The organism is Hydrogenovibrio sp. SC-1 (assembly GCF_002848135.1).
Taxonomy (GTDB): domain Bacteria; phylum Pseudomonadota; class Gammaproteobacteria; order Thiomicrospirales; family Thiomicrospiraceae; genus Hydrogenovibrio.
On the sequence record NZ_PKGB01000017.1, the window covers coordinates 1 to 46,170 of the forward strand.

Sequence of the window (46,170 nt, forward strand, 5' to 3'; positions counted from 1 at the left end):
AGTTTTACGATAACTTCTCAAGTGGGATCCTAAATATTGAGAAACTACTAGAAACACCAATTGATTCGGCTTATGCCAATTGTTTTTATCGCCTTTTGTTTGTAAATGTAATAACTGCGCTTGAAACATATTTGTCAGATGCATTCATTCAGTCAGTGGTTCCAAACGACAACCTGATGAGGAAGTTTGTTGAATCAACGCCAGAGTTTAAGTCGGAAAAAATTCCACTTTCCTTAATTTATAAAGCAGTAGAAGAAATAGAGCAGAAGGCCAAGTCATACTTGGCCGACGTGGTTTGGCACAACTTGGGAAGAGTGAAGCCGATGTATAAAGATGTCTTGGGTATAGAGTTTGAAACAGATTTAGGTGATCTCACCAGGGCAATACTTAAACGACATGACATTATTCATCGCAACGGGAAAACTAAGTTGGGCGAAGAAATATTAATTACCAAGAAAGATGTAACCAGTTTGGTTTCAAAGGCAGAGCTGTTTGCTCAAGAAGTAGATCAAAAAATCAGTGAAGCTAGAGCTAACAATACAATTCAGACGACCGCTGACTCGTCGTCTGATTTTTGACGTTAGCTGCTAAGGAAAGATATGAGCATAGATTGGAATGCAATTTTAAACGGAAGTATCACCTTTGTGCTTCTTATAGTATTGAAAACTTTGCTTGATTTTCGGTTGGCTCAATTTTTTGTCAAATGGCTTTCGTGGATACCTTTGAGGGGTTTCTTCCGTGATAAACCAACGCAAATATCCGGTAAATGGGATCAAGTTTGGGGTTCAGCAAATAGCGCATCGTTTCAATCAGAGGTTGATCGTCATGGACATCCTGACATAAAACAGCTGGGCTCGTATTGCTATGGTGAATTTATTTCCAAGAATGTTACATATGTCGTATTCGGCAGAGTCATAGGTGATTACTTTGTTGGTGACTGGTACGACAAAAATGATCCAAAAGGGTATTTTGGTGCATTCCAGCTTCAAATTCATGATTCAAAGGACATGAAAGGACGGTGGGTTGGTCATTCCAAAACAGTTCATGAGGTGAAAGGTGATGAATGGGTTTGGAAAAAAATCAGCTAACAAGTCAATCAACTACGCGCCTTCGGCGCCGGACGCAGCAAAGCTGCGCCGGTTATTGAGGCGTTAATTTTCAAAGGTGGCCATGACTGACTGGAAGAAGTATGAGCGTTTCATCGCGGAACTTTGCTCTGAGGACTATCAATCTCAAGATGTCACGGTCATCGCAAATGCCAAAATCAAAGGTTGCTTAAGTCAAACGACTAGGCAAGTAGATATCTTAATAGACTCTCGCTTTGGTGACGATAGAAATCGCAGGGTTATTGTAGATGCCAAGAAATATAGCCGCCCCCTAAATGTTAAAGACGTTGAAAGTTTCCATGGAATGATGATGGACTGCTCTTCAAAAGCGGGTATTTTAGTATGTCCAAACGGCTATAGTGAGGCGGCAAAAAAAAGAGCACAAGATTATATTAATTTGAAAATTGTTGCTCTCTCTGAATTGGAAAACGTCGATCTCTCGCTGTGGGATGATTGTATAAGTGATAGTTGTAATGGGAGAAAAGAGCGAGGTTTAGTACTTTGGGGATCGCCTATGGGTATAGGAGCACCATCTTCTCCAGTATCAATTACTACTATTGGTAAATGCGATGTCTGTGGGGATTTTCATATTTGGTGTTGGGACTGTGGTGGTAAATTTTGCTTGGGCGATGAAAGTGAGTTGAAGTGCAATTGCAACCACCCTTGGTTTTGGCTTACCGCCATCGAAGAGGATGAAAGTAGTGAAGGTGACAACGAAGTATTGAAGTTTGTATACCTGCTTTTGGTGACATTAACGGATGCATTAATCGCGGATAGAAAGCCGCTAAATTGAAATTAACAAGGCATTTAAGCGGACAGCCCTTATGAAAATAAATTTTCAACGGACATATGCCGTTTATCCGCAGTCCGCTAAGTGCAATAACTGATTATGAATAAACCTTTTCAAAGAGTTGGGTCATCATCAAACGCTCAAGCTGGACGAGATTTTGAAATATCAGCAAAAAACTTTTTTCAATCCCAAGGTATGAATCTTGATTTAAATGTAAAAGTTCCCGTTGGGATCAGTGCTTTAAAAAAAGACCATGCCTTTGATTTAGGGTGCCTAGAGAAGAAAATAGTAGTTGAATGCAAATCTCATAAATGGACATCAGGTGATAACGTTCCGAGTGCAAAACTTACTGTTTGGAATGAAGCCATGTATTATTTTTTGCTCTTCCCTCTGGCTATCGAAAAATTATGTTTGTGCTTCGTGATTTCAGTGCAAAACGAAATGAAACACTGGTTCAATATTATCTCAGAACATATCAACATTTAATTCCTGATGATGTAGAGTTCTGGGAATATGATGAAATTACAAAATGTGCTAACCAAGTTCAGTAGTCCATTATTGACCAGGCCTGGTCAAATTTGCTGTCAGACGATAGAGATTTCAAAAGCGTAACCCGGAATCAGGTAAAATGTGCCCATTGTATGAATTGGCTTAAGTTTATGGGATGTACGTTTTATGTACGCAACGGATTTTTGCCAAGGTGACTATTAGGAGAAACTATGTCCCGACAACCCACTATTGGCATTGTGAGTTTAGGCTGTCCAAAGGCGACAGTGGATTCCGAGCGCATTTTGACGCAACTGAAAGCAGAAGGCTATCAGTTAACCAATTCCTATGAAGATTCCGATGCGGTGATTGTGAATACGTGCGGCTTTATTGATAGCGCAGTGCAAGAGTCTTTAGATACGATTGGCGAAGCATTAGAAGAAAACGGCAAAGTCATTGTCACAGGTTGTTTGGGTGCGAAGGAAGGGGTGATTGAAACCGCGCATCCGCAAGTGTTAGCGGTTTCGGGGCCGGCAGCTTATGAATTGGTGATGGAACAGGTTCATCAAGCTGTACCACCGCCAGTTCATAACCCTTATGTTGACTTGGTTCCGCCACAAGGCATTAAACTAACACCGAAGCACTTTGCTTATTTAAAAATTTCTGAAGGCTGTAATCATCGTTGTACCTTCTGCATTATTCCGTCAATGCGCGGCGACTTGGTCAGTCGTCCGGTCGCGGAAGTCTTAGCAGAAGCTAAGCGTCTAAAAGAAGCCGGAGTAAAAGAGTTATTAGTGGTGTCGCAAGATACTGCGGCTTATGGCGTGGATGTCAAATATAAAACGGACTTTGCAGAGGGTCGCCCGACTAAAACCTCCATGTATGGTTTGGCTGAAGCGCTGGGTGAGTTAGGCGGCGTGGATGAATTTTGGGTTCGATTGCATTATGTCTATCCTTATCCCAATGTGGAAGAAGTGATTCCGTTAATGGCCGAGGGCAAAATTCTGCCTTATTTAGATATGCCTCTTCAGCATTCACATCCAGATGTTTTGAAAGCGATGAAGCGTCCAGGCAATGTTGAAAAGACTTTAGAGCGTATTCAGAAATGGCGTGAACAGGTGCCGAATTTAACCTTACGCTCCACGTTTATTGTGGGCTTCCCGGGTGAAACGGAAGAACACTTCCAGCATCTATTGGACTTCCTACAAGAAGCTCAACTAGACCGAGTGGGTTGTTTTCAATATTCGCCGGTAGAAGGCGCGGTTGCCAATGAGTTGGCTGAACCCGTTCCAGATGACGTTAAACAAGACCGCTTTGATCGTTTTATGCAATTACAGCAGCAAATCAGTGCGGAAAAAATGCAAGCCAAAATTGGTCAAACCCTTCAAGTGTTGGTGGATGAAGTGGATGAAGAGGGCGCGATTGCCCGTTCACAAGCGGACGCTCCTGAAATTGATGGCATGGTGTTTATTCCAGAAGGGCATCATCTGAATCCAGGTGATTTTGTCAGGGTTGAAATTTTTGCGGCCGATGAATATGACTTGTGGGGAACGCCCGTTGGCGATTTTGTGCCACAACAATCGTCTTATATTGAACTCGGTTAGTTGCTGCTAAAATGCAATGCGCTGGCTTTGACCCCATTGTTGCAGCGAACCCCAAGGTTTTAATCTTGGGTACTATGCCCAGCGTGGTATCGTTGCAAGCCGAATTTTATTATGCGCATCCGCGTAATGGGTTTTGGCCGATTATGGCGGATTATTTTCAGTTGCCGATAGATACGCTTCAACAGAAACGCGCATTAGTTGAGCAATCAGACTTGGCTTTATGGGATGTCTTGCAAGCCTGTGAACGTTCAGGCAGTTTGGATGCGGCCATTCGTCAGCCAGTGGCCAATGCCTTTAGCGACTTATTTGAGCAGTATCCCAGTTTGAACACCGTGCTGTTAAATGGCAAAGCTGCTGAAAAACACTTTAAACAAGCCGTTTTAGCCAAGCAACGATTACCCGATTCGTTGCGGGTGCAAGCGTTGCCTTCCACTAGCCCTGCGAATGCCCGAATGCCCTTTGAAACCAAGAAACAGATATGGCATCAAGCGCTTAATGAGGTTTTTAAAACGAAACCATAAGCCGGTAAGTGTCCGAAAATAGAAATGTTTTTTGGATTTATCGACATCCGTATCATGCAAAAAAATCAGAAATACAGTAAAATACCAACCAAATTACTCGGATATTTAATAAAGAGACCTTTGCCTTGAAAGCAGCACATTTTTCACCAGAACTCCTCTCGCCTGCGGGCACGTTTAAAAATATGGAATATGCCTTCGCCTATGGCGCGGATGCCGTTTATGCGGGGCAACCACGCTACAGCTTGCGGGTGCGTAATAACGAATTTGATGAAGAAAACCTTCGCAAAGGCATCGACTTAGCCCATTCACTGGGCAAAAAGTTTTATGTGGTCAGCAATATCGCGGCTCATAACGCCAAAATCAAAACCTATATGCGTGATATCGCCCCCATTATTGCGATGAAGCCGGATGCCTTGATTATGTCTGATCCTGGGTTGATTGCGATGGTACGAGCGGAATATCCCGAGCAAGAAATTCATTTATCGGTGCAATCCAATGCGGTGAACTGGGCAACCGTCAAGTTCTGGTATGACCAGGGCGTGAGTCGTGTCGTTTTATCTCGTGAGCTGTCTTTGCAAGAAATCCGAGAAATTGGTGAAGCCGTTCCGGACATGGAATTGGAAGTCTTCGTGCATGGCGCTTTGTGTATCGCTTATTCGGGTCGTTGTTTATTATCCGGCTATATCAATAAACGCGATGCTAACCAAGGCACCTGCACCAATGCCTGTCGTTGGAATTACAACACCTATGAAGGCAAGGAAGACGACAGTGGTGATATTGTTGGTATCCCCGCCGATCAAGTTTCGAATATTACCGATTTAACCGAGGTGGAATCTGAAGCGAGCCAACCGGATATCACCATTGGCGCGGGCAAGCCCACGGATAAAACCATGCTATTGGAAGAAGAAGGGCGTCCCGGTGAATACATGCCCGCTTATGAAGATGAGCATGGTACCTATATTATGAACTCCAAAGATTTGCGGGCGGTGGAACTGATTCCTGAATTGGTCGCAATGGGCGTGGATTCTTTAAAAATTGAAGGGCGTACCAAATCGCATTACTATGTGGCGCGTACCGCTCAAGTTTACCGCAAAGCGATTGATGATGCGGTGGCAGGTAAGCCATTTGATAGAAGTTTACTGGGGGAACTTGAAAGTCTTGCCAGTCGCGGTTATACCGAAGGATTCCTACGGCGTCATGTGCATTCTGAATACCAAAACTATGACTATGGCGTTTCTAAATCCGATCAACAGCGATTTGTCGGTGAAGTGATTGATGTGGTCGAACGCGATGGACAAAGTCTATTGGAAATTGATGTTAAGAATAAATTCTGTATTGGTGATTCCATTGAAATTATGACCCCCTCCGGTAATGTCACATTGGAATTGGCGGCTATGCAAGATCATCACGATAAGCCAGTGGACTGTGCGCTTGGCTCAGGTTGGATTGTGCGTATTCCCAATCCGTTTAAAGACTTGAGCTTAGAAGTGTTGAAATTTGGTTTGGTGATGCGTAATGAAGCCTGGGGTGGTGACTTAAAACGCGATGCTGCTGCCAAAAAGCAAGCAGATGGTAAAAAGGACGCTCCAAAAGGGGCTTAAAGGTAAAGCAATATGGCGCTTAAAATCATTGAAGGCTGCACTAATTGTGATATGTGCGAGCCGGAGTGTCCAAACCAAGCCATCTATTACGGTGAAAAAATCTATGAGATCAATCCAGATTTGTGCACTGAATGCGTCGGCTATTACGACACGCCAACCTGTTTAAGCGTCTGTCCAGTGGATTGTATTATTACCGATCCGGACCGCGTTGAAGACAAAGAAACGCTGCTGGAAAAGTTTGAGCAATTGGTACTGACAGATCAAATCTAGCTGATGGCCTCGAGGAGGCTGCCAGCTTATTGCTCAGACCTGTGATTACACTTTCACGGTGAGTGGCATGCCTTCAAATTGAACCCCATCCCAACCCTTTGCCATTAATTGGCGAATGTTTTGATGATCATCCCCATTCACATTTCCTAATACATCGTCACGATAATACCGGCCAAAACAGGCAAGGGTTTGCGCAACCGTTAAATGGTTTTGCTGACCAAAGGCCAAAATTTTGCAAGACCCATTGTTTTGATTGGCCTCATTGTGAACCGAACCATTTTGAAAGGCCGTTGGGGTGAAATCATAGTTTTCATCAATGACCGCCATGCTGTCTTCAAATTTAACCGTATCAGGGTTTTCGGTTAAACGGTTTAAAAAATTCTGTAATGTCATTCTGTATTCTCCTAATGAATTATTATGGATTTAAAGTTCACTCAAAATTTGACCAGGCCTGGTCATTATTCTGCAAATGAGCTTAGTCGACTAATTGATACTTAAGTTTCAAGTCAATAGCGGTCGGTTTTGTTAGGTCTGCTTCAGGGCATAGACTCAGCATATCCTCAACAAAATATCTTAAAGCTCGGCGTTCAATTTGACGGATGGCGTCTTGCTGATCCTCTGGTAAATGATCATATTTTGAGGCAGCGCCAAAGTCACCAAACAAAATATGACCCTCGTCACTGATCAACACATTGTGTGCATACAAATCCCCATGACAAACCTGCTTAGACTCTAAGTGGGCAACCAGATCTTCCATCTGATGCACAATATTGACCACCTCATCAATTGAAAAACTTTGCGACTCATCAAAGGTATCTCGAGAGCAAGTTTCTAGCGAAGGGGGGAGACCAAGATTTTGATAATGGTCGGGAATTAATTCCATGACTAAAGCCGACTTTTCAGCTTCCTTGATGCGCGCCAAAGGTCGAACCAAGTTTGGATGGGCTTCCACCGACAAACACGCATCCAACTCATCCTGAGGGAAACCATCACTGGTCACTTCGCCTTTAAAAACTTTAACGGCCACTTGTTCAGGCAGTTCCAAATGATTGTCGTGCCAATGCGCTTCAAAGATTTCACCCGAAGCCCCTTGACCTAATAAATCACGGAATCTCAGTTGCTCAGAAGTCACTTGTGGAAAGCTTGGGTGATCTAATGTCTCAGAACAAAACGGATTTCCAGAAAAGGCCAGCCAAGCTAAATTAGGTAAGTTCATCAACTGCTTGGGAAACTCTGTTAAAGCATTGGCTGAAATTCTGATTAAGGCCAACTGCTGGCAATTAGATAAGCTTTTCGGTAAAGACGTTAACGCATTGCCTGCCAGCGCCAGTTTTTCAAGCCGATGTAATTGACCGATGCTTTCTGGTAATTGTGTCAGGCGATTGTCGGTTAAGATCAACCAACGGGTATCTTTTGGTAAACAGGTTTCAGAAACCGTTTCCAGCTGATTGTGCTTAAACCCAATCATGTCCAGTTTCGGGCATTTAGACAAACATTCTGGGACATGTCGAAACTGATTATTCGCGCAAAAAAGCACTTTTAAATGAGGGAGTTTATAAAGGTCTTCCGGTAAATCTGACAATTGATTGTTTGAAAGATCCAGAATTTCCAGAGAGTCAGCAAGTGAAAATATTTCTTGAGGAAAGTGGGTTAAGTTTTCAGAAATCTGTAAGCGGCGTACCCCTTTTAGGTCGCCATTCTTTAATTGTTCAAGCGTATGCATGGTTTTATCATTTTAAATTATCAAACGCGCATTATAACGATGTCTGATCGGTTTAGCGGCCTAAACTTGGCTAGGCTGGTCTTAAAATGTCCAGGCCTGGGTATTTTTAGTGAGTTTTACGGAAAGACCTTAGTGGTTCATAGTTTCTTTTCTTTCTCGTTCATATTCATCGTAAGGCTTGTTGGCTTTCGCCATATATGACCCCATTGGTTTCCTAAGAGGCGTGAAATGCTTGGCTATAATTAGCGACGAAGGAGCGCAAGCCAAGCGTTCTACGTCCTCTTGAGTAACTTGTTATAACTACTTTCGCACAAAAGTAGACAACAGATAAGCCACCTTATCTTCTGGGTAGTCTAAGTTTGCAGCTTTAAATGTATCGGCCGTCATGAGTCTAAATGATGGTTCAACGGCTCTTAGCTTTTTAATTGAATCTTTCTCAAAAGCTAGTAGTTCCCTAACACTTGTTGCCGCTTCAATATATGAAGCCATATTTGTCAGGTTTGATTGCTGATGTTCCCTCAGAACAAAGTCTTCTGAATATACGGTTGCTAGACCTTCTTCGATATTAGGCGCGCCTCTTTTACAGTCGGGTGCCAATAAATGAACGACTTCATGAGCAAGTTGGTAATGAGCTAAAACTTCGTTATCTAGTGCGTTGGTATTTAACTGAATAGCAATGTTGCCACAGTTACCAGGAAACCAATTCTGTGGACCGTTCCTTTCAAATTCAACACCTACAAATGTCCAAGACTTGTCCCGTTCCCCATACAAGCTTTCAACTTCCTGCAACATAGCACCTAGACGGCTAGCAAGTGTCCATGTGTACCCATCATCCGTAGGAAGTGGGTGGGTTAGATAATGGTTACGATTTAACACATACTTCCCTGGTAGTTATAACTCCGCGCTCTGGGGTAAACCGAAGCGCAGAGTAGGTTTGTCCCTAGCAGCGCTTTGTTATGCGCTGGCACTAATTGATTTAACAAATCCGGAATTCCCAAATGCAGAACGGTAATAGTTTCTTGTATTTAGGAGTAGGTCATTCTGTTTTTTATCAATTTCAAAAGGCATATGCTCTAGAAATTCATAGCGTTCAAGGAGCTGCTTATAGCGCCAGTATGTGCTACTTTCCCCGTCGCAATAACAGTTAATCGCAAGCACTTGCGAGACATCATAACTCAGAAAAGACCGGACCATATTGCTATACATTTTCTCGTTCTCTGCCATGCCCGAATTGACTATATTGTCTTTATCGAAACTGGCGCCAATTTCACTATCCGGGATGTTTGTGGCTATGAACTTAAGAAGTTGATATAGAATTCTAAAGTAATGGCCACAAAGCCCGTTTTTTTCTTCCAGTTTTTCCTTCGCCTCTTCGAGTGAGGCCGCTTCAAAAATAGATTCTCTTACGATATCGAGATCTGATCGCTCATCTGTCCAACGCCCAGAAGCTGTTGAAATTTTTTCAAGAGCGGCATTGTGCTGCTCCAAGAATGAGAAAAATGTTTGTTCAAATTGTTGTCTACTTAGTATGTCGGATTGTTTCTTCAGGCTGATCTCAGATTTCTCTTGAGCCGTTGCTGAACGCTTCAGTTCTTCTCTGGTTTCCTCTAACTCCTTGCTTTGAAGAATAATTGTAAGTAGTAGTGCAATGAGGGCGAAAAAACTAAGTATTGGATTCAGTGTCCCACCCATGAAATCACCAAACGTTCCCCAGCGCTCGTGCTCATTGCTTAACGAACCAGAAAAGCTCATAAAATAGAATAGGAATACAACTACAACTATCCCAGTTGCGATCGAAAATATCCAGACCAACCAAGAAAATAGCTGGTCGGAAGTAAGTGCTTTTAGCTTTTCTTTAAGATTCTTTTTGATCAAAATCCGACTCTCTGTGTACGCATAACGCCGCCAGCAGGGGCAGAAAAACCAGAGCAAAGCGGCGTTTTTTGGTCCCTCTGGCTGGCTCTGTTAAACGATTTTGGCATGGTGCTAGACAAGTGCTTTGATTTGATAGCCACTAACCTTAAGTTCTTTGGCTATCTCTGTTTTCCAAGCGCCGGCGATATCATGCCCGATATAGACGACACCACTAATATCATTGGGAGTTTCAATTTCCCCTTTGACTAGCGCGCATACATTCTCACGACCAAGCTTAGCCATTAAATAGCCATGCTCAAAAACTACATTTTGCCTTGCTCTTTGCCTTGCAGGAACTTTTGTTTCATGAGCACCGCGACCGCGATCACACCCGGTATAAAGGACTACAGCAAAGCCAGCTTCTTCGCTGTAATGCTCAATTTTTTCGATAATAGTTTTACCCCCACTTGCTTGCTCATGGAGGATTATTGGGGTTAACCCGATAACCTCAATAAAACGAGCCACTTCCTGCTTTGCCTCATTATCACGGCCGTGAACTATAAAAACCTTGTTCTTTTTTACTGGCTTGTTAAGGATAGGGGCTGGAGCCACAAAAGCTGGTGTTGGAAATGGCTGTGGCTTTTGGGGTACTGGTTTGGGCGCCGAATTCTGGTCAAACTCCAAGTAGTTACAAACCTCGGAAAACTGTTCTGATATATACGTTCGTCTCTCAGCGTATGTACCATATTGATTTTTTATGAAGCCCCAGAACGAACCTAAGTTCCGATGCAGCTTTAACCATTCAGGCATCATCGGGGACAAAGTCGGGTTCTTAAGAAGTTCATGGCGAAGTTGCATATATTCACCATCATCTGCTGAACCGCCAGTAGCATAATCCGTTAATAAATTACTTAGATAATTTACCTTGTCTAGATCACTGTCTAAAAATTCGATACTCATACCTTGAAATCATTCTTCCTTTTTATTGGGTATATTGGCGTTGTTTTCATGTCTATTTGACAGTATATTGATAAAAGCTGTTGATTTGACAGGTTATACGGTGTTATCTAGATTTACTGTCATTATGAAAAAGCATTTTTATGAATAATACACTAAAGAAATCATCGTTACTAGATGAAATGCGTAATCAGCTGCGCCGAGAGGGTTACGTATATTCTACCGAAAATGGGTTTTGCGATTGGGTGAGGCGATGTTAATTGATTTCTGATTAAAGGGTTAAAGAAAGGTTAGCAAAGTAGTGAGTCCATTTGATGTTTTGTAGTCATTGAAAAATACCCAGGCCTGGGTATTTTTAGTGAGTTTTAAACGAAAGACCTTACGGGTTCACAGTTTCCTTTCTTTCTCGTTCATATTCATCGTATGTTTTGCTGGCTTTGGCCATACATTCATCAAATTGATAGGGTGGGACTTTCGAGCAGTCATTTCGTTTACTCATTTGAAGCCCCTCATAAGCGCCTCTCGTTGAGCAGCCAGTTAAAATGAAAAAGACGATGATGAACGATAGATATTTCATGGAGTTATCCTAATTGTATGGGGGCGAAGCTCACTAAACTAATCGGGGAGCATTTAAGCTCAATTTTGTTTATATGATATTTGAATTGATGTCATTGTGGCAGTTCATTGGATGACTTTTGAAAAAAACTCAAAAATCGTCCAGTGACGTTCATTATATTGTTGAATCGGTATTCATCAAAACTCAGTGTGCATTTGATGCTTTCGCCATAAACTCAAACAGCTCATCATTGATGCCATGGTCTTTTCTAGCTTGAGGCTCGTTATGCAGCAACTCATTAAAGGCCTTCAGTTTCGCATCATCATTATTGGTGAGGTGCTTTGTCATTTCAACCCAATGATTCATTAATGTCTGAACTGTTTTCGATTTTGGGCTTTCACCCGAAGATAGTGCGGATTGCATTTTGGCAATCCAGTGATTCCAAGCATCTTCGAAATTTTCACCGTTTTCAGGGCTGTGCGGCTGCTGGTGCATTGCATCGATTTCGGTTTTCTTAAAATATTTTTCATACATAGCCATACTCTCCAAGGTTTGAAATAAAATTTCGTCCAAGTCAAAGGGAGATTGCGTTTGAGTCTCAAGGGTTTCAACGAGCATGCCTATCTTATTTTCAAGCTGTTGAATCGCTTCTCGCTGTTGTTGAAGCCTTGATAATTGCTGTTTAAGTAGCGGGGTTAACTGGTCTGTATCATTCAGCACTTTCGGCATATCCGATATTGAAACACCGAGTTGGCGCAAGGTTTTGATCTGTTGTAATCTTAAGAGATCTGACTGATTGTAAACCCTGTGCCCAGATGCATTTCTAAAGATAGGGCCTATAATGCCTTGCTCTTCATAGAAATGAAGCGCCCTTGCCGTTAGACTGGTTCGCTTAACAATTTCACCAATTTTCCAACCCATTGATTTCCCTCTTTGATAATGGACAATGGAAAGTTTAAAACCTTACGTAACGTAAGATGCAAGGGTTATTTAAATGATTTTTAAGATGCCTTGTCGAGCAAATTACAACGCATTGTCAGTCGGTAGCGAATACTCGATTACTCATACGCTACTTGATAGGTCATTTGAATAAAGTCATTTTCAAAAGCGATTGCCTTGGCATTGACCAACTTTATTGAGTTGTCTAGTTTACCAAACAATGGAATGCCATCCCCCAGCAATATCGGCACTTGAGTTATCGTCATTTCGGTAATGAGTTTGAGCTTAAGAAAAGAAGTAATGGTTGAACCGCCATCAATATAAGCATGTTTTAACCCTTGATCTTCTAGTGATGCTATCAAGTCATAGATTTCACCAGAAAATAGTGTTACCTTCGTTTGCAAGTTTTCAGGAGGGGCTTTTATCGTCTTGCTCAACACAATGATGGGAATATCGCCATAAAGCCATTGCTCAGGTGTTAGATTCATCTCGGCAATCATTTCCATACACTTTCGCCCCATAATCATACAGTCAACCGAATTCATAAAAGCATTAAAGCCCATGTCTGAGTGATCCTGCAAATTGGCTTCTGGGTTGCCAGCGGTATGGAGCCAGTCAACATCTCCCTTGGTTGTGGCGATGTAACCATCTGCACTTGTTGCGATAAAAACGGAGCATTTCATTTCATCATTCCTATAGATTTAAATCTGCATGGATTCGCCAATAAAAAAGGCGCAGTCATATTTATAAAAACCTCAACGAAGTTGGGTAGGCTGTCAAAGTTTAGCTGTAAAAAGTAGGTTGTGGGATAGATGCGAGGAATTGAGGTCTGTCATTCAGCCAGCACGACGGTTATCGCACTGGCTTTAAAATGATTAATCCTTTGGGTTTCTAAAAGAGATTCGGCAAAATAGCCCATCCTTTAGAACAAACTGGTGATATAAAGCCGCGATCACATGAAGTAAAACAAGTGCCGCCAACAGTTTGACAAAAAGGCCATGCGCAAGGCGAGGTAGGAACTCACTGAAATCTTCAGGTAAGGTGCCCTGACCATTAAATACTATATCGGGTAATCCTGCTTGAATAGCAATACCAACACCACTCAATGCAACCAGAAGGGTCAGTATATTCAACGCATAATGAGCAGCTACGCCAAGCTTATCCATAAGCGGGTTGTCTGTTGTAACATGAGCAGGCTGTTCACTCGCACGACGCCAGATAATTCTAACGATGGTTAGCAGCAGAATAATGCCACCAATGGTCATGTGGCCTCTCAACGCATCAATTTTCGCTGGATCGCTGTTGGGGGTTTCCTCAAGCACCGTCATACCCATAAAGAGCATAAGCAGCACAAGGATGGCAACAAGCCAATGTAATGCGACTTGAATATTATTGTATTTTTTCAGGTTACTCATAGCAGGGGTACCTCTCATTGTTTTTGGTTTATTCTGATTCAAAAATGATTTTACTCACAGTAAGTCATCATTTCATGCTTTTTTCCTTGTGATTGAAATTTTATTTGTAAGCTTAGTATTTAAGCTGTGCAACGGGATGTAAGAATAATCCGAATGAGCGCCTTGCTATACATGATTAGAAATAACGGGCATTTTTCCTTTCCATTCACGCCATAGCTCAGGATTTACTGCTAAATCAGACATGAAATCTGCAACATTGATGCGGCTGGTTTGACCTGCATCAAAAATTACATTTTTGATTGGGGAAATATAGACATCATATTTACTGACCTGATCATCATTTATAAGGCCATCAGGACGAACGGCTACCCATTCAATATTGGCGTTGTTTTGTCCAATTTGCATACGAAGAAAATCGGCAGCTTCTTCATTATCTACATGTGGAGGAAGTATTAAGCGTAAGAGTGAAACGACAAGCCTTTGGGAAAGCGGGGGCTTTTCTGGAATATCACGATTGCTATTACCAGCTGTGTTCATGAGGATAATTTTATATTTCTTGTCAGTATTCATAGATTCGATGGTTTTCGCTACTTTTTTAATTGCGTCAGTTACCAATCGTCTAGGGTGGCCATATATGCCTTTAAACGTTAAATTATGACCTAAACAGGAAAGGACTCCATCACAGTCTGTAAGATATTTGGCTAGATCACTCTCAGATATCTTGAGTATTTCTGCTTCAATTATTTGTAGGTTGGAGTGAGAGCTATCTATATTTTCCAATGATTTTTTATTACGAACCATGGCGACAACAGAAGCGCCTTTTTGAAGCAGTTTCTGTACAGCTAATCGACCGGTACTACCACTTGCGCCTAAAACCAAAACCTTACTCATGTCACCTCCTGGTAAATCAACAACGCTACGTTCAGTGGAAAATGTCCGCGTAGGAGGGCGCTTTGCCCAATTGCGGCGCCTTGTTAAGAAGCTCTTATTGAGCCTCTGACGCTCTTTTCAAAGCGTTCAGCCAAACATCAAGAGACTCATGGAGCTTCTTCGCCATCATCCCCTTTAGAAGTTTCACTAGCCAGCCGTCCATGGATTCAAATGTCCGCACCATAGTGTTTCCGTTCTCCAGTGCTATAAACTCCCAAGTATGGATTGCCGACGCGCCAAAGCCTTTGCCGCTCCAACCAATGAAGCTGTTTTCGGAAACCTTTCTAATTGTGGAGTTGAGCTTAAATCCTGCTGATTTCCAAACGAAAGTTGAATCCGGTTCAAGAGGTCCCATTAGCTTCGCCTTAGAGATTTCAGGCTGCCAACTTGGCCAAGAATTGATATCAGTCTGTATTTTCCAGACTGTCTCTAGAGGAGCACTAATTTCGATTTCTTTGCTAGTTTTCAACACAGCACTTTCGTTTATGTTCAAGATATTTCTCACTTTCTAATATTTAGTAAAAAGGGGGGACTTGCAATATTAAATGATTAGGATCAGATGAAAATTAAAATTCATCATAATTTTCTAGCCAATCAATAGGGTGGCTCCGCTTGCTTTTAGCCATGTCCGCTAAGCCCCGAATTAAATTAATCCTGTTAAGTCGAACGCCATTTTTTGTATTCACTCCGCAAGGGGAGAGGAAGAGCCTAAAGTTTCTTGTTAATTACATATTTTGTCGCTTGGCCGATCGAACATACATGTATATGCCTTGAGGAAGAAGTACAAATGTCATGCCGGATAACGGAACCATATAAGCTCCAACAAGCGATACAGCTATAAAAGTCTTTGCAATTGTCAGAGAAACGTAACCTTCTGATTTTTCAATTCGATCTATTGCCTGACCATACAGGAACATTATTGGCCCTGCATAGAAAAACCAGAACGCCGCAAATTCTACATAATTTAATGTTCCGTCGAAAAATGAAAAATCTGCAGCACCACTACTAATATTAAAAAACCAACTACGTGAAAAGTCTAAAAATTGGTCGCCAAAAACGCCAGGTAAAATAGCGAGAATCACATGTGCAATTCCTGTAGCCATCAGCAGCCTACCATGTATTCGGGGATTAGTCGTTTGCATGTGCGTTCTCAGTTTTTGGTTAATGTTTAATATAAAGTTATATTGACATGGTAAAAAATACTTTTATAAATCATACAGTAAACAAATTATCGTGGCTAGAATAATCCATAATGTATTGAGGTTTGAAGGTTATGTGTTTTTTGTGGTCAATCGTTACTGTGATTAGGTAGGCTGTTTAAAATACACAGGCCTGGGTGTATTAGGTGGGGTAAATGGGTACAGTATGTAACCATCTATCAGTCTATCAGCAGAACAGGTGCGATAGCGACTGTGCCAGCTGGAAGGCTTTGTTTGATTGTGAATTCTGTTTGGATTTTATTTTGAACCATCCTCAACCAATTTTTTCAATGCCATATTCATTTGTTGGTACCCTTCAGCAATTACGTCGGGAGGCAAGTCGGCAAATCCAATTGCAAAACCGGAGAAATCCTCATTGTGTTTTAACAGCGTTTTTCCATGGGCTTGCGACTCTAATATAAAGCTGTGCACACCGTAGAATATTCCTTTAATACCGCCACCCCATGTAATCTCTTGGTTTTCAACGATACGCATCATATGAGGAGGAACTTCAACTTCTTTCCCATCAGGCCGTAAAACAAATATTTTTAGTTCAGCGCCTTCCTCGAACTTTCCTACAACTTTACGGTGATACGGATTCCAATTTGGATATGAATCAAGGTCGGCGAGGATTTTGTAGACTTCTTCTTTTGGTGCATCTATTTCCACTGATGTTCTAATCGCAATACTAGAGCAACCTACTGTCATAAAAACGATCCCTGTCACTACAAATATCAATAAATATTTAAAGTATTCCATTGTACTCCCTTGAGGATTCTTCAAGCTAACGCATTTCTTTGGCGACCACTGGAGTGGCTCTTGATTTTGTGCCATGCGGCACAAAAAAGTGCCGCAGAGGTGCGTCGGCTTGAACTGATTGTTTGGCTTGCATCATCTGCTTTGATGTACCGCCTCTATAAAATTACACCAAAAACTAGAAATTTCCGATTCATGCTGTGGCTCCCGTAGAAGTTCTTCGATTTCTTCAGGAGACTTTCCGATTAGGGGAATGCGTAAAAATAAGTCTTCAAGAAAGTTGTCGCTAACTGTTGAAAGCACCAATCTTAAAGAGTTCAACATGTCGTCACCTCGGTGTGATGCATGCACCAACGCAACGGGTTTTCCAATAATTTCGAAGCGAGAAACCATCCAGTCGATTGCATTTTTAAGGCCACCTGGAATGGATCGTACATATTCAGGACTCGATATGATAATGCCATCCGTAGCAGAAAGCTTTTCCAAAAATTCGCTTACTACTCTTGGCGTTGCCTCTCCTTCAGAGTCTGGAGAGAAGACGGGAAGTACATCTAGCCTATGAAAAACCGACAACTCGACACCCTCCGGAGTGAGATCCTTCATAAACCTAAGCAAAGCCGTGTTTGTAGATGCCTCGCGTGCGCTACCTGAGATGGCTAGTATTTCCATAGCATTTCAAACCTATTGTTTTTATTGGCTATAAGGGTTTCTAAGTTACTGTCGTTATTAAAACACTTTTTAAAGATACGACTCAAAAAATCTCATTCTGGTTAACTGAAAATGAGTAACACTTTGTCGCTAGAAGGCTAGCTATATTTTGCGATTTTCAAATTTTGCTTTTTTATAACAAGAAAGCCAGTATGGTCACTTCTGGAAGATTGAGAAAATAAATTTTTGTGAGCAAATTTGTTTTGTAGTTATTCCAGTTGAAATTCCAATTTGATATTCCCATTGCATAACGTTTAACTTCACCCGACTGAAGTAGGTCGAGTGCAAGTTTTTGTTATGTGATATGTCTTCATTTTACTAATTGATGTAGTCTATATTTCACCATTTTGATGATGAGTTCCTTCGGGATGGGTTTGTTTATAGGAAATTGCACTGAACCTTTTACATATTTGTATTCAGAGAGCTGCTCAGAAAATGCTTTAATGGTTGAAGGGTGTGGATAAAACCCGACATGCTTTGGATATCCGGCAATCATAATTTGCTCTTCGCGTTTTCCACCTTCAACCAAAGCGAAGGCTGGAATATTGTAATTCATAAGCTCTGAAACATTAGGCGCAGCCTGCCATATATATGACCGTAACTTATTCAGCGCATTTTGCGCTTCAAGTGGCTGGTTAGCTATATACGCATCCACCTTCTCTGACTTGCATTTTATATCAGTCATAGGATTCCATTTGAGTCATGTTTTGATCACATAACGCTTAAGCTAACCCGCCGCGCGTTAGCGCGGTCAGGCTGAGTGAATTGTTAAGTATGTTATTTATTTGATTTGGCACTTTCATAACCTACACCCGCTATTACTCCACCGATAATAGCGGCAGAATGAGATAAGATTGATATGCCTAAATCAGCTTGATCTCGATAAAAAATCAAACCTGACGCGATTGCAACAATACTAAGAAGCCCACCTGTCATAAGCCAAAATTTATATTTGAAAACTGATTGATTATGGTCTAATTGCTTTTCCTTGAATTTTACTTCGCGTTCATGAAGTTTATTTTCACTTTTACTTTTTTCGCTTAAAACACCAATAAAGCTAGTCGCAATATCAGTCAAGTGATCCATGTCAGTTTTGGGGATGGTTACAACTTGTTGGTTTTCTTTTTTTTTCGATATCAGACAAAGTTTTACCTCTTCAATTATTGGAAAATACTTAAAGTTTAAGCTAACAAGCCGCGCGTTAGCACGGTCGGGTTGAGTGCATTGTTAAGCACTCTTTTGAATATAGTGCGGGGAGAGGGAATCGAACCCTCTCTCGTTTCTCTTGGTTCAGGTAGGTAATCAATAAAAGTGAATCTCTCGTTCGGATTGAAAGTGTCCCAACCAGGCCCGCAGAAACGCCACCCCGCACCAAACGCATGTGAAAATTACGATCAGATTTTCCATAACTACCTCCAATAGAGTTTTTAATTCCACTTTAATAATCACTTTCAATCCGAACAAGATACTCACTTTTACTTCAATATCTACCGTTACCTCCAAGCCTTAAAATTTTGATGTGCTTAACGTAGCAAATAACTGGGTATTAAAAGTGTTGCGCTTTTTTTCGCGACGCTTTTAACGATCCATGTTGATGTGTTTTGTTAGGCATTTATTTTGTACCGCTTTTCTGCTTTTTTAAAATGCTTAGTCTTTGATAATTTATAACCAGATGCCACCTTGAAATTTTCAATAACTTCACTGCTCGAATACCTGTAAAAAACATAGTCAACATCAAGCTCACCTGCCATACGATGTGCACTATTTTTACCTAAGACAATTATTAGTTCTTGATATTTATCTGGTTTACCAAGATCAATGTTTTTTGCGTCGCGCGAGTTGCTATACTTAATTTGAACCTTTTTGTTATTAAAGTATGCGTCATAACCTTCATTTGTTTTTTCAGTCATAAGCTGAAGGCCTGGAAAGGCAAAAGTGCACAGGAATTCACCAATGTCGCCAAGGACGACGTCTGACCTGACGATCCCCATTCTTTTCAGCACCTTTAAGCTCTTGAAGAAATTCTGTATTGCTTCCTTTTGTTCTTCAGTCATTTTTTATTCTTATACCTAACGCCGCAAATCAACGGAGACAAAAAGCAGAGCGCAGCGGCGCTTGTTGGCGTCCGAGTGAATTTGCCTTGTTATAGTGTATTGCACGTTATTTCGGGTTGTTTTGCTTTTATATTCTATAACCTGTCAAATTGACAGGTTATGCAGTATTACCTAGGTTTGCTGTCATAATGAAAAAATACTTTTATGAATAATACACTAAAGAAATCATCGTTACTAGATGAAATGCGTAAGCAGTTACGCCGTGAGGGGTACGCATATTCTACTGAAAATAGTTATTGCGATTGGGGGCTGCGGTTTGTGAAGTTTCATTGTCTTGCGACTATTTGTCTTCTATAAGTTGCCATTGTTATTAGCAGAATACACGTTGTAGCAATAACAGCTGGAAACAAAACGGTTGTTATTGAGTACGCCTCAAGCGCTCCAATAACAATTAGATTGCGTGTAGCGAACAAAGCGAAGAACAACAAAGATTCAGAGTGAGGGAAGGCATAGACCTTTCTGATTGTTGGACCGAATCCAAGAACATCAACCGTTGTCAGGATAATAACCGCCCACACAGGATCAGACGTGAGATACCAAAGCGGCAGAGAAGACAACGCAGAGATAAAAAATAGCCAATCGGTTTTAGTGATTGTGATATCAGAACGCTTTACGTAGGCTAATATCGCAATAAATATGGCAATACCGCCCGAAATGCCTATAGGCCAAGCGCCCACGCCGCCTTTCCCTTCAAGTTGTGCCAGAAAGACCACAAAGGTTGTTGTACCCCAAATGAACCATGAAAATACGTGTGGCTTGGTCGTGCCGCGAAGAATTGAACGGATATATGGAATGAAAGCTGCAAATGTCAGAACAATCGCAAAAGCGCTTAAGATTTCTTTGTATGGATAGGGTTCCATAATTTTATCTGTCTCAGATTAGTTCAAGGCATTATGGGGTATAAGGTTTTTTCAAGTTGCTGTCGTTATTTGAAAACCATCACTTTTTAAAGATACTACTCCAAAAACCTCATTCTTGTTAACTGAAAATGAGTAAGTCTTTATAGATTCGAAGCGATGCTTATTTTTCGGTATATGACTATTTGGTTGGATTAGGTGTTTAAAATTGACCAGGCCTGGGTGTTTTTGGTGGGGTAAATGGGCAATGTAGGTAACCATCCATTTAATTCTGTGTGCAGAATCGGTATGATGTTGTTATTTGTTTTTGAAATCAGGAGTTTTAGATGTCGGATAAGATGGAGTTGGTGAGTTTTAAACTGTGTCCTTTTGTGCAGCGAGCTGTGATTGTTTTAAAGCGCAAAAAAGTGGATTTCAAAATTACTTACATTGACCTCAGTAATCCGCCGGAATGGTTTGAAAGCATTTCGCCTTTGGGAAAAGTGCCGGTATTGAAGGTCGGTAAAGAGGTGTTATTTGAGTCGGCCGTGATTCAGGAGTATGTGGATGAAGTCACACCACCATCGTTACACCCGGAAGACCCATTGATTAAGGCCAAAAATCGCGCTTGGATGGTCTTCGGGGATGATTTAAATATGTTGGGTTTCAAAATGGTTCATGCGAAATCAGAGCAGGCGTTTAATGAATTTCACGAGACCTTGACCGGCAAGTTGAAACAGCTTGAAGGGGTTCACAGTGGCAAGGCATTGTTTAATGGTAAAACCTTTCATTTGATTGATGCAGCCTTTGCACCTTTCTTTATGCGGTTGGAGTTGATGGCGAAAGCCTCTGGCTTGGATTTCTTGTCGGATTTTCCCAAAATGCAGAAGTGGTCTGATGCACTATTAAGCGAATCTTGCGTGAAGAAGTCGGTGGTGAAAGAGTTGCCACAGATGTATCTCGGCATGATTAAAAATGTCAATGGTGGTTATCTAGCATCGATTTGTCGTTAGCGGTTTTGCACTGACATGACGGTTAGGCAGGGGCTGATTCAACGACTCTTGGTGGTTGGCTTGAGTGTGTTGGCTTGGCTTCCAGTTCAGGCATCGGTTTCGTTGTCGGATCAGATGCGTTCACTGTCGGATGCCGATTATCAGTGGGTGGCGCAAAAGCTGTTTCAAAACGAAGCCAATCAAAACCCAGCTTATCTAACCTTTTGGAGCGCGAAGGAGCCATTTCCTTCCTTGGGGATTGGTCATTTTATTTGGATGCCAAAGGGCGTTGATGCGCCTTTTGTGGAAACCTTTCCTGAGATGGTTGCATTTGTGTCAGCACATCAGTCGCCGCCAACTTGGTTGCAGGCTTTGCAGAATTCCTCTCAATTTAAGCCGCCTTGGCCGAATCGGTCTCATTTTCAGCAGGCACAAGATTCTATCGAAATGCAACAATTGCGTGATTGGTTATTCAATACCGCCGACTGGCAAGCACGGTTTATTGTGCAACGACTCAGCCAACAGTTCGCCGAGAAGTCGCAGCATTTAATTCAGCAACAACGGTCAATCTTTGAAAACCATTTACGGGTATTATTACAATCCAAGAAAGGGGTGTTTGCTTTGATTGATTACAGCAATTTCAAAGGAATAGGGTTGAATTCTAAAGAAACTTATCAAGGTGAAGGCTGGGGCTTAATAAATGTATTATTGGCAATGCCGGATGCGGTAACGGCTGAAACAGCCGTGCCAGAATTTGTCTCGACCGCGAAACAGTTATTACAAAATCGTGTAGAAAATGCCAAGCCTGATAAAAATGAAGCCCATTGGTTACCCGGTTGGCACAGACGATTGGAAGGCTATTTATCAAATGAGTAGGGCAGAATGTTAAGCCAATTAACCACAATCTGGCGCGCGATGCGACCGCCATTTTTACTGTTACCGCTGGTGCTGATGTTATTGGTGATGATGACGGCGTCGTATGATGGATTTGTGTGGTCGCCTTATTTAATGGCGTTAATTGCCATCAGTGCGGTTATAGCGCATGCCAGTGTGAATTTATTGAATGAAGCGGAGGATGCGTCTTCCGGATTGGATGACCGGACAGAAAGGACGCCGTTTAGTGGGGGTAGTGGCGCTTTGCAGACACACCCAAAACATTGGTCACGGGTGGCCGGGTTTGGTTATTTCTGCTTGGGAACGCTATTGAGTTTGGGCTTGTTTTTTATTCACCTGCGCGGCTTGGCGGTTTTTTATTTTGGCATCTTGGGCATTTTTTTGATTGTGGCCTATAGTCGCTTTATTACCCGCAGCCCTGGCTTTTCTTTGATTGCACCAGGATTAGCATTTGGCCCGATTATGATGGTGGGCAGTTATTATGTGTTAACGGGTGTGGTGTCTATCACCATTATTGGTCTGTCTCTATTGGTGTTTATTTGGGTCAATAACCTGTTGTTGTTAAATCAATTTCCAGATGTTGAGGCTGATCGTTCTGTGGGGCGTTATAACCGGGTGATTGCAAAGGGCACCGCATCTTGTTCAGAATTATTCCGAGCGGCGCTATTGCTTTCTTATCTTGGGTTGGCGGTATTGATTTGGTTAGGGAGGTTGCCTGTTGAAAGTTTATTGGGCTTTTTAACACTGACACTGGCATGGCCGTTACAAGTTGGCGTGAAAAACCATTATAATGAGCTTCAACAAACGCCGAGTTTACTGGCATTGAATGTGGCTGTGGTGTTATTAACCCCTGCTTTGATTGCGCTAGGGTTGTTTTGGGCAATGCAATAAAGATAGCCTTGGAGAGAAAATGAAAAACAGCTATTTAACGTTAATGGATACTGTCGGAAATACCCCTTTGGTTCGTATACAGCGGTTAGTGAACGCTGATACCAATAGTGTAGTGTTGGCTAAACTAGAAGGCAATAACCCGGCTGGGTCTGTTAAGGATCGGCCTGCGGTGAATATGATTCTACAGGCACAAAATCGCGGTGAAATTCAACCCGGTGATACCTTAATTGAAGCGACCAGTGGCAATACGGGAATTGCTTTAGCCATGGCGGCAGCGATGATGGGTTATCGTATGAAATTGATTATGCCCGATAATATGTCGATGGAACGCAAAGCAGCGATGGCGGCTTATGGTGCTGAATTGCTATTGGTTTCTAAAGAGACCGGTATGGAAGGGGCGAGAGATCTAGCGCAATCTATGGCGAACAAAGGCGAAGGTAAGGTATTGGATCAGTTTGCCAATCCGGATAACCCACTAGCGCATTATAAAACCACTGGGCCGGAAATTTGGCAGGCGACTTCAGCTGGCATTACCCACTTTGTGAGTGCAATGGGTACCACCGGAACCATTATGGGTACGTCCATGTACTTGAAAGAACAAAATCCAGACATTGAAATTGTGGGCGTTCAGCCACAGGATGGCTCTTCGATTCCGGGTATCCGCCGCTGGCCTGAAGCCTATTTGCCAAAAATTTATGATCCTAAAAGGGTTGATCGGGTGATTGATGTGTCTCAGCAACAGGCTGAATCCACGATGCGTGCGATGGCAGCACAAGAAGGGATTTTTGCTGGAGTGTCTTCAGGCGGTGCCATGACGGTTGCGTTGCAGCTAGCCAGTGAAATTGAAAATGCAACGATTGTCACCATTGTCTGTGATCGCGGTGATCGCTATTTATCGACTAATGTCTATCCGACCGATAAAATCACAAACGTGTCCATGGGTGAAAACTGAGCATTATGGCAAGAGAAATTGAACGAAAGTTTTTAATAACAGGCAATGCGTGGCGTGATCTTGTGCATAAAAAAGTGCACTTTGCTCAGGGGTATTTAAATGATATTCATCAAGCGGGTAGTAAAAGCTCGGTGAGGATTCGTATTGAAGGCGATCAGGCTAATATCAATATTAAGAGTTTGGAAATCGGTTTGAGTCGAGATGAATATGAATATCCGATTGATTTAGACGATGCGAAAAAGATGTTGGACACGCTCAGTGTGGGGCCTGTTATTGAAAAATTTCGTCATTATGTTACATTGGCGTCACATACTTGGGAAATTGATGAGTTTTTAGGCGATAATAAAGGCTTAATCGTGGCAGAAGTTGAACTAGGTTCAGAAGATGAATTGTTGGTTTTGCCTGATTGGGTGACGCATGAAGTCACGGAAATCCCTCGATATTACAATATTAGCCTTAGCCAAACCCCTTATTGCCAATGGAGTCCTGATGAAAAAGAAATTTAACCCCTTAGCGTTTAGCGCGTTAACCCGTCGTATTCGGCTCAAGCTATCTCCTTTGGCGGTGGCAATGGCATTGATGACCCCAACAGCTTGGGCTGCGCCAGGGTTAACGGATATTTTTGAAATGGCAGCCGCACATGATGCTAAATTGGCGCAGGCGCGTGCAACCTATGAAGCCAGTCAGCATGCCAAGGCGACGGCACGTTCTTTTCTCTTGCCCCAAATCAATGCCAGTGCCAATTACGTTCAAAATGACAGTAGCGTGTCAACAGCGGCAGTGACGTCTCAAACCTTGGCCATTGAATTAACCCAGTCTTTGTATCGACGCGATACTTGGACGCGTTATGACCAGGCAGATTTTCAGTTGAAAAAGGCCCAATACGATTTGAAACTGGCTGAGCAGGATATGATTGTACGGGTGGCTGATGCCTATTTTAAGGTGCTACTCGCACAAGAAGATATGGGGTTAGCTCAAGCCAAAACTGAAGCCGATAAAACCCAGTGGGAAAGAGCGAATGCATCAGCAGAAGTGGGCTTAGCGAGTAAGACCGATGTATTACAAGCCAAATCGACCTATGACCTTTCAAAATCTCAACTGATTCTAGCGCAAAACAATTTAGATGTAGCCTATGAAGAAATGGTGAAATTGACAGGGCGTTCAGTGGATTCGTTGAAAATGATTCGCTTAAATGTCAATTTACCCAAGCAGTCTTTAAGTATGACGGAGTGGGAACAATTAGCATTAGACCATAATCTACAGGTGCAACAGGTTGCAGAGATGGCTAATATTGCGGCCAAGGAAATTGAAGCGCAAAAGGCTGGTCATTGGGTCAGTGTGGATTTCAAAGCACAATATTCAAATTTATCCTACACCGATTATAAAGCGTTGTTTCCAGGTCAGTACGATAACCGAAACAATTTCTCAATGGGTATTTATGCCTCTGTACCGCTTTATTCAGGCGGTGGAACCAGCGCGCGGGTGGCAGAAGCTCGTTCGAATTATAAAGCGGCCACTGCGGGCTTGAGAGATGCGAAGGAAAGTGCACGTATCAATGCCCGAATTCAGGTACGAAATGTTTTAAGAGGCATGGAGTTGGTTGAAGCGAACCGTGCGGCGGTTATTTCAAACGATGCATTTTTAGAGGCAGCAGAAGAAGGCTATAAAGTAGGGTTAAAGAACCTGCTTGAAGTTTTAACCGCAAGAACCAACCGTTTCCAAGCTAGACGCAACTTAGCAGAGTCTTTACATAATGTGGTGTTGAGCCGCTTGAAACTAGAAGCCGCTGCAGGTCAATTAAACGCTGACAGCTTATCGAATTTTGATGCAGTGCTTTCGGATCCGACCGATAGCCAATTGCAATCGCTGTAAAGTAGGACGCATTGACTGACGTAATTCCAGTTGCATCAAGTGCCAGTTGGCATCCAATCAAGCGTCGACAGTTTTTAAAACTTGGACTGTTGGCGAGTGTTGCCACTACGGGGTGTGTCAACTCCAGTCCAAAACTGGTTGATAAAATTCGCATGGGGGTGACCTCTCGCCCCAGAATGCTAGACCCCCGTTTGGCAACCGATGCGTTATCAAGTCGGGTCAATCGTTTGATTTATCATCAATTAATTGATTTTAATGAGGCGTTTGAACCCGTCGCTGATTTAGCCACTTGGCAGCAGCTGAGTGACACGAAATACCTGTTCACTTTAACTTCTTCCCCCTTGTTTCATCATGGTGAATTGCTAACCGCACACGATGTTGCTGAAACCTATCGTTCGATTCTAAATCCTGATTTTGGCTCGCCCCATCGAGGGTCTTTAAAGAATATTCGTCAGATTACGGTGCTTGACGAACGGCAACTAATCTTTGAACTGATTGAACCCGATGCACTTTTTGTTGGGCGTTTAGTGATCGGGATTTTGCCCAAAGATTTAATTGCTAAGGGCCATCTTTTTCAACAGCAACCGATCGGCTCTGGGCCTTGTGTGTTTCAGTCTCAATCAGAGCAGCGTTTGGTATTACAACGGCCTGATGGCGCCGAATTACATTTTGTTCCCGTTAAAGATGCGACTGTGAGAGTGCTGAAACTGCGCAATCAGGAATTGGACTTGATTCAAAATGATCTTTCACCGGAACTAGCCGCCTATTGTGATGCTTTACCAGCCTTGACGGTGATTTGGCATCCGGGCACCAGCTTTGGTTATATCGGCTTTAATTTTGAAGATCCACTATTGGCTCAGCTTGAAATGCGTCAGGCATTGGCTTACGGTATTGATCGACAGGCGATTTTGAATAGTTTGTTTCAAGGCCAGGGGCGTTTAGCGGGAGGGTTGCTGGTGCCGGAACATTGGGCGGGAGATGCGACTTTATCCGGCTGGTCTTATCAGCCTGAAAAAGCGAAGGCATTGGTCAAAAAACTGGCAGAAAAACACCCAGGCCTGGTGAAATCAGATGGCTCTATTACCCTCAGTTATAAAACCTCGTCTGATCCAACCCGTATTCGATTGGCAACCATTTACCAGTCACAACTCAAGCAAATCGGTATTCTGTTAAAGATTCAAAGCTATGATTGGGGAACCTTTTATAATGACATTAAAAAAGGGCGCTTCCAGCTCTATAGTTTGGCTTGGGTGGGTGTGAAAAGCCCAGATATTTTTCAGTATGTTTTCGCCAGTGATGCCATTCCGCCTAAAGGGGCAAACCGAGGGCGTTATCGCAGTCAAACGGCCGATCAATTGATTGAGCAAGCGGAGCAAACCGCTTCTTTGACTGAGCAGGCACGAATCTATCGCCAGTTGCAATCTCATTTGCAGCAGGATTTGGCAGTGATTCCATTGTGGTATGAAAATCAATATGCGGTGACAACCTCAAATCTATCCGGCTATACCATGTATGCTGATGGGCGCTTTGATGGGTTGTTGGCTGCTCAAGTTACTAAGGATTAAGGTTTGAAAGATACACGTCGTAAAATTTTATTAGCTGCATTGCGTGTTTGGCGCGAAGATTATAGTGCGCCGTTAAAAGCAGTGGCCAAAGAAGCCGGAGTGAGTCGTATGACCTTGCACCGGTATTTTTGTGGGCGGGACTCGATTTTAGTGGCTTTGGTGGAACAGTTTGTTGAGCGGATTTCTCAAAACTTGGTGGAAGCGAAACAACAGTATGATCATCCCGTAAAGCAAATGGAGAGTCTGGTTAAGAGTACCCATCGTTTAATGGAGGACTTTAACTTTCTATTTGATATTTTTGAACAGAAGGGCTGTCCAGAGTCGTTGCCGACATTATTTGCGAATTGGGAAAAAGAGTTTGCAGGTTTCTTTGACTCGTTGAAAACACAGGGGTTGATTAAGCCGACCATTGCATTTGGTTGGGCAAATGCCTTGTTTGAAGGGGTAATGAAAGCTGGCTTTAGAATGCGGCAAAAGCATAAAGACCATCAGATGGATTTGCCAGAAGAAATTTGGCAGGCATATCGTTTTGCCATTTTTACTCCTGAAGCCTTAGCAGAGGCGGAGCGCTAAAGTGTATTTGAAGGTTTCGGTTGTTCAACAACGGTTACAGGTTTTTAGCGATGAACGCATGGCTTCACCGCCATTGGCCGAATTTGCCATCAGCAGTGGTTTAAATGGAATGGGTTGTGAAAAGCATTCTGGCAAAACGCCTTTGGGTCGTCATCAAATCCGTGCCAAAATAGGCGCCCATCAACCGATCAACAGGGTTTTTGTCGGTCGTCGTCCTACGGAAGAAATTTATAGTGATGCCTTAGCCGAGCAGTTTCCCAATCGAGATTGGATTTTAACGCGCATTTTATGGTTATCGGGATTGGAAAAAGGCGTTAATCGCTTAGGGACAGTTGATTCAATGCAACGCTACATTTACATTCATGGCACACCGGATTCGGAGCCAATGGGGGTAGCCAAGTCACATGGCTGTATTCGGATGCGTAACCAAGATGTGGTGACGCTGTTTGATTGGGTGGATGCCGGAACAGTGGTTGAGATATTGCCATGATTGCATTTTTGATTAGGCTATTCGGGTCGGTGCTGTTTATTTCTTGGGTGGTCGGTTCTTTGGTGTTTTTCTTTATTCACTTGGTCCCGGGTGATCCGGTGGCGGTGATGTTAGGAGATTGGGCCAGTCCGGCAGATGAAGCGTTGTTAAGGGCGCAGCTCGGGTTAGATGCCCCCGTTTGGCAACAGTATCTCACCTATCTGACCGGTATTGTGCAAGGTGATTTAGGCCAGTCGTTATTTTATCAGCAACCCGTTAGTGAACTGGTGGCAGAACGTTTTCCTTATACACTGCAATTGGCGCTTATGGCATTATTGGTGGCGGTGTTGCTGGCATTTCCGCTGGGCTATTGGGCTGCGCTTTATGCTGGAAAATGGCCGGATGGGGTGTCGATGACGGTTTCGTTGCTAGGGGTTTCCATTCCCAATTTTTGGTTGGGGCCGATGTTAATTTTGGTGTTTGCGATTGGTCTGTCGTGGTTCCCAGTGAGCGGGGCAATTCAGCCATTTTCATGGGTCTTGCCGTCGGTGACATTGGGAACCGCCTTAGCCGCTATTTTGGCGAGGATGTTACGCGCCTCTTTACTGGAAGTGCTGCATGAAGATTATATTCGCACGGCTCAGGCGAAGGGTTTACCGCCGACCCAAGTTTACGCTAAACATGCATTACGTAATGCATTGTTACCCGTAGTGACCATTTTAGGGTTACAGTTGGGAACGTTGTTGGGCGGTGCGGTGATTACCGAAGTGGTTTTTGACTGGCCAGGGCTGGGACAGTTATTAGTCGATTCCATTCAACGTCGCGATTATCCAGTGGTGCAAGCCTGTATTTTGATTATCAGTGTGGCCTATATTTCTGTGAATGGGTTAACCGAGTTGGTTTATGCTTGGTTGGATCCGCGTATTCGTACTCAAACTTAGGGTTGAATTTTGACGCAGCTATTTTCTATACAGTTTTTAAAAAAAATACCTTACCTGATTGTTTTGGCTTGGGCGTTGATGGCGTTTGCTGGGCTTTTTGTTGGAGAGGGAGCTTTAACGGTACAGCTTGATCAGCTGTTAGCAACGGGCGATGCACAAAGTTGGCTGGGCTATGATGAATTGGGTCGGCCGATTTTTGATCGCTTATTGATGGGTGCACAGACCTCTTTTCTGGTGGCGATTTTAGTGGTGATTTTTTCCAGCATTTTAGGCACGTCAATTGGTATTGCCAGTGGCTATTATGGTGGCTGGGTAGATCGGATCGTGACTAAAGTGATTGATGTTTTTTTAGCGTTTCCCGGGTTATTATTAGCGATTGCACTAGCGGCGATTTTAGGGCCAGGCATTGAAAATGTGGTACTGGCATTGGTAACAGTGGGTTGGGTTGGCTACGCTCGGTTAGCAAGGGCACAAACCTTAAGCTTACGGCATCGTGAACATATTTTGGCCGCCAGAGCGTTTGCGGTGCCGGGTTATTTGATTGTGTTTCGACATCTATTACCCTTAATTCTTGCCCCTTTAGGGGTCGAAGCCACCTTTGGCATTGCTGGTGCGGTGATTTCAGAAGCGGGCTTGTCTTTTTTGGGCTTGGGCGTACAACCGCCGGATGCATCCTGGGGTAATATGATTCGTGAAGGGACGCGCTATTTATTGGTGGCTCCGCATTTGGTTTGGGCACCGGGCTTGTTATTGATGTTGGTTGTGTTGGGGGTTAATCTGCTTGGCGATCAGTGGCGTGACAAGTTGGATGTGCGTTCTCGTCCAAGACAAGTTTGAGTGTTGAGTCGCTTTAAAAACACCAGGCCTGGTTAGTTTAATTGAAAGGGTTGAAGTAGATAGATGGATAGATTATTGGGTAAAGCCATGCCGTTAGGCAGCGTGATGATCGATATCGCAGGCACACAATTAACTTCGGTTGATAAAGAGCGATTATTGGATCCGTTGGTGGCGGGGGTGATTTTATTTAGCCGTAATTTTGAGTCAGTTGAACAAATAATGGATTTAACCACTCAAATTCATCAGATACGTCACCCTAAACTATTAATTGGTGTCGATCATGAAGGTGGGCGTGTTCAGCGTTTTAAAACTGGATTTACGCGTTTACCGCCAATGGGCGCGATTGGGCGTTACTATCAGCAGCAACCAGATCAGGCGTTAGAACTGGCTGAAAAGGTGGGCTGGGTGATGGCAACTGAGCTGTTGGCGGCAGGCATTGATTTTAGTTTTGCCCCGGTTGTGGATTTGGATTATGGTGATAGCCGGGTGATTGGTGACCGAGCTTTTGATGCTGATCCTAAAGTGGTAGGTCGTTTGGCCACCCAGATTATGAAAGGCATGCATTCTGCGGGAATGGCTTCGGTGGCCAAACATTTTCCAGGGCATGGCTACATTCAGGCGGACTCCCATTTGGAAGTGGCTGTGGATGATCGGGGCTTGGATGCTTTGTTACAACGTGATATTCAACCGTTTTTAACCTTGATTGAAAAAGGGGTTGATGCGGTGATGCCGGCACATGTTCGTTACCCGAAAGTGGATGATCGACCGGCTGGCTTTTCTAAAACTTGGTTAGGTGACGTTTTGCGACAAAAATGTCACTTTGATGGGGCGGTTATCAGTGATGACTTGTCGATGCATGCCGCAGTGGAGTTTGGGGATGCACCGACACGGGTGAAAAGTGCGTTAGAAGCAGGGTGTGACTTGGTTTTACTTTGCAATGCGCCAGAATCGGTCGATGAGGTACTGGCAAAGGTTGAATGGCAGGCGACGCCTTTATCCCATTCACGGTTAATTCGACTGCATGGTCACCCCCATATTAAAATGAAACAATTGGCAACTAACCCGATTTGGCAATCTTATGCACTTGCGGTTTCAAGGTTTACCGAGCAAGATCAGCAAGCGGCTTTGAAATTGTAGTTCTTAATGATATCAATAAAGTGAGGCAAATATGCAGTCTGTAACCAATACCGAAAGTAGCTCTATGTTTGGAGAGGTGTTGAATCGTAGTTTAGGCGAATTAATTAACCTCTACCCAGATGGTTGGCGTTTTTTAGTAGAAATGGCCGGTGGGCAGACTTGGCTGTTGATTGTTTCAATATTGGTTGTCATGACCTTTATCATTGACTTTACTTTTCGGTCATCGATACATTTGGTGAATCGACTGCTTAAAAAACGTCATCAGTATTTTTTGAAAACCATTAGTGTTTCCAGCACGGCACCCATTTCTTTTTATATCTGGTTATCGGGTGGGGTGATTGCCTTGGTGACCTTATTGAGCCATTTCAGTGTATTGACAGATTTAATTCCGCATATCTCTGCGGTGAAGTCAACACTGGGCATTATTGCTGTCGCCTGGTTTGCAATACGCTGGGTCGCTGAATTTGAACGCTATTTAAATCAATTGCAAACCGTTGAGCAGAAATGGGATCCGGTTTCTATTGAAGCCATGGGTAAAATCTTTCGGTTGACGGTATTTGTGGTGGCAGGCCTGGTGGTTTTGAGTTCGCTGGGGGTCAATTTAACGGGTCTAATTGCCTTTGGTGGAATGGGCGGGATTGCTGTGGGGTTTGCGGCCAAAGATATTGTCGGGAATGTGCTGGGCGGCTTAATGATATATTGGGACAAACCCTTTGCAGTCGGCGATTGGATTCGTTCACCCGATCAGGAAATTGAAGGAACGGTAGAACAGATTGGCTGGCGAATGACAGTGGTTAGAACCTTTGATAAACGCCCACTCTATATTCCTAATGGAACTTTTGCACATATTTCAATTGAAAACCCATCTCGAATGAGTCATCGTCGTATTCGAGAAACGATTGGCGTGCGTTATTGTGATGTGGATAAGGTGGCGGAAATTACCGATGCGATTCGCAAGATGATGCAAGACCATCCCGACGTGGCCAGTGAAGAAACGCTTATTGTGAATTTTAATGTCTATAACCAATCAACCTTGGATATTTTGATTTATGGTTTTACGCATACGACGGATTGGGTGACTTACCATAAAGTCAAAGAAGATGTACTATTGAAGATCGCGCAGATCGTTGCTGATAAAGGGGCCGAGATGGCTTTCCCAACACGCACACTTTACATGGAAGACACGGTTCAAATTGCACAAACCGAACGGATGGGTTCTTAGGCATATTGCCAAAAAGTTATTTCATTACAATGACTTCTTTTTCCAAGTGGATGCCGAACTTTTGATCGACTTCTGCTTGGATGGCTTCTGCCAGCTCAACCACTTCTGCACCCGTGGTATTGCCCAAATTGATTAACACTAATGCATGTTTTTCGGAAATGGCGGCATTTCTTAACTTGCGACCCTTTTGCCATTGGGTTTGCTCAATGAGCCAAGCTGCAGGGATTTTATAGGTGTTGTTCAGCGTTTTATGGTGTGGAATATCGGGGTGCTCAGCAAACAGTTTCTGGAAATAAGTTTCTGAAATTACGGGATTGGTAAAAAAACTACCGGCATTACCATAAATGCGTGGGTTTGGAACTCGTTCTTCTCGAATTTTAATGACCGCATCAAATACCATTTTGGAGGTGAGCTCAGATAAATCTGGGTAATGCTTGTGAATGGCTTCTTTTAATGGCTCATACATCAGGTTGGGGTGACCAGCATGATGCTTGCGTAATCGAAAGGTTACTCGGTGAACCAAGAGTTTGTTTTCGAACTTCTTTTTAAAAATGCTGGAGCGGTAGCCAAATTGACATTCTGAATGTCGGTATTCTTCTCTTTCACCGGTAAATAGGTTTAATGCTTGAACGCGAGTAATCGTGTCTTGCGCTTCTGAACCATAAGCGCCAACATTCTGTACTGGCGCACCACCGACTGTGCCAGGAATGAGTGCTAAGTTTTCCAATCCCCAGTAACCATTTTCAACCGTATATTGCACAAATTCATGCCAAGGCATGCCGGCACCAGCTGAAATCCAGATATTATCGTCATCTTCTTTCATCACCTTGATTTTTTTATAGGCACAGGTGATAACAACTTTTTCTAAGTCGTTCATTAATAAGATATTACTGCCACCACCGATAATTACCCACGGCAGGGTTGAGAGCTTCATGTCGGATCGCAGTGTGGGAATATCAGACTGCTTATTAATTTCGACCAAATACCGTGTCTGAACATCAATGTGGAAGGTATTTCTATTTTTTAGGGAATAATTAGCGTAGATATGCATATCTGTTATAATTTTTGACAGTAATTGCCCGTATTATAAAGGATAAAACCATGTCACAGTTAAAACTTTCTCCCACTCTTTGGACCTCTCAAACCGTTTTTATTATGGCGGCAATTGGGTCTGCTGTCGGATTGGGGAACCTCTGGAAGTTTCCCTATATTACCGGTGAAAATGGGGGGGGAGCTTTTGTATTGGTGTATCTCTTGTGTATTGTGTTGGTTGGGTTGCCTGTTTTAATTGCGGAAATTACCTTAGGACGGGCTGGAGAAGCCAATCCGCCACAAGCGATGGCTAATTTGGTTAAAAAAACCGGCGCTAATCGCTTATGGGTTTGGTTAGGGTTTAATGGTTTATTGGGCGGCTTGTTGATTCTGTCATTTTACGCGGTGATTGCGGGCTGGGCATTGGCATATTTTTTTGACAGTTTATTCGGTGGTTTTATTGATATGGATGCCCAAGCGGCTCAAGACCACTTTTCGAGTTTTATTGGTAGCGCTTGGCAATTGTTGTTTTGGCATACGGTAGTGATGCTGTTAACGGTTTGGATTGTGATTCAAGGGGTGCGCAGCGGGATTGAACGCGCCATCAATATTATGATGCCAGGTTTATTGGTCATTTTATTGATTTTATTGGGGTATGCAGCGTCAACTGGTGCTTTTGCAGAAAGCTTTGAGTTTTTGTTTCGCCCAGATTTCAGTAAGTTATCGGCTAATTCTGTATTGATTGCATTGGGACATGCGTTCTTTACCTTAAGTTTAGGGTTCGGCACCATGATGGTGTATGGCTCTTATTTGCCGAAAGATTATTCCATTGTTAAAGCCAGTATTTGGATTGCGGTGGCGGACACGGTGATTGCATTAATTGCAGGCCTGGTTATTTTTTCGATTGTGTTTGGTAATGGCTTGGCAGCTGGATCTGGGCCAGGGTTGTTATTTGAAACCTTACCAATTGCTTTTGGCCAGATGATGGGCGGTTGGTTTTTTGGGACCTTGTTCTTTGGTATGGTGGTGTTTGCGGCTATCAGTTCGTCGATTTCGATGATTGAACCGGCGATTAGTTGGTTAGAACAAAACTGGAATTATTCTCGTCGTAAAGCCGCATGGACACTGGGTGGATTTACCTGGTTTATTGGGTTGGGCAGTGTGTTGTCGTTTAATGTGTGGCAGGATAAAACCTTTTTTTCCGATAAAACCTTCTTCGACAGTATCGATTTCTTAACCTCGAATATGATGTTACCGTTGGGCGGGTTATTTACGGCGATTTTTGTGGGCTGGGTATGGACACAATCACAGCGTGATCAAGAAACGGGTATGCCTGGTAATTGGTCTGATAGCTACCAAGTCATTATTAAATGGATTGCGCCGATCTTAGTCTTTATCGTTTTCGTGAATAGCCTTCTGTAGCGGCTAAAGTGTCCAGGCCTGGTTGTTTTTATTTGAAAAAAGGTAGGATAAGGGACGTATTCAAATGGATACGTCCCTTAGGTTGAGCTAAGGATAAGCGCTGTTAGTTATTGGGTTTTACCTTGGTTTTGAATCATGCGCATCATTTCTAGGTTTTCATAAAGCATTTTGCGTTGTAGCTGATGTGAAAACCGTAGAATGGATTTCATGACATTAAACATTAATGCCGGATTCTGGGTGCCGAGAGTTTCAAAATCATCATGGTGTAAAACCAAAACCGTGGCATCATTCGCAGCTTGTAAACGCATAGTATGGGCAATGCCATCCACAAAACTCAATTCTCCAATTAGAGCACCTTTTTTAATGGTGTTAATATGTATGGTTTTATTGGGACCCGCCACTTTCAAAATTTCTAATTTGCCATCAACCAATATATAAAGATTGCCATCAACGGTATCGGGCTCAAATAAGACTTCGCCTTTGCTGAGTTCTTTTTTCTCGACAATCTGGCAAAGGGTGTCACAGTCTTCAGGCGTGAGGTCGGTTCCTAATACAGACTCTGCAATGAGGTTTTTAGCCATAGCGTTTTCCTTTTAAGGTGTGGGAATGAAATTTATTTTAGCCGTTCAAGCGGATAAAAAGTATCAAAAAATACAGAAATTGCCATCACAAACAGCAAAATCAGGATAAAAACAATCAAAATGGAGCGCGCATGCCGATTGTCGATAAACTTCTCTTTCCAGTTTTCTTTTTTTATAACAGGCCAAACCAGAGCTAAAAATACAAACAATATGAGTAGTTCTAATAATACGGTCATCGACATTTATCCAACCAGTAACTGGACAAGGGTTTCAAAATAGATTTTGGTCAGCGTGTCTAAATCTGCACAACTGACCCTTTCGTCAATCTGGTGAATGGTTGCATTGAGTGGTCCTAATTCAATGACTTGTGCACCGGTTGGGGCAATAAAACGACCATCTGAAGTACCGCCACCAGTAGATAAGACAGGCGGAGTTCCGATGACCGTGGAGATCGCTTGTAAGACGGCCTGTATTAATTTGCCATCAGCAGGGGTACTAAAAGGTAAGCCTGATAGATTCCAGTCGATTTTATAATCAAGCTGATAGTCATCTAAGATTTGATGAACTGCTTGCTTGAGCATGTCAGGCGTTTGTTCCGTTGAAAAACGGAAGTTAAACACTATTTCACAGTGTCCGGGAATGACATTGGTCGCACCCGTTCCGGCATGAATATTGGATATTTGAAAAGACGTAGGCGGGAAATCGTCATTGCCTTGATCCCAAACTTTTTCCGTTAAGGCGCCTAGCGCTTGGGCAACCTCATGAACAGGGTTTCGTGCCAGTTCTGGATAGGCAATATGACCTTGTTTTCCATGAATTACTAAGGTGCCATTTAAAGAACCACGTCGACCATTTTTTATCGAGTCGGCCAGCGTTTGGCTGCTTGATGGTTCACCGACCAAGCAATAATCAATTTTTTCTTGGCGCGCTTCCAGGGTTTCAATGACTTTGACCGTCCCATTAACCGCAGGACCTTCTTCATCACTGGTAATTAAAAAGCCAATTGATCCAGGCGCATCTGGGTATTGTTCAATGAACTGTTTCACTGCAACCATAAAACAAGCGATACTGCTTTTCATATCGGCAGATCCGCGTCCATATAACATGCCTTCGTTATCAATGGTTGCTGAAAAAGGCGGGTGGGTCCATTGATTGGCGGGGCCTGTGGGTACGACATCGGTATGGCCTGCAAACACAAACAAGGGACCTGATTGGCCGCGTCTAGCCCATAGGTTGGTCACTTCGCCAAATGGCATGGACTCAATCGTGAACCCGAGGGGGGTTAGGTATTCTGAGATGAGGTCTTGGCATCCGTTGTCGTTTGGGGTGACGGATTCGATTTGAATTAAGGATTGGGCTAATTGAATGGTTTCAGTCATTTAGGGGTCGCACTTTTTATAGGTCTTTAATTTAACAAACAATATTGTCTATTGTGGATTTTTCCGCTAGAGCAGTTTCTCATAGTCTTTGACGTTAAAGCCAAACAAAACTTGCTGCTCTGTTTGTAAAACAGGGCGCTTAATCAGTGTTGGCATTTCAATCAACAATGTGAGCTGTTGGGCATTCATTAAGTCAGTCTGTTGCGTTTCAGTCAGTTGTTTCCAGCCGCTACTGCGCTTATTGACAATCACTCTCATGGGGTGATGTTTTAACCAGGCTTGGATAGTGTCGATGGTTAACGGGTTTTTACGAAAATCTTGAAACTGAAAGTCAACCTGATTGGATTCGAGCCATTTTCGTGCTTTGCGAACCGTATCACAGTTGGGTATGCCATATAAAATCATGTTGATCCTAGCGAGAATATATAAATTTAAGAAGTTGCTAAAACACCATTTTAAAACATTTTTTGCTTTAAATTGATGTGAAAATGGAGAAAGCGCCTAATTCAACGCAACGATTGGTGAAAAGGGTATTCTTTCGCTTCAGTGGCTGAGTCTGTATTAGCGGGTCGATGTATTGTATAATCTTCGCTTTATTTTTAAATACCTTAATCAAGAGAAGAAGAATATGACTATCAAGCGAATTGGTCACCGTTATAGTGATGCTAAGACGGGGGCAACCTTAGATGTATGGTTTCCACGTTCTAACAAGGAAGTCGCCCGTAATTGTTTGGCCTTGAAAGCTGGCGTGATTAAAGGGGATTTTGTCACGGTTGAAATCACTTCGGTTGATGAGGCGCCGACAACGGCAGAAGAAGCCTACCTACGTCTTCATTTATTATCAGAATGTGCTTATAAACCGCATACGATTAATTTGGATGGGGTGTTTGGGTTGTTGGCGAATGTTGCTTGGACCAGTGCTGGCCCTGTCTTACCATCAGAAGTTGAGACTTTGCGTGAAGCCATCACGGATGAACCCCATACGTTAACCGTGACGTCGATTGATAAATTCCCACGGATGGTCGATTATGTGATTCCGGAAGGCGTTCGTATTGCAGATGCAGATCGTGTGCGTCTAGGGGCGCATTTAGCGCCGGGGACGACGGTCATGCATGAAGGCTTCTGTAACTTCAATGCCGGTACTTTGGGGAACTCGATGGTTGAAGGCCGGATCAGTGCTGGAGTTGTGATTGGCGAGAACTCTGATATTGGCGGCGGCGCTTCTATTATGGGAACCTTGTCGGGTGGCGGTAAGCAAGTGATTTCAATGGGGCAAAGAAACTTATTGGGTGCCAATGCAGGTTTGGGCATTTCTTTAGGGGATGACTGTATTGTTGAGTCTGGTTTGTATATCACAGCGGGCACTAAAGTTAAAATGCCAGACGGCTCAATCGTATCAGCACGTGAGTTATCAGGTCAGTCTAAATTGTTATTCAGACGCCACAGTCAAACGGGTCAGGTGCAAGCGATTATGACAGACGGAACCTTATGGAGCGGTTTGAATAGCACGCTCCATAGCAACGATTAGGCTGTCTCTCGTAACTTATTCGAATGATGTTGGCTCAGTTTTATATCTGAGCCATTTGTACTTTTTCATTGGAAATTGAGGACACAATGTGGCTAAAGTCATTGGTTTTGATCATGTCAGTATTATCGTTAAGGATGCAGATCGAGCCTTAGCGTTTTATCAATCGTTGTTGGGATTGTCTTTATTGGACAGGCCTGCACTCGGCTTTCCAGGATATTGGCTAGATTTATTAAGTGGCCAAAGTCTCCATTTAATGCAATTACCTAACCCTTGCTTGGCTGCACAGCGCCCAGAACATGGTGGGCGAGATGTTCATTTTGCCCTGCGGGTAGATTCAATTGATGGCTTTGAACAGACGTTAAATGCGACAGGTGTTCCCTATACCAAAAGTCGTTCTGGTCGACGAGCATTGTTTATTCGCGACCCTGACCAAAACGCATTTGAATTATTCGAGCCGACAACCCTTTCTTAAAACTCGATGGCCTCTAACAGGGCATCTTGCAACTCCATTTGTTTGTGTCGTAGATGTAGACTGTCTTCATTGGTCGAGCTAATAATAAACGTATCTTCAGCCTTTTCTCCAACCGTATTAATTTTTGCATCATAAACCCGAATTTGGCATTGTCGGAATGCCATGCCGATTTTGGCAAGCAATCCCGGAATGTCTTTGGTGTGAATCGTTAATTCAATCAGTTGGTCGGTCAGCGTATCAAAACTAATCTCAGTGGGGGTTTCAAAACACCGGATTCGTCGTGGTTCCGGTTGGCTGGATGGTAAGAAATCTTCTGTTAGGTAGAGTTGATACTTTAAGGTTTCTTCAATGTCGTTCAATACGCTCTCATCCGTAATACTTTTACTGTCAGCGTCCAGGCAATAGATAATGACCAGCGTCATGTCATCTTCTCCTGAATAAATTTTAGCTTCAACAATATTTAAGTTGAGCTTGTCTAAGATCTGAGAGAATTGAGCAAAGAGATAATCTCGGTCATGCATAAAGATGATGATTTCAGTCGCACCCCGAGATGTGGTGGGTTGTACCTGAATATTAATGGCATCATGGTTTTTGTCGTAGAGTCCACGAGTAATGCGTGCAATTTCAGCGACACTTTGACGATTAAAAAAGTCCGTTTTTTCAAAAGCATGCCAAAAGGATTGAAATTCGCTGGGGGATAGGCCGCGTTTTTTGAGTTGCTCGCTGGCTTTCTCTTTATTGTAAATGGCTTGTTTGATTCGGTCTTTTGGCTGGTTGGAAGTGGCATCCAGCGCTTTGCTAGTGTTGTTGTATAGTTGTAAAAACAGTTGGTTTTTCCAGTCATTCCAGACTTCTTCTGAGGTCGAGCGAACATCTGCCAGTGTTAATAGATATAAATGATCTAAGCGCGCTTGTGATCCCACTTTTTTGGCGAACTGTTGAATGACTTGTGGGTCAGAAAGGTCTTTCTTTTGTGCGACATAGGAAAAATCAAGGTGACGAAGTACCAGCCAACTTAACAACTCTGAGTCATTTTTGTTTAGGTTATGTTTATGAGCAAATTCCTTAGCATCAACGGCCCCCAATTTTTCATGTGCGCCATTTCGACCTTTGGCGATATCATGAAATAACCCCGCCAATAATAAGATTTCGGGTTTGCACAATTGTTGAGAAACTTGGTGTGCCGTCGGAAATTCATAAGCAAATTTTTTGATAAAGAATCGCCTTAGGTTACGGATGACTAGCATGGTGTGCTCATCCACGGTATAGGCATGGAAGATATTAAACTGCATCAAGCCGGTAATTTTTTGAAAGGCGGGCAGGTAAGCTCCTAAGATGCCATAGGCGTACATTCGTTTTAGCGCCGCATTGACGCCTTTTCGTTGTCGGAATAGTTCAATAAATAAGGCTTTATTGATGGGGTCTGAACGAAATTGGTCGTCAATCAGGTGTAGGTTGTCACGAATCAACCGAATGGTGCGCGAGCGAATACCTTCGATCATCTGGTCATAGTTTTCGATGATAATAAAAACCTCTAACAGCGCCGTTGGGTTCTTAACAAACAGGTTTTCCTTAATGACATCCAAATATTGGTTTACCAAGCGAAATCTCGGGTTGATTTGCTGAATATGGTCTTCTTCAAAGTGATAGATATCTTCTCTAAAGTGTTGAAGTAGAATCTCGTTTAAGCGTGCAATAATATGAACTTTTTGATAATAGGGTTTCATATAGGCTTCAACCGATTTAACCATATCAACTTCTGTTTCATCGTCAGTGTAAACCGGCGTGGCTAGCTGTTGTTGATGGTCAAACAGTAGGCGGTTTTCATTCCGTTTTTTTAGACGATGCAGAGCAAACCGGATTCGATTGAGGTAGTGATAGGCTGATTGAATTTCTTTGAACTCTTTTAAAGAAATAAAATTGTGCTGCAATAATTCTTGAAGCGTATCCGCTCCGAAGTGCCGTTTGGCAACCCATAAAATGGTTTGAATATCTCTGAGCCCACCCGGGCTTTCTTTAATATTAGGTTCGAGTTGGTGTAAGGTGTTGTGATAACGCTTATGTCGTGCCTTTTGTTCTTCTAGCTTGGCAGTAAAAAACGCATGACTGGGCCAAAATGACTTTAAATTAAAGACGTTTTGTAGCGATAAAAATGAATCAAAACAGCCGGTTAGCCAACGAGATTCTAGTAAACTGGTAGCCGTGGTAATATCGGATTTTCCATCTTGAATACATTGTTCTAAGGTGCGAACAGCGTGACCGACTTCAAACCCCATATCCCAAAGATAGGTAATAAAATCCGAAATTTTGCTTTGATAGTTTTCTGCTTGCTCACTGAGTATCAATAGATCAATGTCAGAATAAGGTTGCAACTCGCCACGACCATAGCCACCAATGGCAATCAGTGAAAGTTTTTCCGAATCGTTTTTGCTAAAAAAATGAAACCAGATTTTCTTTAGCAGTTGGTCGATGAAAGAGGTTCTTTCCGTTAATAGGGTTGAAACCGCTTCCCCTTGATCAAACTTAATAAACTGTTGTTCATTAAAGTCGGTAAGCAGTTTTCTACCACTGATAAGCGAAGCAGACTGATTTCCTTGATCTAGGTGATAGACGAAATTATTTGGTGTGTCGGCAGTTTGGTTTGCAGTGTCAGTAGCGGTCATAGATGGCTCAATTATGGAAGGACAGGGGTTTCATTAGGTCTTAATGTCAGGACTTCATAGCCCGTTTTGGTCACAGCAATGGTGTGCTCCCATTGTGCAGAGAGTTTACGGTCTACCGTTTTAACTGGGAAAATGGTGTTGTTAGGGTGCTTTTTATTGGGCCCCAAGGTTTTAACGTGATGGCTGCCTTGGTTAATCATCGGTTCAATAGTAAACACCATGCCTTCTTGGAGTACGGTTTGCTTAAGTTCCGGTGATGTGTAGTGCATGACTTGTGGTGCTTCGTGAAAGTCGGCACCGATGCCATGACCACAATATTCTCTCACCACTGAAAAATGGTTTTTGTGAGCATGGTTTTCAATGGCTTCAGCAATATCGAATAGAGTTGCTTTGGGCTTAACGGCTTCAATGCCAAGCCAAAGACATTCGTGAGCAACCTGACAGAGTTTATGTGCGAAGGGTTTTACTTTTCCGACTTCGTACATCATGCTGTTGTCGCCATGGTAGCCATCTTTTATGACAGTGACGTCAATATTAACAATGTCTCCATTCTTGAGTTTTTTGTCAAAGTCGGGGATTCCATGACAAACCACATCATTTACCGAAATGCAGCTTTCTGCTGGAAACCCATGATAATCGAGCGTTGCAGCCGTAACGTGTTGCTGTTCAGTCATGTATTTTGCCATAATGGCATTGAGCTCTCCCGTGGTCACGCCAGGCTTGACATAAGGTTCAATCATCACCAAGACATCAGCAGCGAGTTTGCCTGCAATTCTAAGTTTTTCAAGTTCTTGGGATGTTTTGATTTTAATTGTCATAGCTATTGGTGTCCATATAAGTTGATTGTCCTAAATGCATGGATTTTAGGAAAATAAAGTTGCTTGGAAGGCGTGTTTATGATATAAATGCGCCGCCTTTTAAATGAAGGCTATTTTAACAGAAAACCACACACTTGCCGAGACAACAAGCGGGGTGCCACAAAATAAAGCGTGGTTCGCTTGTTGGGTAAGTGGAGGCTTAACCCAATAAATGGAGAAAATCATGGCAAAAGTTACTATGCGCCAAATGCTAGAAGCCGGTGTTCACTTTGGACATCAGAAGCGCTACTGGAACCCAAAAATGTCACAGTATATTTTTGGTGAACGTAATAAGATTCATATCGTTAACTTAGAAAAATCCCTACCATTATTTAATGATGCTTTGAACTTTATCGGCGGCATTGCTGCTAAAAAAGGGACTGTGTTATTTGTTGGTACTAAGCGTGCTGCAAGCGATTTGGTTGCACAAGAAGCGACTCGTTGTGGTATGCCTTATGTTAACCATCGTTGGTTAGGTGGTATGTTGACTAACTTCAAAACCATCAAACAGTCTATTAAGAATTTGAAAGATTTAGAGGTTCAAGAACAAGATGGAACCTTTGAAAAGATTACCAAAAAAGAAGCGTTAATGCGTTCGCGTCAAAAAGCGAAGCTAGAGCTTTCTTTGGGTGGGATCAAGGATATGCGTGCTATGCCAGATGCGATTTTCATTATTGATACGGGTAATGAAAAAATTGCTATTCAGGAAGCAAAAAACCTAGGTATTCCGGTAGTTGGTGTTGTTGATACCAATAATGATCCAAGCGGGATTGATTATGTTATTCCTGGAAATGATGATGCTGTTCGTGCAGTTTCACTTTACCTAGCGGCTGCTGCAGATGCGGTCAATGAAGGTAAAGGGTCTATTACCACCGCTGCTGACAGTGATGAGTTTGTGGAAGAAAAAGCAGAAGCTTAAACTTTTCCGTTTTAAGGTATAAAACACCCAGGCCTGGTTGTTTTTACTTCACAGCAGAGCATTGTGAGGTTTGAACGCTGGGCTTTTCAATTTTGATTAGTATTAATATTTGAGGTTTGAATATGGCAGTTACAGCATCAATGGTAAAACAATTGCGCGAAATGACAGGCGCAGGGATGATGGATTGTAAAAAAGCACTCGGTGAAACCGATGGCAATATGGACGATGCAGTTGAATTTCTTCGCAAAAAAGGGATGGCTGGCGCTGATAAGAAAGCAGGCAGAACGGCTGCTGAAGGCGTTGTTGCAATCGCTATTGCTGATGACAAGAAAAAAGCCGCTATCGTTGAAGTGAATTGTGAAACAGATTTCGTTGCCAAAGGGGATGAATTTAAGACGTTTGCTGACGAAGTGGCTCAAATTGTTCTAAACACTAACTGTGTTGATGTTGAAGCAATTTTGAATGAGAAAATGGCCAGTGGTCAAACGATTGATGAAAGACGTCGTGAAATGGTTGGTAAGATCGGTGAAAATATGACTATCCGTCGTGCAGAATTGGTTGAGACTTCAGGTCAAATCGGTCAATATCAGCATGGTGAAAAAATTGGTGTTGTCGTTGCGATGGAAGGTGGTGATGATGCGCTAATTCGTGATGTCGCGATGCATGTTGCCGCTGCTAAGCCTTCTGCTGTTTCTGCTGATGATGTTGATCAAGAAATGGTTGAAAAAGAGCGTAAGTTCCAGATTGAGCAAGCCCAGGATTCTGGTAAGCCAGCTGAAATCATTGAAAAAATGATTGAAGGCCGTATGCGTAAGTATCTTCAAGAAATTACGTTGCTTGGACAGGCTTTTGTTAAGGACCCAGATCAAACGGTAGAAAAACTGTTAAAAGCGTCAGATGCTTCAGTTAATAGCTTTGTAAGACTAGAAGTCGGAGAAGGTATTGAGATTGAAGAAACTAACTTTGCTGATGAAGTCGCGGCAGCGGCAGCAGCCGTTAAAGGTTAAGCGTTTTGTTTTCAAGTGCGTTCTTAGGTGAACGGTCTTGATCAAATCGAAAAGAAGCCATGATAGAAAACCTATCGTGGCTTTTTTTTAACTAAAAAGTGAATAACAGCTGGGTTTTATTCAATTTGATGGTATGGTTCTCTTTAAATTGAATGATCGATTATAGAAGGTGGTCAAAATGGCATTAAAATATCGTCGAGTGTTACTGAAGTTTAGTGGTGAAGCTTTAATGGGGCCAGGAGATTTTGGTCTTGATGCCGCAACATTACGAAAAGTAGTTTTTGAAGTCAAGGCGTTGCATGATTTAGGGGTTGAAGTCGGATTGGTTGTGGGCGGTGGCAATATCTTTAGAGGGGCCCAGATTCAAGGTGCCGGTATTCAGCGTACGACGGGCGATCATATGGGAATGATGGCAACAGTGATTAATGCCTTAGCCTTGCGCGATGTGATTGAAGATATTGGCTTATCTGCGGTTATCTATTCGGCGATGTCGATAGAAGGTGTCTCACATGGGTTTAATGCTAATCATGTTAAAAAAGGGTTGGCGACTGGTCAGATTGCCATTTTTGCTGCGGGTACAGGCAGTCCTTTTTTTACAACGGATACTGCAGCAGCCCTGAGAGGGATTGAAATTGATGCGGATATCGTTTTAAAGGCCACGAAGGTGGATGGTATTTATACGGCTGATCCTTCAAGAGATGCTAATGCCACCCGCTTGGTTGAGTTGAGTTATGATGATGTTATTCAGAAGAATCTACAGGTGATGGATATGACGGCGTTTGTGTTGTGTCGAGACCATCAAATGCCGATCCGAGTTTTTGATATGTTTAAAAAAGACGCGGTTATCCGGATTGTTCAAGGTGAAGATGAAGGCACGTTAGTGCATTAATTGAAAGCTAAGGAAAAAAGAAATGTTAGAAGCCATATTTGAAGATGCTGCGAGCCGAATGCATAAATCGGTTGAAAATTTAGAGTCAAATTTTGCCAAAATTCGTACAGGACGTGCGCACCCGAGTATTTTGGATTCCATTAAAGTTGATTATTACGGTTCGGATGTTCCGATTAGTCAGGTGGCCAATGTCAATGTTGAGGATGCTCGTACTTTAACGGTTCAGCCATGGGAGCACTCAATGGTGTCCGTTGTTGAAAAGGCGATTATGACGTCTGACTTGGGGGTAAACCCAGTGACAAACGGTAATCTAATGCGGATTCCCATGCCGCCTTTGACTGAAGAACGTCGTAAAGAATTTATTAAATTAGCACGATCTGAAGCTGAGCAAACCAAAGTGGCTATTCGGAATATTCGTCGTGATGCGAATGCCGATTTTAAGGGTTTGAACAAAGATAAAGACATTACCGATGATGAATTACGTCAGGCAGAAGATCGTATTCAGAAAGTGACTGATACGCATGTTTCTGAGGTAGATCAAATGCTTAAAGTCAAAGAAGAAAGTTTGATGGAAATTTAAGCTGAAATTGTTTTGTTTTTGCGGCATAATTACGGGTTATGTCGTCATCTTCAGGATGGTTTTCTTGAAGAGATAACGGCCTTTCATGGCACTTGCTTTGAGAGGCCGTTTTTGTTTGTTTCGTTTTAGAG

52 protein-coding genes are annotated in these 46,170 nt (G+C 42.8%); 28 read left to right on the forward strand and 24 right to left on the reverse strand.

Features of this window, described 5'->3' with window-relative positions; translation table 11 throughout:
* The 8 genes from CYQ88_RS11525 to CYQ88_RS09195 all read left to right on the forward strand — a co-directional run.
* The coding region (locus tag CYQ88_RS11525) for a HEPN domain-containing protein (protein ID WP_199170184.1) at positions 1-578 on the forward strand (578 nt) is incomplete at its 5' end.
* 21 nt (positions 579-599) lie between these two features.
* Complete coding sequence (locus CYQ88_RS09165; protein ID WP_101841057.1) at positions 600-1,088, forward strand: hypothetical protein; 489 nt, start codon at positions 600-602, stop codon at positions 1,086-1,088.
* A gap of 82 nt (positions 1,089-1,170) precedes the next feature.
* On the forward strand, positions 1,171-1,899 hold the full coding sequence (locus tag CYQ88_RS09170) for a restriction endonuclease (protein WP_101841058.1): 729 nt from the start codon (positions 1,171-1,173) through the stop codon (positions 1,897-1,899).
* 96 nt (positions 1,900-1,995) lie between these two features.
* Positions 1,996-2,382: a hypothetical protein gene (locus CYQ88_RS09175; protein WP_199170185.1), complete on the forward strand. Its 387-nt coding sequence runs from the start codon at positions 1,996-1,998 to the stop codon at positions 2,380-2,382.
* A gap of 233 nt (positions 2,383-2,615) precedes the next feature.
* Positions 2,616-3,986: a 30S ribosomal protein S12 methylthiotransferase RimO gene (gene rimO, locus CYQ88_RS09180; RefSeq protein WP_101841059.1), complete on the forward strand. Its 1,371-nt coding sequence runs from the start codon at positions 2,616-2,618 to the stop codon at positions 3,984-3,986.
* 11 nt (positions 3,987-3,997) lie between these two features.
* Positions 3,998-4,507: a DNA-deoxyinosine glycosylase gene (locus CYQ88_RS09185; protein ID WP_101841060.1), complete on the forward strand. Its 510-nt coding sequence runs from the start codon at positions 3,998-4,000 to the stop codon at positions 4,505-4,507.
* 182 nt (positions 4,508-4,689) lie between these two features.
* Positions 4,690-6,108, forward strand: a complete 1,419-nt coding sequence (gene yegQ / locus CYQ88_RS09190) for a tRNA 5-hydroxyuridine modification protein YegQ (RefSeq protein ID WP_233188855.1) — start codon at positions 4,690-4,692, stop codon at positions 6,106-6,108.
* A 12-nt stretch (positions 6,109-6,120) separates the two neighbouring features.
* A complete protein-coding gene (locus tag CYQ88_RS09195; protein WP_101841062.1) occupies positions 6,121-6,378 on the forward strand; it encodes a YfhL family 4Fe-4S dicluster ferredoxin in 258 nt (85 codons plus the stop codon).
* Positions 6,379-6,423: 45 nt separating this feature from the next.
* On the opposite strand, the gene CYQ88_RS09200 is transcribed toward CYQ88_RS09195, so the two are convergent.
* The 17 genes from CYQ88_RS09200 to CYQ88_RS09285 form a co-directional block, all read right to left on the reverse strand.
* On the reverse strand, positions 6,424-6,771 hold the full coding sequence (locus tag CYQ88_RS09200; RefSeq protein ID WP_101841063.1) for a HopJ type III effector protein: 348 nt from the start codon (positions 6,769-6,771) through the stop codon (positions 6,424-6,426).
* A gap of 82 nt (positions 6,772-6,853) precedes the next feature.
* A complete protein-coding gene (locus CYQ88_RS09205) occupies positions 6,854-8,101 on the reverse strand; it encodes a leucine-rich repeat-containing protein kinase family protein (protein WP_101841064.1) in 1,248 nt (415 codons plus the stop codon).
* A gap of 300 nt (positions 8,102-8,401) precedes the next feature.
* Positions 8,402-8,893 (reverse strand): hypothetical protein, encoded by a 492-nt coding sequence (locus CYQ88_RS09210; protein WP_143483780.1) that lies wholly within the window; start codon positions 8,891-8,893, stop codon positions 8,402-8,404.
* A 162-nt stretch (positions 8,894-9,055) separates the two neighbouring features.
* Positions 9,056-9,976 carry a putative phage abortive infection protein gene (locus CYQ88_RS09215; protein ID WP_101841066.1) on the reverse strand — a complete coding sequence of 307 codons (921 nt, stop codon included), beginning with the start codon at positions 9,974-9,976 and terminating at the stop codon, positions 9,056-9,058.
* Between the two features lie 111 nt (positions 9,977-10,087).
* Complete coding sequence (locus tag CYQ88_RS09220) at positions 10,088-10,915, reverse strand: TIR domain-containing protein (RefSeq protein ID WP_101841067.1); 828 nt, start codon at positions 10,913-10,915, stop codon at positions 10,088-10,090.
* Between the two features lie 757 nt (positions 10,916-11,672).
* Positions 11,673-12,389, reverse strand: coding sequence for a MerR family transcriptional regulator (locus CYQ88_RS09230; RefSeq protein ID WP_101841069.1), 717 nt, complete (start codon positions 12,387-12,389; stop codon positions 11,673-11,675).
* A 137-nt stretch (positions 12,390-12,526) separates the two neighbouring features.
* On the reverse strand, positions 12,527-13,090 hold the full coding sequence (locus CYQ88_RS09235; RefSeq protein ID WP_101841070.1) for a dihydrofolate reductase family protein: 564 nt from the start codon (positions 13,088-13,090) through the stop codon (positions 12,527-12,529).
* A 192-nt stretch (positions 13,091-13,282) separates the two neighbouring features.
* Positions 13,283-13,822 (reverse strand): cytochrome b, encoded by a 540-nt coding sequence (locus CYQ88_RS09240; protein WP_101841071.1) that lies wholly within the window; start codon positions 13,820-13,822, stop codon positions 13,283-13,285.
* A 165-nt stretch (positions 13,823-13,987) separates the two neighbouring features.
* Positions 13,988-14,713 (reverse strand): NAD(P)-dependent oxidoreductase, encoded by a 726-nt coding sequence (locus CYQ88_RS09245; protein WP_101841072.1) that lies wholly within the window; start codon positions 14,711-14,713, stop codon positions 13,988-13,990.
* 94 nt (positions 14,714-14,807) lie between these two features.
* Positions 14,808-15,245, reverse strand: a complete 438-nt coding sequence (locus tag CYQ88_RS09250; RefSeq protein ID WP_158236037.1) for an SRPBCC family protein — start codon at positions 15,243-15,245, stop codon at positions 14,808-14,810.
* 232 nt (positions 15,246-15,477) lie between these two features.
* Positions 15,478-15,894, reverse strand: coding sequence for a DUF6463 family protein (locus CYQ88_RS09255; protein ID WP_101841074.1), 417 nt, complete (start codon positions 15,892-15,894; stop codon positions 15,478-15,480).
* A 315-nt stretch (positions 15,895-16,209) separates the two neighbouring features.
* Positions 16,210-16,710, reverse strand: a complete 501-nt coding sequence (locus CYQ88_RS09260; protein ID WP_158236038.1) for an SRPBCC domain-containing protein — start codon at positions 16,708-16,710, stop codon at positions 16,210-16,212.
* A gap of 132 nt (positions 16,711-16,842) precedes the next feature.
* On the reverse strand, positions 16,843-17,376 hold the full coding sequence (locus CYQ88_RS09265; RefSeq protein WP_101841076.1) for an NADPH-dependent FMN reductase: 534 nt from the start codon (positions 17,374-17,376) through the stop codon (positions 16,843-16,845).
* Between the two features lie 349 nt (positions 17,377-17,725).
* Entirely contained in the window at positions 17,726-18,100 is a 375-nt protein-coding gene (locus tag CYQ88_RS09270; protein ID WP_101841077.1) for an iron chaperone, read from the reverse strand.
* Positions 18,101-18,192: 92 nt separating this feature from the next.
* Complete coding sequence (locus CYQ88_RS09275; protein ID WP_143483781.1) at positions 18,193-18,492, reverse strand: hypothetical protein; 300 nt, start codon at positions 18,490-18,492, stop codon at positions 18,193-18,195.
* A 527-nt stretch (positions 18,493-19,019) separates the two neighbouring features.
* Positions 19,020-19,469: a hypothetical protein gene (locus CYQ88_RS09280; RefSeq protein WP_101841079.1), complete on the reverse strand. Its 450-nt coding sequence runs from the start codon at positions 19,467-19,469 to the stop codon at positions 19,020-19,022.
* Between the two features lie 326 nt (positions 19,470-19,795).
* Positions 19,796-20,389, reverse strand: coding sequence for a hypothetical protein (locus CYQ88_RS09285; RefSeq protein ID WP_101841080.1), 594 nt, complete (start codon positions 20,387-20,389; stop codon positions 19,796-19,798).
* 323 nt (positions 20,390-20,712) lie between these two features.
* On the opposite strand from CYQ88_RS09285, the gene CYQ88_RS09290 reads away from it, so the two are divergent.
* From CYQ88_RS09290 to CYQ88_RS09350, 13 genes are all read left to right on the forward strand, one after another.
* On the forward strand, positions 20,713-21,378 hold the full coding sequence (locus CYQ88_RS09290) for a glutathione S-transferase family protein (protein WP_101841081.1): 666 nt from the start codon (positions 20,713-20,715) through the stop codon (positions 21,376-21,378).
* A 15-nt stretch (positions 21,379-21,393) separates the two neighbouring features.
* Positions 21,394-22,233: a hypothetical protein gene (locus tag CYQ88_RS09295; RefSeq protein ID WP_101841082.1), complete on the forward strand. Its 840-nt coding sequence runs from the start codon at positions 21,394-21,396 to the stop codon at positions 22,231-22,233.
* A gap of 6 nt (positions 22,234-22,239) precedes the next feature.
* The gene (locus CYQ88_RS09300) at positions 22,240-23,142 is read left to right on the forward strand and encodes a prenyltransferase (RefSeq protein ID WP_101841083.1); all 903 of its coding nucleotides are present in this window, start codon (positions 22,240-22,242) and stop codon (positions 23,140-23,142) included.
* Positions 23,143-23,161: 19 nt separating this feature from the next.
* Positions 23,162-24,094 (forward strand): cysteine synthase CysM, encoded by a 933-nt coding sequence (cysM, locus tag CYQ88_RS09305; protein ID WP_101841084.1) that lies wholly within the window; start codon positions 23,162-23,164, stop codon positions 24,092-24,094.
* A gap of 5 nt (positions 24,095-24,099) precedes the next feature.
* Positions 24,100-24,600 carry a CYTH domain-containing protein gene (locus CYQ88_RS09310; RefSeq protein WP_101841085.1) on the forward strand — a complete coding sequence of 167 codons (501 nt, stop codon included), beginning with the start codon at positions 24,100-24,102 and terminating at the stop codon, positions 24,598-24,600.
* A complete protein-coding gene (locus tag CYQ88_RS09315) occupies positions 24,584-25,966 on the forward strand; it encodes a TolC family outer membrane protein (protein ID WP_101841086.1) in 1,383 nt (460 codons plus the stop codon). The genes CYQ88_RS09310 and CYQ88_RS09315 overlap by 17 nt, the downstream gene beginning before the upstream one ends.
* A gap of 11 nt (positions 25,967-25,977) precedes the next feature.
* On the forward strand, positions 25,978-27,531 hold the full coding sequence (locus tag CYQ88_RS09320) for an ABC transporter substrate-binding protein (protein ID WP_233188852.1): 1,554 nt from the start codon (positions 25,978-25,980) through the stop codon (positions 27,529-27,531).
* A gap of 3 nt (positions 27,532-27,534) precedes the next feature.
* Complete coding sequence (locus CYQ88_RS09325) at positions 27,535-28,104, forward strand: TetR/AcrR family transcriptional regulator (protein ID WP_101841087.1); 570 nt, start codon at positions 27,535-27,537, stop codon at positions 28,102-28,104.
* Position 28,105: 1 nt separating this feature from the next.
* The gene (locus CYQ88_RS09330) at positions 28,106-28,594 is read left to right on the forward strand and encodes a L,D-transpeptidase (RefSeq protein WP_101841088.1); all 489 of its coding nucleotides are present in this window, start codon (positions 28,106-28,108) and stop codon (positions 28,592-28,594) included.
* The gene (gene nikB / locus CYQ88_RS09335) at positions 28,591-29,514 is read left to right on the forward strand and encodes a nickel ABC transporter permease (RefSeq protein WP_101841089.1); all 924 of its coding nucleotides are present in this window, start codon (positions 28,591-28,593) and stop codon (positions 29,512-29,514) included. Before CYQ88_RS09330 ends, nikB begins: the two co-directional genes overlap by 4 nt.
* A 9-nt stretch (positions 29,515-29,523) precedes the next feature.
* Positions 29,524-30,351, forward strand: coding sequence for an ABC transporter permease (locus tag CYQ88_RS09340; protein WP_369827560.1), 828 nt, complete (start codon positions 29,524-29,526; stop codon positions 30,349-30,351).
* 63 nt (positions 30,352-30,414) lie between these two features.
* On the forward strand, positions 30,415-31,488 hold the full coding sequence (gene nagZ / locus CYQ88_RS09345) for a beta-N-acetylhexosaminidase (protein WP_199170186.1): 1,074 nt from the start codon (positions 30,415-30,417) through the stop codon (positions 31,486-31,488).
* A 31-nt stretch (positions 31,489-31,519) separates the two neighbouring features.
* On the forward strand, positions 31,520-32,710 hold the full coding sequence (locus CYQ88_RS09350) for a mechanosensitive ion channel family protein (protein ID WP_233188853.1): 1,191 nt from the start codon (positions 31,520-31,522) through the stop codon (positions 32,708-32,710).
* A gap of 16 nt (positions 32,711-32,726) precedes the next feature.
* On the opposite strand, the gene murB is transcribed toward CYQ88_RS09350, so the two are convergent.
* Positions 32,727-33,761 carry a UDP-N-acetylmuramate dehydrogenase gene (gene murB, locus CYQ88_RS09355; protein WP_101841090.1) on the reverse strand — a complete coding sequence of 345 codons (1,035 nt, stop codon included), beginning with the start codon at positions 33,759-33,761 and terminating at the stop codon, positions 32,727-32,729.
* Positions 33,762-33,811: 50 nt separating this feature from the next.
* Between murB and CYQ88_RS09360 the strand changes: the two genes are divergently transcribed.
* Entirely contained in the window at positions 33,812-35,164 is a 1,353-nt protein-coding gene (locus CYQ88_RS09360) for a sodium-dependent transporter (protein WP_101841091.1), read from the forward strand.
* A 107-nt stretch (positions 35,165-35,271) separates the two neighbouring features.
* Here the strand turns inward: CYQ88_RS09360 and CYQ88_RS09365 are convergent, their stop codons facing one another.
* From CYQ88_RS09365 to CYQ88_RS09380, 4 genes are all read right to left on the reverse strand, one after another.
* On the reverse strand, positions 35,272-35,745 hold the full coding sequence (locus tag CYQ88_RS09365) for a Crp/Fnr family transcriptional regulator (protein WP_101841092.1): 474 nt from the start codon (positions 35,743-35,745) through the stop codon (positions 35,272-35,274).
* Positions 35,746-35,777: 32 nt separating this feature from the next.
* A complete protein-coding gene (locus CYQ88_RS09370) occupies positions 35,778-35,981 on the reverse strand; it encodes a hypothetical protein (protein ID WP_233188854.1) in 204 nt (67 codons plus the stop codon).
* Positions 35,982-35,987: 6 nt separating this feature from the next.
* Positions 35,988-37,124 (reverse strand): succinyl-diaminopimelate desuccinylase, encoded by a 1,137-nt coding sequence (dapE, locus tag CYQ88_RS09375; RefSeq protein ID WP_101841094.1) that lies wholly within the window; start codon positions 37,122-37,124, stop codon positions 35,988-35,990.
* Positions 37,125-37,190: 66 nt separating this feature from the next.
* Positions 37,191-37,529, reverse strand: coding sequence for a Spx/MgsR family RNA polymerase-binding regulatory protein (locus tag CYQ88_RS09380; protein ID WP_101841095.1), 339 nt, complete (start codon positions 37,527-37,529; stop codon positions 37,191-37,193).
* Positions 37,530-37,752: 223 nt separating this feature from the next.
* Between CYQ88_RS09380 and CYQ88_RS09385 the strand changes: the two genes are divergently transcribed.
* Positions 37,753-38,652, forward strand: a complete 900-nt coding sequence (locus CYQ88_RS09385) for a DapH/DapD/GlmU-related protein (RefSeq protein ID WP_101841096.1) — start codon at positions 37,753-37,755, stop codon at positions 38,650-38,652.
* Positions 38,653-38,740: 88 nt separating this feature from the next.
* Positions 38,741-39,124 (forward strand): VOC family protein, encoded by a 384-nt coding sequence (locus CYQ88_RS09390; RefSeq protein ID WP_101841097.1) that lies wholly within the window; start codon positions 38,741-38,743, stop codon positions 39,122-39,124.
* On the opposite strand, the gene glnD is transcribed toward CYQ88_RS09390, so the two are convergent.
* Both glnD and map read right to left on the reverse strand, forming a co-directional pair.
* Entirely contained in the window at positions 39,121-41,787 is a 2,667-nt protein-coding gene (glnD, locus tag CYQ88_RS09395) for a [protein-PII] uridylyltransferase (protein ID WP_101841098.1), read from the reverse strand. The two genes, CYQ88_RS09390 and glnD, sit on opposite strands and share 4 nt — an antisense overlap.
* Before the next feature lie 11 nt (positions 41,788-41,798).
* Positions 41,799-42,605 carry a type I methionyl aminopeptidase gene (map, locus tag CYQ88_RS09400; RefSeq protein ID WP_101841099.1) on the reverse strand — a complete coding sequence of 269 codons (807 nt, stop codon included), beginning with the start codon at positions 42,603-42,605 and terminating at the stop codon, positions 41,799-41,801.
* A gap of 223 nt (positions 42,606-42,828) precedes the next feature.
* On the opposite strand from map, the gene rpsB reads away from it, so the two are divergent.
* The 4 genes from rpsB to frr all read left to right on the forward strand — a co-directional run bounded on the left by rpsB (position 42,829) and on the right by frr (position 46,039).
* Positions 42,829-43,563 (forward strand): 30S ribosomal protein S2, encoded by a 735-nt coding sequence (gene rpsB / locus CYQ88_RS09405; protein ID WP_101841100.1) that lies wholly within the window; start codon positions 42,829-42,831, stop codon positions 43,561-43,563.
* A 122-nt stretch (positions 43,564-43,685) separates the two neighbouring features.
* The gene (gene tsf, locus CYQ88_RS09410) at positions 43,686-44,570 is read left to right on the forward strand and encodes a translation elongation factor Ts (protein ID WP_101841101.1); all 885 of its coding nucleotides are present in this window, start codon (positions 43,686-43,688) and stop codon (positions 44,568-44,570) included.
* Between the two features lie 178 nt (positions 44,571-44,748).
* A complete protein-coding gene (pyrH, locus tag CYQ88_RS09415; RefSeq protein ID WP_101841102.1) occupies positions 44,749-45,459 on the forward strand; it encodes a UMP kinase in 711 nt (236 codons plus the stop codon).
* 22 nt (positions 45,460-45,481) lie between these two features.
* Complete coding sequence (gene frr, locus CYQ88_RS09420; RefSeq protein ID WP_101841103.1) at positions 45,482-46,039, forward strand: ribosome recycling factor; 558 nt, start codon at positions 45,482-45,484, stop codon at positions 46,037-46,039.
* Positions 46,040-46,170: the final 131 nt, after the last annotated feature.

What these genes read in the sequence shown, in the direction of transcription:
- CYQ88_RS09265 (WP_101841076.1), bottom strand. Translation starts at nt 17,376, where the DNA reads ATGGAAATACTAGCCATCTCAGGTAGCGCACGCGAGGCATCTACAAAC.
- pyrH (WP_101841102.1), top strand. Translation starts at nt 44,749, where the DNA reads ATGGCATTAAAATATCGTCGAGTGTTACTGAAGTTTAGTGGTGAAGCT.
- CYQ88_RS09165 (WP_101841057.1), top strand. Translation starts at nt 600, where the DNA reads ATGAGCATAGATTGGAATGCAATTTTAAACGGAAGTATCACCTTTGTG.
- CYQ88_RS09385 (WP_101841096.1), top strand. Translation starts at nt 37,753, where the DNA reads ATGACTATCAAGCGAATTGGTCACCGTTATAGTGATGCTAAGACGGGG.
- CYQ88_RS09310 (WP_101841085.1), top strand. Translation starts at nt 24,100, where the DNA reads ATGGCAAGAGAAATTGAACGAAAGTTTTTAATAACAGGCAATGCGTGG.
- rimO (WP_101841059.1), top strand. Translation starts at nt 2,616, where the DNA reads ATGTCCCGACAACCCACTATTGGCATTGTGAGTTTAGGCTGTCCAAAG.
- map (WP_101841099.1), bottom strand. Translation starts at nt 42,605, where the DNA reads ATGACAATTAAAATCAAAACATCCCAAGAACTTGAAAAACTTAGAATT.
- CYQ88_RS09240 (WP_101841071.1), bottom strand. Translation starts at nt 13,822, where the DNA reads ATGAGTAACCTGAAAAAATACAATAATATTCAAGTCGCATTACATTGG.
- CYQ88_RS09270 (WP_101841077.1), bottom strand. Translation starts at nt 18,100, where the DNA reads ATGACTGATATAAAATGCAAGTCAGAGAAGGTGGATGCGTATATAGCT.
- nagZ (WP_199170186.1), top strand. Translation starts at nt 30,415, where the DNA reads ATGGATAGATTATTGGGTAAAGCCATGCCGTTAGGCAGCGTGATGATC.
- CYQ88_RS09360 (WP_101841091.1), top strand. Translation starts at nt 33,812, where the DNA reads ATGTCACAGTTAAAACTTTCTCCCACTCTTTGGACCTCTCAAACCGTT.
- CYQ88_RS09220 (WP_101841067.1), bottom strand. Translation starts at nt 10,915, where the DNA reads ATGAGTATCGAATTTTTAGACAGTGATCTAGACAAGGTAAATTATCTA.
- CYQ88_RS09230 (WP_101841069.1), bottom strand. Translation starts at nt 12,389, where the DNA reads ATGGGTTGGAAAATTGGTGAAATTGTTAAGCGAACCAGTCTAACGGCA.
- CYQ88_RS09255 (WP_101841074.1), bottom strand. Translation starts at nt 15,894, where the DNA reads ATGCAAACGACTAATCCCCGAATACATGGTAGGCTGCTGATGGCTACA.
- dapE (WP_101841094.1), bottom strand. Translation starts at nt 37,124, where the DNA reads ATGACTGAAACCATTCAATTAGCCCAATCCTTAATTCAAATCGAATCC.
- CYQ88_RS09370 (WP_233188854.1), bottom strand. Translation starts at nt 35,981, where the DNA reads ATGACCGTATTATTAGAACTACTCATATTGTTTGTATTTTTAGCTCTG.
- CYQ88_RS09300 (WP_101841083.1), top strand. Translation starts at nt 22,240, where the DNA reads ATGTTAAGCCAATTAACCACAATCTGGCGCGCGATGCGACCGCCATTT.
- CYQ88_RS09315 (WP_101841086.1), top strand. Translation starts at nt 24,584, where the DNA reads ATGAAAAAGAAATTTAACCCCTTAGCGTTTAGCGCGTTAACCCGTCGT.
- CYQ88_RS09380 (WP_101841095.1), bottom strand. Translation starts at nt 37,529, where the DNA reads ATGATTTTATATGGCATACCCAACTGTGATACGGTTCGCAAAGCACGA.
- CYQ88_RS09295 (WP_101841082.1), top strand. Translation starts at nt 21,394, where the DNA reads ATGACGGTTAGGCAGGGGCTGATTCAACGACTCTTGGTGGTTGGCTTG.
- CYQ88_RS09365 (WP_101841092.1), bottom strand. Translation starts at nt 35,745, where the DNA reads ATGGCTAAAAACCTCATTGCAGAGTCTGTATTAGGAACCGACCTCACG.
- CYQ88_RS09280 (WP_101841079.1), bottom strand. Translation starts at nt 19,469, where the DNA reads ATGACTGAAGAACAAAAGGAAGCAATACAGAATTTCTTCAAGAGCTTA.
- tsf (WP_101841101.1), top strand. Translation starts at nt 43,686, where the DNA reads ATGGCAGTTACAGCATCAATGGTAAAACAATTGCGCGAAATGACAGGC.
- CYQ88_RS09170 (WP_101841058.1), top strand. Translation starts at nt 1,171, where the DNA reads ATGACTGACTGGAAGAAGTATGAGCGTTTCATCGCGGAACTTTGCTCT.
- CYQ88_RS09285 (WP_101841080.1), bottom strand. Translation starts at nt 20,389, where the DNA reads ATGGAACCCTATCCATACAAAGAAATCTTAAGCGCTTTTGCGATTGTT.
- CYQ88_RS09195 (WP_101841062.1), top strand. Translation starts at nt 6,121, where the DNA reads ATGGCGCTTAAAATCATTGAAGGCTGCACTAATTGTGATATGTGCGAG.
- CYQ88_RS09175 (WP_199170185.1), top strand. Translation starts at nt 1,996, where the DNA reads ATGAATAAACCTTTTCAAAGAGTTGGGTCATCATCAAACGCTCAAGCT.
- yegQ (WP_233188855.1), top strand. Translation starts at nt 4,690, where the DNA reads ATGGAATATGCCTTCGCCTATGGCGCGGATGCCGTTTATGCGGGGCAA.
- CYQ88_RS09260 (WP_158236038.1), bottom strand. Translation starts at nt 16,710, where the DNA reads ATGGAATACTTTAAATATTTATTGATATTTGTAGTGACAGGGATCGTT.
- CYQ88_RS09200 (WP_101841063.1), bottom strand. Translation starts at nt 6,771, where the DNA reads ATGACATTACAGAATTTTTTAAACCGTTTAACCGAAAACCCTGATACG.
- CYQ88_RS09235 (WP_101841070.1), bottom strand. Translation starts at nt 13,090, where the DNA reads ATGAAATGCTCCGTTTTTATCGCAACAAGTGCAGATGGTTACATCGCC.
- CYQ88_RS09350 (WP_233188853.1), top strand. Translation starts at nt 31,520, where the DNA reads ATGCAGTCTGTAACCAATACCGAAAGTAGCTCTATGTTTGGAGAGGTG.
- CYQ88_RS09290 (WP_101841081.1), top strand. Translation starts at nt 20,713, where the DNA reads ATGTCGGATAAGATGGAGTTGGTGAGTTTTAAACTGTGTCCTTTTGTG.
- CYQ88_RS09245 (WP_101841072.1), bottom strand. Translation starts at nt 14,713, where the DNA reads ATGAGTAAGGTTTTGGTTTTAGGCGCAAGTGGTAGTACCGGTCGATTA.
- murB (WP_101841090.1), bottom strand. Translation starts at nt 33,761, where the DNA reads ATGCATATCTACGCTAATTATTCCCTAAAAAATAGAAATACCTTCCAC.
- frr (WP_101841103.1), top strand. Translation starts at nt 45,482, where the DNA reads ATGTTAGAAGCCATATTTGAAGATGCTGCGAGCCGAATGCATAAATCG.
- cysM (WP_101841084.1), top strand. Translation starts at nt 23,162, where the DNA reads ATGAAAAACAGCTATTTAACGTTAATGGATACTGTCGGAAATACCCCT.
- nikB (WP_101841089.1), top strand. Translation starts at nt 28,591, where the DNA reads ATGATTGCATTTTTGATTAGGCTATTCGGGTCGGTGCTGTTTATTTCT.
- CYQ88_RS09210 (WP_143483780.1), bottom strand. Translation starts at nt 8,893, where the DNA reads ATGTTGCAGGAAGTTGAAAGCTTGTATGGGGAACGGGACAAGTCTTGG.
- CYQ88_RS09185 (WP_101841060.1), top strand. Translation starts at nt 3,998, where the DNA reads ATGCAATGCGCTGGCTTTGACCCCATTGTTGCAGCGAACCCCAAGGTT.
- rpsB (WP_101841100.1), top strand. Translation starts at nt 42,829, where the DNA reads ATGGCAAAAGTTACTATGCGCCAAATGCTAGAAGCCGGTGTTCACTTT.
- CYQ88_RS09205 (WP_101841064.1), bottom strand. Translation starts at nt 8,101, where the DNA reads ATGCATACGCTTGAACAATTAAAGAATGGCGACCTAAAAGGGGTACGC.
- glnD (WP_101841098.1), bottom strand. Translation starts at nt 41,787, where the DNA reads ATGACCGCTACTGACACTGCAAACCAAACTGCCGACACACCAAATAAT.